This is a genomic window from Neobacillus rhizosphaerae, from assembly GCF_937468385.1.
GTDB lineage: Bacteria > Bacillota > Bacilli > Bacillales > Cytobacillaceae > Neobacillus > Neobacillus rhizosphaerae.
Genome location: NZ_CALBWS010000032.1, coordinates 1 through 57,671 on the forward strand (window position 1 = coordinate 1; position 57,671 = coordinate 57,671).

Sequence of the window (57,671 nt, forward strand, 5' to 3'; positions counted from 1 at the left end):
CTTAATAAGTGATAGAGGATCTGCTTATTATAATGTATTTGAAATCCTAATTTTTGCTATTATTTTCAATAGAACGGAAAATAAAGTATTTAAGATAATCCTTCTGCTTTTTATTATTCTATATTCCATATATAATATTAATTCAATTATTCTAAGTGGCAAAGAAACATATCAGTTTTTTGAACCATATAAGAGTATATTGTTTTAAATAAGGAGAAGCTATGAACTACATCATTGTTGAAACGGGTAAAACATTGGGAGGCATAGAAAATTTTATTATTGAAACTGTTAAGAAGTTAACCTCAGATGGTAATAAAGTTTTTATTTTAACAAAAACGAACACGACTATTTATCATCAAGAATTAATAAATAAAAGTAATATTGAGATCATTAACTTAGGAATAAATAAACCGGTAGAATACTTATTAAATAGTGACATCAAAAAGTTAAAAGATTATTGTTATCAGCATATAACCAGGAAAATGGGCAATGGTGTTACAACAGTAATCTGCCCTTTCTTTGATAATCTTCAATTAGGATTACTATTATTTGCCGAAGATACAAGTTATCGTATATTTCATATCTGGGGACACCCAGAAGATTGGGTCAAAACATTAAAGATATATAAAAACAGTGGCTTCCATAAAAGGAAGATTAAAAACAGTAAATATTTCTATCAGAAATCACTCTTAAGTAAACTTTTTAAGGAAGATGCTGACTTTTATGGTGGAAGAATAGTTCCTGTATTTAATAGTTGGTATTATGAAACAGAACTATCACCAGAAAAGATATGTACCTTTCCAATCGAAGATATAAAGAAACCATACCAAGAAATAACTTATACTCTAGACGGAAAGATAAAGGTATTGTGGTGTGGTCGATTTGACGAATGGAAAAACGAGGCAATAATACACATAAGTAAATGTTTAGACAGTATCTCACAAAATACGGATATGGATATTTCCTTTGATATTATTGGTTACGGTTCAAAGAAGAATACACTTTATGTAAAAAATAATATTTCTTCTAAGAATATAGAAGTGAATTTCTTAAGCTATGTAAGTCCGCAAGATTTATCTGGGGTAATGAAGGAATATCATTTAGGAATTGGCATGGGATTAAGTGTAAAGAAGATGGCGCAAGTAGGATTGCCATCAATTGTCATAGATAGTGTTGATAATAAAAACATAGATAAACTTAAAGCTGAATGGTTATTCAATACTTTTGAAGGAGACGCTGGAGATGGGTATTATTTTGAAATGGTAGGACAACCACTAAATAATAGACATCAATTAATGGAACTTTTGAGTGAAGTTATTAACAATCAACATCTGTTAGAAGTTTACAGCCGGAGATCTAGAGAATTTGTTGAGGAGAACTATTCGCAGGACAAACAAATTGAAAGTTTTATTTCATGTTCCAATAAATCCCTTTTTCGAGGAATTGGTCAAAAAATCTATAGAAGAAATATTCTATTAAGAGTGCTCTTTAGTATTTACTCTTTATTAGCAGGAAAGAATTAAGATAATCAAAGGTGATATGGTTTTCTATATAAAGTGAATATATTTAGTATTATTTTGATTTAGAATTTTTTGTTTTGTTATTACTTATCTTTCCCAGTCCAAAATAGGCACAACTTTAACAGTAATGTCATTCTTTGTTGTCTTGACATTCGAGCATAATATGCTTTTGTTTCCCTGAATAGGTGTAGCTAATCGGTACAGATCAATTAACGATACCAATTCCCCACCGACTTGATATCGTTGATTTCCCTTCTTGATCATTCCAATAACATCAAGCCCCCGATCAACAATTGCTGTGATCAGGGGCTTGATGAGTGGACCATGTGTCCATTAAAGCATAGGAAGCACTATTACAAAGAACGAGGTATTTTTTCACGTCTTAAACTCGATGTAAAGCAATAGAGTTAAGACGTTATAAGACTGTAGCAGTACCACTTTGAATTCGCTTTCAAGATGCGAAAGTAGAGTTATTATAAATGAATTAATCAATTAGGGAGATAAAGATGCAAGAGAGTTTATTTAGAAAGTTTATTAATTTTGCCTACGGAAGTGTAGCTATTGTTTTAATTAGTTTTATTTCTATTCCTTTATTGACTAGAATACTTACTCCAGAAGAATATGGTAACTATTCTTTATTTGTGATAACATCCAATATTTTTTCAATAATAATCTTATTTGGTTTTGATCAGTCTTTTGTTAAGTTTTATAATGAAGAAAAAGTTGAAAACCGAAGTACATTGCTATATAGATGTATGATTATCCCACTTGTGATTAGCGGTTTAATTCCTCTATTGTATCTGATGTTCCTAAAGGTATTTAATTATGGTGGTATTGGATCCCAATCAACCAATTTTTTACTTATTATTAATTCGCTTTTTTTAGCAGCGAACACTTTCCTTCTGTTAGTTACAAGAATGCAGCAAAAAGGTAAGTTATATTCAGTTTTGCTAGTAACAAACAAGAGCCTATTCCTCTTTTTTATCTTAATTTTGTTGGTTTTAAAAACCGGATCAATAAGCCTGGAAACAGTTCTTTATTTTATGGTAATTGGGAATTTTCTCACACTATTAATTGCTATTTTAATCGAGAAACAATTTCTAAATCCCAAAACCATAACTAAGGTTAATTTGACTAGTTTTCCTAAGTTAACTCATTTTGCTGTACCAATGCTAATTTCTTTATTAGTAAATCTTATTTTTCAAACTTTAGATAGATTTAGTTTGAAACTTTGGGCTTCTGATGCGGAATTAGGAATATACTCTGCGGCAATGACTTTAGCTGGAATGTTATCAATAATACAATCTTCCTTTACGACATTTTGGACTCCTGTCGCGTTTCAAAGATACAATGATAACCCGGCCGATAAAGTTTTCTTTGAAAGAATAAATTACATTATATCATTTTGTATGCTACAAATCGGAGTTTTATCTATAGTGAGTAAAAACCTTTTTGTTCTTTTTTTAGGTGAAAGTTTCAGGAATGCTTCGTTTATTATACCCTTTTTAATATTTTTTCCAATATTAAATACTGTATCTGAAACTACACAAATAGGAATAAACTTCAAAAACAAACCGAAATTTCATGTGTTTGTATCAATTATCACTTTAGCCTGTAATGTTATATTATTATTCATTCTAGTTCCACGTATAGGTGCTAAAGGGGCATCCATTTCAATAGGTTTTTCTTATATTATATTCTTTTTATTAAAAACCATCTTTTCGCAAAAATTGATAAAGTATAATTTTGAAATAAGAAAGTTTATGATAGCATTATCTTTGCTAACCTTTTATGCATTTTATTCAACCTTTGTAACTTATAATATTTCTCACATTTTTTTTGGAATAGTTTTAATCGTAGTGTACTCATTATTATATAGAAGAGTTTTTTCTTTAATCCACGAATATTTACTTGCTATATATATAAAGAAGAGTAAACACACTAGTACCAACTCTTAATAAAACTCTATATTGGGTGTTTTTATTAATAAAGTCAAAGTTAATTCTAAGCTATTGGATGATTTCGAAGGAGAGGGAAGCAGGATGATTAATTTTAATGTTCCGCTTGTTTTAGGTAATGAAATAGATTATCTGAATGATGCGATCACCTTAAATAAAAAAATATGTGGTGATGGGGAATTTACAAAAAAATGCAATAAATGGATTGAAGAGAACTTTCATGTAAAGAAATCATTATTAACAACTTCTTGTACACATGCTTTAGAGATGGCGGCTATATTGGCAGAAATAAAGGAAGGTGATGAAGTTATAATGCCTTCTTATACTTTTGTTTCCACTGCAAATGCTTTTGTATTGAGAGGAGCAAAAATTATTTTCGTAGATATAAGGCCAGATACTATGAATATAGATGAAAATTTAATCGAACAAGCAATTACAAAGAGAACAAAAGCAATTGTGCCGGTTCATTATGCAGGTATAGCATGTGAAATGGATAAAATATTAGAAATTGCTGAAAAGTATGATCTCTTTGTTATCGAGGATGCTGCACAAGGTGTAATGTCTAGTTATAAGGGGAAAAGGTTAGGGACATTTGGACAATTTGGATGTTTTAGTTTTCATGAAACAAAAAATTACAGTATGGGTGAGGGTGGTTCGCTCTTAATTAATCAGGAAAGATTTATAGAGCGTGCTGAGATTATAAGAGAAAAGGGTACTAATAGAAGTAATTTTATTAAGGGGCAAGTTGATAAATATACATGGGTAGATTTAGGTTCTTCATACTTACCAAGCGATATGAATGCAGCGTTTTTATATGCACAACTAGAAGAGGCGGATTTAGTAAATAACAACAGATTAAACAGCTGGAATCAATATTACAATTCTTTAGGTGAATTAGAGAAAAAGGGATTTATAACCTTGCCGACGATTCCAGAAGGTTGCACTCATAATGCACACATGTTTTATATCAAGGTTGAGAATTCACAATTGAGAGCAGAATTAATAGAACATCTTAAAAATAATGGAATTATTGCTACATTTCATTATATTCCTCTTCATTCAGCCCCTGCAGGGTTGGAGTTCGGTGAGTTTAGAGGTATAGATAATTTCACTACAAAAGAAAGCGAACGGTTAGTAAGATTACCTCTTTATTTTGGATTAAAGAAAGAAGAAATAGAACAAGTTGTAGATGCCATAAATGAGTTTTATTCCAAATAAAAGAGGAGGTATCCAATGAAAGGAATAATATTAGCAGGTGGATCAGGGACTCGATTGTATCCACTAACAAAAGTAATATCGAAACAATTAATGCCTATTTATGATAAACCCATGATATATTACCCTCTTTCTGTATTAATGTTATCAGGAATACGGGAAATACTCATTATCTCAACCCCAGAGGATTTACCTAGATTTGAACAACTACTAGGAGATGGAAATGAAATAGGGCTATCACTCAGATATGCAGTTCAAGAAGTACCAAATGGCCTTGCTGAAGCATTTATTATTGGGGAAGAGTTTATTGGGGACGACTCCGTTGCATTAATTTTAGGAGACAATATATTCTTTGGACCAGGTTTCTCTAATTTGTTAAAAAGGGTAACTAAAAGGACTGAAGGAGCAACATTGTTCGGTTATAACGTGAAAGATCCAGAACGATTTGGTGTAGTTGAATTCGATAAAGATTATAACGTACTATCTTTGGAAGAAAAGCCTATATCCCCGAAATCTAATTTCGCAATAACTGGTTTATATTTTTATGACAATGATGTTGTGAATATCGCTAAGGGCATTCGACCATCAGTAAGAGGCGAATTAGAAATTACAGATATTAATAAAGTTTATTTAGAAAAGAAGCATCTGAAGGTGGAATTATTAGGGCGTGGTTTTGCCTGGCTAGATACAGGAACACATGAATCATTGTTAGAGGCTTCCCAATTAATTTATAATATTGAAAAACGTCAAAAATATAAAATTGCTTGTTTAGAGGAAATTGCCTATAGAAATAGATATATAAACAAAGAACAGTTGTTGTACTTGGCAAGTTCTCAATCGAAAAATGATTATGGTCAGTATTTAATAGATATCACAAATGAAAGAAAAACAGATATTCAAGAAGTGGATTACCTAGATTGACCATATATTAAGGTAGAATTCATAGGGGTGTGACTGATGTTGGGAATTAACTTTATTCCATGGGATTCTAAGACGTTTGGAATTAAGTGTTATGATATTGTCTCCTATAATGAGGAAGTATTAAAGCAAACGGATGATAAAGAAGGTCACTTTACAATCAAGGTCAATCCGTTGAGTGATAAATCATTATTGCAAAGATATGGGTTTTATTATGTAGATACATTAATACAACCTAATTGTGAAAAAGATAATTTTAAAAGCTTTAAATTCGAAAAAGATACTTTAAGAATAGATACAAATCATGTTGATTATGACTTGGAATTATTCACTGATATGTTTGATGGTCTATTCCGACATGGAAGATTCCATAGGGATTTTAATATTAATAACGATGATGCAGATAAGAGATATATGTCTTGGTTTAAGCAAATTTTTGACGAGGGAGTAATACATGTTTGTTTATACGAAGACAATGCGGTTGGTTTTATGGCATATAAAGGTAATGACTTATTGTTGACGGGATTAGACAAAAGTGTAAAAGGCAAAGGACTTGCAAAGTACTTTTGGAGTGAATCTTGTAAAGTTATTCTAAACAATTATGGTTCTTTTATTACATCTGTTTCAGCAACGAATTTAGCGGCATTAAATCTCTATAACTCTTTAGGATTTAAGTTTAATAATCCTATTGATGTATATCATAAATTTAACAGTTGACATTCTTGGGAGGAATAATGAAAAGGGTGAAAATATTAATTACTGGCGGAGCAGGGTTCATTGGTGGCAATTTTGTTCAACATATGGTGAACAAATATCCACTGTATGACATTTACAATGTAGATTTATTAACTTATGCGGGTGATTTAGCCAAGCATCGCGATATAGAGAAGAAAGAAAACTATCATTTTGTTAAAGCAGATATTACTGATCGTGATGCAATAATGTCTCTTTTTGAAAAAGAAAAGTTTGATTATGTAGCCCATTTTGCAGCAGAAAGTCATGTTGACCGTTCAATTACGGAGCCAGAGATATTTGTTCATACCAATGTGTTGGGAACACAGGTCCTACTAGATGCAGCCAAGCAATTTGGTGTTAGTAAATTTGTGCATGTTTCAACAGACGAAGTCTACGGGGAATTAGATTTCGATCCAACCACATTATTTACGGAAGAAACTCCGTTACAACCAAATAGCCCATACAGTGCAAGTAAGGCGTCATCAGACCTCTTGGTTCGGGCTTATCATGAAACATTTGGTCTCCCAATCAATATTACTCGATGTTCAAATAACTATGGACCGTTCCATTTCCCAGAGAAGTTAATCCCATTAACGATCTCTCGAGTCTTAAATGATGAAAAGATACCAGTTTATGGTGATGGAAAAAACATCCGGGATTGGTTGCATGTACTAGATCACTGTGTAGCAATTGACCTTGTCTTGCATGAAGGGACTACTGGCGAAGTATATAATGTCGGCGGTCATAATGAGCGAACTAACCTAGAAGTTGTAAAAACAATCATTACTGCTTTAGGAAAATCAGAAGAGTTAATTGAATTTGTAACGGACCGTTTAGGCCATGATAAGCGCTATGCTATTGATCCTACTAAATTGGAGAAGTTAGGTTGGAAACCAACATACAGCTTTGAGACAGGTATTGCCCAGACCATTGAATGGTATCTTGACAACAAATGGTGGTGGGAACAAATTCTTAGTGGGGAATATCAGGATTATTTTAAAAAACAGTATTCGTTAAGTAATGACTGATTTAAATAATACTTTTTGGACTGGAATCTTTGCTTTTATCAATGGATAGTGGTTACTTTATTTATTAGTCAATGAAAGTTTTAATTTTAGTTCCGCTACACTTGTTTTTTGAGGCAAGATAACCTTAACATCTTGTTGGTCAGTGAAGAAAGTACTTTTTATTATCGTTGGGCAAGGAACCCACAAAAGACAAATAAGTCCAAACTATTTGCAATCATACAAGCGTGAAGCGTTACTCTTATTCGCTTCGTGAGATCCCAACCGATTAACTTACGGAAGTATAAATCCATGACGAAAGCTAAATAGATCTATCCTTTCATTGTTCAAATAAGAAAAAAAGGGGCCTGACCCCATAGCCATCAAGTTAAGAGCACTCAAAAATTCTTTTTGAGTGCTCTTAACTATTTACTGATTTAAGGTAAGCCCGAATTATAAAAAATAGCGTACCTACCGGTACGCATGATAAATAGCCGTATATTGAATAAAAACAACACAAAGGGACTAAAAGCCAATAAAGGTGGTTTGGGAGTGATATTTGTCCAATAGTGAGTTCGATCAAAAGAAAGAGCCAGTTTTTTTATCTAACTTTAGACTTAATGATCATTTTAAGTAACCTTTTTAAATACCAGTCAGTTTTCCCGATTTATTCCTCGAAATCCCCGATTTACACGCCAACCCCATCGAACTACTCACAATGGCAGACAAAACACCATTCTCCTCATTGCTTAAAGGAACTTGCCCAACAAATAAAAATATACCAGCTCAACAAATTGAGGTCACAAAATACCTCCTCGTTTTTCAAAAAAAAAACAAATAATCAAATTGAAAAATGCCCTAGGAAAAACTATGATAGAGTTATAGAATAATAAATGGAAATTTATTTAAAAATTAGGTAATCATAGAAAAAGGAGGAAATGAAGTTGGGCAAAAAAGTAATTCTTTCATTATTGAGTTTGATGTTGTGTCTTCCGAGTGTGGGGCTTGCAAACACAGGCGCAGGAAGCGATGAAAACAGTGTTGAAATCACGAACAAGAGCAACCAAGCTACTGATGAAATCATGAACAAGAGCAATCAAACCAATGTCGAAGCAACCGGTAGCAACAACCAAACAGTAACGAGTAATCTTGCTAAATTGCAGACAGCCGACAAAAATTCAATTAGTAACCCGTATGGAATTATCGGCTCATCGATTGTGAGCAGCATTACGATTGATCCGCCAGTCGTTAAGCCGGGGGAGCCGTTTAAGGTTTCTCTCAAAGTAACCGATAGTGCGAGCATAAAGTCCGTAAAGGGTGATTTTCTTCATCCGGACGGTTGGACGAAGGTCGGATCGCCGCTAACATACGACAGTAGCAAGGATGAGTGGACATTCACCTATATGTTTCAAGGAAATATCACTCCAGGCAATTGGAAGGTAACCTTACAAATCACGGACTGGACCGATACCGTGACCAATGCAGACCAAGGCTTTCAGTTCACCAATGAGGATGTGGACTATACTCCACCAAAGGTTGACAATATCACCATAAGCAAGCTTGTCGTCAGCCTGGGTGATGAACTAAAGGTGACAGCAAACATAACGGATGACAAATCCGGTGTCGACACAGCCAGATTGCTGCTTTGTAATAAAAATTGCTATCAGTCACAACTTGTAAAAAATCCTTTCACCGGATTATGGGAAACAACTTTTAGATTTGATAGGTACATAGAAGACGGAACCTATCTTATTGATATTCAGGCTTATGATAAGGCTGGTAACCAAAGCTCTGCAAAAATTGACCAAGTGCTGCAGTATCAAAAACCAACCGGAGATTATACGCCTCCTGAACTGCTGGACTTCCAAGTGAATTCGTTAATCGGAAAGCCAAACGAGGAAATTCATTTTAACGCTTCGGTTACAGATAAGGAGTCAAGTGTAAAGGAAGTAAACGTGCAACTTTCAAACTTCACCACATTTCAAACCCGTCGAATTCCTTTAACTCTTGATAAAAGTACCGGAAAATGGGTGGGTTCTTACCGCGTCCAACTCAATGATGGACCAGGTGTTTGGCGGGTTGATGTAGCTACAAGGGATACCGAAGGGAACGAAGGCGGGAAAGTTGGAATAAGCGAAATTACGATTGATAATCCCAATGCCGACATTACCGCACCAGCAAAACCGGTAGTCAATCAAGTAACCGATTGGGATACATCCGTCACCGGACAAGCAGAACCAGATTCCAAAATAGTCGTGAAAGATGGCAGTACTTCGGTAATTGGCACGGCCACTGCTGGTCTAGATGGTAAATTTACCGTCAAGATTCCAACCCAATGGGCAGAAAGACCGTTATACATTACCGCCACCGACAAAGCTGGAAACACAAGTGATGAAACAACCATTTACATCGTAAAAGCAAAACTTTCAGGCTGGGCGAAGAAAGACGGAAAATGGTACTATTACGATCCGGCCACATATATTCCGAAAACAGGCTGGTATAAGGTCGGCGCAACTTGGTACTATTCCAACACAGCTGGCGTGATGCAAACAGGCTGGTTGAAGTATGGAACAACATGGTATTACCTGAACAGCAGCGGCACGATGGTCACGGGCTGGCAAAAAGTAGGCACCACCTGGTACTATTTCAATGGCAGCGGCGCAATGAAAACCGGCTGGTTAAAAAGCGGAAAAAGCTGGTACTACCTAAATAGCAACGGCGCCATGTGGATAGGCTGGTTGAAAATTGGAAAAAATGTGTATTACTTGAACAGCAGTGGCGCAATGGTCACGGGCAGGGTCAAAATCTCCGGAAAATCCTATTATTTTAATAGTAACGGGATCCGAAAATAAACCTCAAACTTCCCTTGGCACAGGTCAAGGGAGGTTTTTATATTACTTGCCACTTTCCCAAGACTCCTCGTCAGCCATGCACCCCCTTAGGAGCCTAGCCTGGCACAAGTAACAATCCCTAATTTAGGGGATTTTGCCTAAAAGAACCCTAATTTAGTTCCTTCTTTAGGGTCGATTTCATATTTACCCGTCACTTTGAACGAAATACCCGTCAAAAATCAGGATTTACTGAATGTAGTACCCGTCTTTTTTTAAATTTTACCCGTCAGTTTTCCAAATTTACCCGTCGAAATCCTCATTTTACCCGTTTCTCCCCATCGAACACTCTCAAAAGCCAGCCCTCGCAATTACGGGGCTGGCTCGGTATTTGTGTTTTCACTTTTTGGTAAAGTAGAGAAATATTCAAACAACTGGGTAAGATATCTGTTAAGCTCGAATCCATCTTCATTGGCAAACTCAGACAATAACAATTTATTTTCCTCCATCAACTTTCCCCCTTGATTATGGAACTATCATCATTATTGTCAAACTATTAAACTTTTATACAAGCATTTGAAAATAAACAGCCAGCCTTCAAATAGAGGGCTGGCGTATATTTCTAATAGAGTCTCTTAAAAGCAGAAAAGTGGGCGGTATAGTACGTGCTTTTTAGATTGGAAATCATGATGCCGTACTTTTCATCGGCGTGGATGAATTGATTGTCGCCGAGATAGATGCCAACGTGGGAGATTCCCTTTTGATATGTATTTTCAAAGAATACAAGATCGCCGACCTTAGGCTGTTCCACGTAGTAACTGCGATCGTAATAGCCTGCTGCAGAAAAGCGGCCGATTTTCGTGCCTGCTTGGTTCGCTACGTAATAAATGAACCCGCTGCAATCGAAGCCGGAAAGAGTGCTGCCGCCCCAAACATATGGCGTCCCTATTAAGCTTTTAGCCACACTGACCATTTGCGTCGCAAAATTAGTCGTTGGTGGAGCTACCGTGGTACCTGACACCTTCAGTCTTTGCCCAATATATATCATATTGGAAGTAAGATTGTTGAGCGATTTCAAATCCTGAACGGACATGTTATATTGCACGGAAATTTTTCCGAGAGTATCACCGCTTTGTACAACATATTCACTCACATTGACAGGTGGAGTGGTCGTTGCCGGTGGCTGTATAGGTTTTGTCGTCTGCCCAGTAACCTTCAACTTCTGTCCGATATAAATCATGTCGGAAGTTAGATTATTCAACGTCTTCAACTGTTGCACGGTCATCCCAAATTGCACGCCGATTTTGTTTAGGTTGTCACCGCTTTTGATGGTATACTCACTTGTAGGAGTTTGCGGTGCTGGTGTGGTTGTTGTCGGTGGCGGAGTCACGGGTGCCGGCGGCTTTGGTGCTGGCTTTGGTGCCGTTACGGTCACGGTTTGGCCGGGAGCGGACACCTTCAGTACTTGTCCGACAAGAATCAGCGTGCTGCTCAGATTATTCCACTGCTGCAGCTCACCGACGGTAACATTATAACGGTTGGCAATTTTGATTAGGGCATCACCGCTGACAACGGTATAGGTGGTTTGTTGGACAGCTTGTACGGTTGCAGACGCTGGTCCAGAGTTAATTTGCAGAATCTGGTTTTCATAAATTAAATCGGATTTCAACCCATTTTGCGTCTTGATTTCATTGACACTAGTCTTATATTTCGAGGCAATCTTCGATAGGCTGTCACCTTTTTGGACTTTATATGTATCGGCGAGGGCAGAACCTGCAAACAGGGTCGAAAATAGTGCGGTTGTCGATAAAGTACGAACGATAGTTTTCTTCATCTAGTAAAATCACCTCATATATTTCATTTTTATATAAATTTAACCATATTTTACTATTATTATCGGTAAATAATTGAAAAAGTTTACAATGTTTAGCTGTGCATTTTATAGAAAATGGGTAAAGAGGTCGAAAGATGCTGGGGGAAATTGAGTGATTACGAAAAGAGGATAGTTTATCTGAGGGGAAAAAGTGTCTCCAAACGAGGATATTGGTGACCATAATTTAATAGAACTAGAGACCCAAATTATATTTGCGGAATTTTCATAAACTATTTAGTTGCTTCATATCTTATTTTTCTATAAAATTAATCGGAAATTGTAACCAATTAGATTGAGCTTGTACTGTCTCTAATCGCTGACCCACATTAGAACGGACTACCCATTAGGGCTGGATGAAGGAAAACCCCCACTGATGGGAGTTTCACATTATTGTTTCTCATTTACTGTAAAGAGCGGGTGAATAAATTGAAAAATAATATGACTTTTTATAAAGGGATTGCCAATCTCTTTCACATTACTGCTTCCCTTTTTTTGTTTTTTGTTGTAAAAAATGAACTGTCACCAAATCACCTTTTTATTTTTGCTGTACAAACCATTATAGGAAGTGTTTGTATTAGTCTTCTCGTACATCATCTAATAAAGTCTAAACAATTGATTCTTCATATTCGACAGGAGGAAGAAAAACAACGAATAGCTGCCAAAAATATGACGGAAATGTTGGCTGTTATTGATCAGAAGGGAGTAATACAATCCTGTTCACCCTCACATGCAAGGAATATAGGTGCAGTATCGACAACAACTAATTTTTATCAGTTAATTCATTCGGAAGATGAGGAGAAGGTCGTAGCGTTAATTCAATCCGTTTTTACTAAAGGGGAAGAGATTGAAACAGAATTTCGTATGAAACATAAAAACGGATACTGGATTAATATAGAAATTAATGCAAGTCCATTCAGTAATGAACACGGTGAAACGGATCACGTGGTGCTAGTATACAGGGATGTAACAAAAAGAAAAGAAGATGAGGAGAAATTACTTGAAACCATCAAAAACTTTCAGGACATAAGATTTGCACTGGATGAATCCTCACTTGTGCAAATTACCGATAAACACGGCATGCTTATCTATACGAATGAAAAAGCTTGTCAACTTTCAGGATACTCATTAGAAGAAATAATGGGAAAACCGATGCGAGTGTTCAATAGTCATTATCATTCAAGAGAATTTTTTGAAGACCTTTGGAATACTGTCTTGGACGGTAAGGTATGGAGAGGCGAGATTCGAAATAAAACAAAAAGTGGAGGCTTTTTTTGGGTGGATACAACGATTGTTCCATTTTTAGATAAGAGCGGACAGCCATTTCAGTTCATTAATATTCGAACAGACATTACAAAAAGTAAGGAGAATGAAAAAAAACTGGAGTATTTATCAAATGTCGATAGCCTTACCTCCCTCTATAATCGCCGTTATTTTGATAGGATGCTTCAACAATATTGGGTTTCCATGATGCAGAGTGAAAAGCCGATTTCGATTATTATTTTCGATATGGATAGTTTTAAATCCTATAATGATTATTACGGACATATAAAGGGTGACGAATGCCTTATTCTCATTTCAAAAAAAGCAAAAGAACTATTGGATGATAGTAAAACGGTCTTAGCAAGATATGGCGGAGAAGAATTCAGCATTATTTTGCCTGGCATAGACGCAAAAGAATCCTATTATATCGCAGATTGTATCAGAGCTGAAATAGAATCTTTAAAAATACCACATCGAAAATCTGAAGTAAACACATATGTAACCCTTAGCCTTGGCGTAGCATCTATAGTTCCGAAGAAAGACATAGAACCCAATGAAGTATTAAAGTTAGCTGACAAAGCATTGTACCAAGCAAAGAATAATGGCAGAAACACCGTCGTTTCAAATGATGTAACACTTTGTTCCACTATATAAACCAGCTTTTTTTGAAAGGCTGTTTTCGCAAACCCCGCCAATTCTGATACAATTCACAGCTTATCCACAATATCCAACTGGAAATGTATTTACAATCGAATGCGGTTCTAGTAAAATATGTAACTAATACAATCGGAAGGAGGATATTGGGAATTGGAGCAGGATGGAAAAGAAAATAGTTCGAATGTCATAGATTTTTCGGAAATCGTGAAAAAGGCATATGATAAGGGCATGAATGAAAATGAACTAACATTGGAAAAATTAATGGAAGAATTAAAAATGGATTTGAAAAGTCTAGTGATGTGCTAATTATATATACGATACATAAGGCTGTCGGAGTGAACTTCGGCGGCCTTTTTTGACTAACAAGAATGAATATCCATTAATCTGTACGCGTAAGTCTACTTAGGAGAACTACGTAAGCAGTTACTTCATAGATGAAAATTTCATCGAACTTCACCACTGTCTTCGCGTCATGGGGAAAAGAGACAAACGCCGGTCGATAAGAGAGTTTCATAAAGCCCGTAGTGTGGAAAAGAGACCAACGCCGGTTGATAAGAGAGTTTTATAATTCTAACGGGTTCCGTTAACTATAGCAAGCATTAAAAATTAAAGAAAATGACTATCAAAAATATACAAATTTGATAGTCATTTTTTATTGGTATATATAGCGATTTCTATGTAATTTCTACTGAAATATGCATAGGAAAATGTATATTAATTTGTTATGGTGCAATGGCTGGTGTACCTCTACAAATCAAATACATTTTTACTAACAATTTGATACAAAAAATATGGACTAGGTGTTCGAAAAACAAGATTATTGAATATTTATGCCAATATAAATATAAAGATTGTGAAAAAATGTACTTCCACTATATGGGTTCTTGAATTCAAAAAGGCCAGGCCGTTACGGCAGCCTTTTTCTGATTGCGCTAACTGTCCAGTTTATTTTAAGAAGGAAAATTTTCCAATATTATAGAATAATTAATAATACAATATACAGAAGTAGAGAATGGAGGGGTATACATTGTTATACAAAATTTTAACTTGGAAACATACACCATTTATAGGTATTGGATTTATGACGGGTCCGCTAATTAACCACATTGGATTATGTGGTGCAATATTATTTTTTATTGGAGCATTCCTAATAGTGAGGTCAATTACATATAGGATAGAAATTCAGGAAGCAAAGGAGAACTGTGGATGAGTCGTATTAATAATTGGATAGTCATTTTTATCTACAATTTGCTTTTATTTATTATCTTTTACTTCTCATTAAAAACGTTGGTGGAAATCCCAGTCACAGCAAAAGCTTTTCCAAATTCTAATTTTTTTCTTGTATTATTATCAACTGCCTTTGGGATTGTGATATTAGCTCTTGGAGTTAGAAGATACATTTTTATTTCATCAAAGGATGAAAAAGAACGGAGGAAACTTAGGACAATTATTATTTTAACAACACCGATGACTTTTATTATTTATTTGATCGCTTTTTCAAGTAGAACGCCTACGTAGACCCTTTCTACATCGACTTTTGATCGCTTTTTCAAGTAGAACACCTACATAGAGCCCATCTACATCGGCTTTTACTCTCTTTTTTCGGAAGAACACCTACGAGACCCTCTCTACATCGACTTTTGCTCGTCTTTTTTAGCCGAACACCTACGTAGACCGCTTCTACATCGGCATTTGCTCACTTTTTTCGGTGGAAAACCTAAGTAGAGCCCTTCTACATCGGCGTTTACTCTCTTTTTTCGGTGGAAAACCTAAGTAGAGCCCTTCTACATCGGCTTTTACTCTCTTTTTTAGGGAGAACACCTAAGTAGACCGCTTCTACATCGGCGTTAGCTCACTTTTTTCGATAGAAAACCTACGTAGCCCCCTTCAACATCAACGAAAATTGTCCCTTGATTGGAATACCGGTTCCTGGGCAAAGAATAACTTGGATAATCCTAGGGCAGTCTTGTATACTATTGGTATTAGTTTACAAACATGGAGGGATTTATATGGATGGAATGGATGGAATGAATGGAATGGGTAGTGTATTTGGAATGTTTGCTATTATTCCTATATTAATGTATTTGTTAATATTGGGGTTCAGTATTTACTTTATCGTCCGGACGATCAGGTTCATGAATGAAAAAACGAAATTGGATCAGCAAAGAAATGAGAAGCTAGATACTCTAATCAAGGTGATGCAGGAGAAGTCGGGGGAATAATCTTAATCAGGTAGTTTGCCCAAAAGGAAGTGGCGCCCGCACACTCGTGACTTTAGTCGTGGGAGGTTCTAGAGGGCAACAATAAAAGGGATTCTTACGATGCTGGAAGGGACAGTCGTCCTGGCGCTGTTACATTATGCCATTACCTGGCCGTTTGCGTTTTTAAAATACGTATTTGATAGAGAGAGACCGTTTTGGGAGACTTGGCATGATTATGCGGAAACCCTTGAGAAATTCACGCTGACTCTCTCAAGAATTATTTTTGGGGCATTTATACTTGTGATCGTTTATACCACTTTTGTTTAATCTAGGAGCAGGGGTGCTCTTCCAAGTACCCTCTGAATAGATAAGATTTTTTTAATCGTTTGTTAATAGTTTTTTCATGTTTGGCAATTATAATGAGAGCATGAAAAGGAGTTATTGCATCTTCTTCTCATGCCCCCCGTATAAATATTTTTTATTGCACATCCGGCATTTTGCCGGATATTTTTTTGCAAAAAAAGGCTGTTAAAATTCATATTCTTTGCGCACACTCTTCTAAACTCAAAAAACTTCCAGCCCCTCCGAATCTATCCGCAAAAATCCAAGCTGCTCTATTTCCCCCGCCCGCAATGGTTTGCTGAAAAAGTAGCCTTGGGCATATTTTAGGTCGGCCGCCATTAAATAGGAAATTTGCTCTTGGGTTTCAACACCGACGGCAATGATCAGTATCCCTAGTTCTTTTTCTAAAGCGACAATCGACTTGATAATCGCTTGATTCTCTGGTCCATCCTCGCCAAAAACACTTTGAATTTCAATTGGCGGCACCAGTTAACGAGTCATAAAAGGCGAGTTCAATTAACTTCTGCTCATATTGCTATTTTTCAGATATGTCCCCTGTAATCGCCGAAAAAACCATTAATCTCACCATCGAAATCCCATAATGGAGAAACCGAGACATTTACATCAATAAAGGAACCGTCCTTACGTAAAAATTGAGCTTCCCAGTTGCTAATAGAAGTACCCTCGAGTAAGGCTTCCCGTGAAAAAAATAGCCTCCCATCTATAGAAAAAGAGAGTAGATGGAGGGCTTTTGGGATGTAGGTAATATTTATTTAAAGAAATGGTAAAATTGGGGGAAGAATAATCATATACAAATGTTATTAATTTGGGTTTCTCGACAAACTGAGTAAAAGCACATCATTTTGATGATGTGCTTTTACTAATTAGGAATTGTAGTATGTACTCACTCCACAACTGAGCGCCTTTTTCGTTAGGGGCGCTTTGGTCTGGGAGAAGATAGTCTTTCAGCGAATCTTTGTTTGAATCAGGCCATGCCGTCCAATGGTCTAGGTATGAGATTTGGTTTTTCTTAGCATAGTTTTTAAACTCTAGTACCTGTTTTGGATAGATTTTCGCTTGATAAAGCGGATAGGATGGCTGCAGGATAAATGCAGTCTTGGGATTGCTGGCCTTAATGTCATCGATGATTTTGGTTGTATGTTGTAATGTATCATTAATTAATACTAACCCGTTATTCAGCAAAATAAAAGGCTCCAATACTATCAAATCGGCATGTTCTGCAGCAATTTCCTCTTGTTTATTCCCCTTAATGAATTGAGTAGAAGTAGAATTATAGGTTTTGAGTGCTACTTGAATGTTTTTCTCCCCGAATGTTTCAATAAGTTTCTCTTTTACAAGCGGAAAGGTCCCATCGGACTCAGAACCAATGGCAGGAGATCCGACAAAAAGAATCGTAAAGGGTTTTTTCTCTTTCAGTGTTTGTTTAAAGCGATCAACGGAAGCGGCAGGCCAATGGCTTGTATAGTCAAGCAATTGCTTTTCATTTCCTCTTTCATCATCGTTCTGTTTATCTAGCGTTGCTGTTGACGTTTGGCTACTAGTTGTATGGGGCTTATTCTTTGCTGATGCTCCCAATTGCTGGTTCCAATGGGATTGACCTAAATAGAGAACAATAATGAATGCAACACCTAATAACAACGTTAAAAGTTTCTTCATATCTAAAATGACCCCCAATAAAAATGTGCATACATATTATAGCAGAAGGGAATAGAAAAATAATCCAATATCGGTTGATGTCGACAAATATCTACAAAATACCACTATCTTAATACCACTTTTATTTGAGAGGGGGCAGTGCTGCTTTCTTTTCAATAAAGTAGATAGACTGGATGAAAATGATCCTCAATTGTTGTGGTGAAATTGTGTTGAAATGAATACAAATTCCATTCTCTGTCCAAATTTTATGCAAATGAGTGTTTAATGGATTAAGTGGAATTTATATGAAAGATTAAGAGAAATTACGACAAATTATGATATAATAACCTATATATTTTGTATTTAGTGTTATTAGGAGGACGAAATGGAAGAGACTATTAGTTTAAAAGAGCTGTTTGAGACCTTAAAGAAACGTTTGCTATTAATCGTGTCGATCACGTTAATTGCTGCCATAGTGAGTGGTATTGTAAGTTACTTTTTCTTGACCCCGATTTACCAAGCTTCAACACAAATTCTTGTAAACCAAGCGAAAAATGATCAAGGACAATACAATTATAATGAAGTTCAAACAAACCTACAATTAATCAATACATATAATGTCATCATCAAGAGCCCAGCCATTCTAGATAAAGTGATAGAGGAACTTGATATGAACATGACGACTGCGAAATTGAACGAAAAAATCACCGTCGCCAGCGAAAAGGATTCTCAGGTGGTCAATGTATCCGTCCAAGATCCGAATTCGAAAGTAGCGGCACAAATCGCTAATAAAACAGCAGAAATTTTCCAAAAAGAGATTTCCAGCATTATGAATGTCGATAATGTCAGCATTTTAGCAAAGGCAGATGTTTCTGAAAATCCATCACCTATTAAACCTAGACCATTATTAAATGTAGCAATTGCGATTGTTGTTGGTTTAATGGCAGGGGTAGGAATTGCCTTTTTACTTGAATACTTTGATAACACGGTCAAAAATGAACAAGATGTGGAAAAGATATTAGGTTTACCCATCTTAGGTATTATTGCCACGATTGACGACCAAAAGATGGAAGAATTGAAAACGCGTCGAAGACCAAAAAGTTCAACAAGAAGAGGTGAGACACTTGGCTCGTAAGAGGAATATCAAACAAACAAGTACTAATTCAGGGAGAAAGCTTGTGACAGCGATTGATCCGAAATCGCCGATTTCTGAGCAATACCGGACGATTCGGACGAATATCCAGTATTCATCTGTTGACCAAGAACAAAGGGTGATTATGGTTACTTCTTCAGGACCGGCAGAAGGGAAATCAACGACAGTAGCTAATCTTGCGGTTACATTTGCACAACTTGGGAAGAAAGTTCTACTTGTCGATGCTGATCTTCGGAAGCCAACCGTGCACTATACCTTTGGTGTGAATAACTTATTTGGCTTTACGACAGTGTTAACCAAGCAAAGACCGCTTGAGAGCGTAGTTCGTGAGACAGAAATACAGGATTTATATGTTTTAACGAGTGGACCTATCCCGCCAAATCCAGCAGAATTATTAATCTCCAAATCTATGGAACAATTTATTGAAGAGGCGAAGGAACAGTTTGATTACATTTTGTTTGATACTCCGCCATTGCTAGCGGTAGCTGATCCACAAATTTTGGCCAATCAGTGTGATGGCTCAATACTTGTTGTATTCAGTGAGAGGACAGAAATCGAACAAGCGAAAAAGGCGAAGGAATTGCTTGAGAATGCTCATAGCAAACTGCTTGGTGTGGTTTTGAACCATAAAGAAGCACAGAAAAATGACTACTATTATTATTATGGAGCCAAATGACGAATTTCGACAAAAAACACCTTTTGTCCATTAGTTCGACAGTGTCACTATTAAAAAAGCCACGTAAAAATAACATTTTATTGGAAAGTTGTGGTACCGATGATTGATTTGCATTGTCATATATTACCTGGGGTTGATGACGGGGCAAGGGATTTGTCAGAAGGCATCAAGATGGCGCGAAAAGCTGTTGAGCAAGGAATCGATACGATTGTTGCCACACCACATCATTTGAATAACCAGTACGAAAACCCGAAACAAACGATTATCAATCGTGTTGATGAGTTGAACCAAGCATTAGTAAAGGAAAAAATAGATTTGAAGATTTTGCCTGGTCAGGAAGTGCGAATCCATGGGGAAATGGTAGAAGGCTATGAAGCAGGTGAAATCCTTTCGGTTAATGAAACGCAATATGTATTAGTGGAATTTTCTTCAAGCCATGTGCCGCGATACACAGAGAAGTTGTTTTATGATTTGCAGATGAAGGGGCTTATTCCGGTGATTGTTCATCCAGAACGCAATCAGCAAATAATGGAACAGCCAGAGCTTCTTTATCAGCTTGTTAATAAGGGAGCATTAACACAAGTGACCGCGGCAAGCGTTTGTGGCGGCTTTGGGAAGAAGATTAAGGGCTTTACGCTACAATTAATAGAAGCGAATCTTACTCATTTTATTGCGTCTGATGCTCATAATACCACGAATCGTACGTTTATGATGAGGGATGCCTTCGGCATGATTCAAGAGAAGTACGGGAATGAAATGGTGTATTTGTTTGAAGAAAATGCGGCGCTGATGATTGAGGGTAGTCGTGTATATAAGGAAGTGCCGGATCGGATTAGGAAGAAGAAGTTTTTTAAGATTTTTTAGATAAGAAAAGCGTAGGTTTTTGTGGGCTGATTAATATGTTCCACTTACATATCCGTACAACCACTCCCTTACGGGATCATTAATCGTCTATCATTATCCTAGTATACAAATGGGGATATATGAGGAATCCTATATTTTTTTATCAGACTTCATCACTGATCGGCGACGCTTCCCTGTCCGTTATCCATGGGGGCACTCGATTATGCTGTGGGGTCCATGAAAGGACCCTTAGACGCGAGTCGTCAAAGGCATATTGTGAGGGGGGGTTAGATGCCCAATTAAAAATATACATATAATAAATATCTAATGAAAAAACAGGTGTAAAGTCACATGTGTTTCCATTAGGTATTTATTTTTTTGTCCGGTAGGTTTTTAGATAGACGAAATAAAGAGATAAAGGGGGAATGGTAAGTGGCATACAAAACTAGACTTGTTATTTTGTGCTTATTAGATTCGATACTCGTTTTAACCGCTCTATATTTAAGTTATTATCCATTGCATCCATCAATTATCATTCATACGAATACAGACATGATGATTAGCGGTTTCACACTTGTGGTTAGTCATTTTGTTTTTGCTAGCTACTACCGTCTTTATCATAAGGCATGGGAATATGCGAGCGTAAACGAATTACTTGCGATTGTGAAGGCGGTAACATTCTCCGTTCTAACGATGGCGCTTGTCCAGTACATCATCGATTTTGAGATTTATTTTAGAGCGTTACTAACTACATGGAATCTTTATGTGTTATCGGTTGGTGGTTCGCGTTTTGTTTGGAGAATGATTAGGGATACGTATTTTAAAACTGATTCTTCGAAAAAGAGAACGCTTATTATTGGAGCGGGTGCTGCGGGGGTAATGGTTGTCCGGCAATTACAGCAAAATGCTGATGCAGAGTTAATGCCGGTTGCTTTTATTGATGATGATCCGCGAAAATTTAAGCTTCAATTCTTGAATATCCAAGTGTTTGGCGATACGAAGCAAATTATGAGCGCGGTAAAAGAGCTTAAGATTGATAATATCGTCATCGCGATTCCTTCCTTAGAGCAAGAAGAGTTATCGAGGATATTTGATGAATGTGCAAAGACAAAAGTAAAAACGCAAATTTTGCCGATGCTGGAAGATTTAATGACAGGGAAAGTTTCTGTTAATCAATTCCGTGAGGTTCAGGTTGAGCATTTACTTGGAAGAGAACCGGTAGAGTTAGATATTAGTCGGATATCTGAAAATATTACTGGAAGAACGGTATTGGTTACTGGTGCTGGTGGTTCGATTGGTTCGGAAATTTGCCGGCAGATTTGTAAGTTTACGCCAGCAAAACTAGTTTTAGTTGGACATGGTGAGAACAGTATTTACTTGATTGATATGGAACTACGTAACAAATACCAAAATCAAATCGAAATTGTCCCGGTGATTGGTGATATTCAAGACCGGGCAAGAATGTTTGATGTGATGGAAGAACATAGGCCCTTTGTTGTGTATCATGCAGCGGCACATAAGCATGTTCCGTTGATGGAATATAATCCGCGGGAAGCGGTTAAGAATAATATTTTTGGGACGAAGAATGTGGCAGAAGCGGCAGACACCTTCGGTGTGAGTACATTTGTGATGATTTCTTCGGATAAAGCAGTGAATCCTACGAATGTGATGGGGGCGACGAAACGGTTTGCGGAAATGATTATTCAGAGTCTAGCACAAAATAGTAAAACGAAATTTGTTGCCGTTAGATTTGGAAATGTATTGGGTAGCCGTGGTAGTGTGATTCCGTTGTTTAAAAAACAAATTCAGGCTGGTGGCCCAGTGACGGTTACCCATCCCGATATGACGAGGTATTTTATGACGATTCCGGAAGCCTCACGGCTTGTGATTCAGGCAGGGGTGTTAGCACGCGGTGGCGAGGTGTTTGTGCTCGATATGGGGGAACCGGTTAAGATTGTGGATTTAGCGAAAAACCTGATTAAATTGTCTGGATATACGATAGAAGAAATTGGGATTCAGTTCTCTGGGCTGCGGCCTGGGGAGAAGATGTATGAAGAGCTACTAAATGAGAATGAGGTGCATCCGGAGCAGGTGTATCCAAAGATACATATTGGAAAGGCGAAGATTATTAGTACTGAAAAATTACGCGTTTTAATAAATAGTTTATTAGATATGTCTGAAGCGGAAATGCATGAAACGTTGATTGCAGTGGCGAATAATAGGTTCGATGGTGCAACTGTTCTATACAGGGCGAACTAAAGAAACGGATTAATAGATACACCTGCAGTTTGATTAGGGCAATAACCATTCCTATCGGATCCTTGTTGAAACGAGACAGATTAAACGATTCAAACCTTTCGGTTTGATATTAAAATAAAAAGGTGGAATATGCATGAAACGAGTACGGAAAGCGATTATACCAGCAGCAGGACTTGGGACAAGATTCCTTCCGGCTACAAAGGCAATGCCGAAAGAGATGCTACCGATTGTTGATAAACCGACGATTCAATATATTGTCGAAGAAGCAGTGGCTTCTGGGATTGAAGATATTATTATTGTCACAGGAAAAGGAAAACGAGCAATCGAAGATCATTTTGATTACGCTCATGAACTTGAGCAAAATTTATTAGAAAAAGGAAAAACAGATATACTCGATAAGGTCCGTTATTCTACTAATCTAGCTGATATTCACTATATTCGGCAAAAGGAACCAAAAGGTTTAGGGCATGCAGTATGGTGTGCGCGGAATTTTATTGGGGATGAGCCGTTTGCGGTTCTTTTAGGTGATGATATTGTTCAAAGTGATACTCCTTGCTTGAAACAACTGATAAATCAATATGAAGAAACGCTTTCGTCTGTAATTGGCGTTCAGACTGTACCGAGCGAGGAGACGCATCGGTATGGGATTGTTGATCCTTCGGTTCAGGATGGTAGAAGGTATCAAGTGAATAATTTTGTTGAAAAGCCTAAGCAAGGAACAGCTCCTTCTAATCTGGCGATAATGGGACGGTATATTCTTACGCCAGAGATTTTTATGTTTTTGGAGCAGCAGGAGACTGGGGCTGGTGGAGAGATTCAGTTGACGGATGCAATTCAGAAACTGAACCAGATACAGCGGGTATTTGCTTATGATTTTGAGGGTAAGCGGTATGATGTTGGTGAGAAGATTGGGTTTGTGAAGACTACTATTGAGTTTGCGTTACAAGAGCCTTCATTACGAGAAGAGATACTCACTTTTATGAATGAAATATTAGAGACAGAAAAGGTTAAGTAATTATTTAACCTTTTCTGGTTGAGGTGGATAAAAGAGTGATTTATAGAGCATATATAAAAAAAATAATAGACATTATTCTTGCCTTTATAGGTTTTGTAGTGCTTTCACCTGTCTTCTTAGTATTAATTGTATGTATTAAGCTTGATTCGAAGGGTCCGGTGTTATTCAAGCAACGTAGGATTGGAAAAGATAAGTCAGAATTTTTTATTTTGAAATTTAGAACGATGAAAATCGATACACCTAAAGATACGCCGACACACCTTTTGAATGATCCAGAAAGCTATATTACTAGAGTGGGTAAGTTTATGCGAAAAACTAGCTTGGATGAACTTCCTCAGATTATCAATATTCTTAAAGGTGAAATGAGTATTATTGGTCCTAGGCCGGCTCTTTGGAATCAGTATGATTTAATCAATGAAAGAGATAAATATGGGGCGAATGATATTTATCCTGGGCTTACGGGATGGGCGCAGATTAATGGTAGGGATGAGTTGCCAATAGAGGTTAAAGCGAAGCTTGATGGGGAGTACGTAGAAAAGTTGGGCTTCACTTTTGATCTGAAGTGCTTCTTTAGCACTATAGTTAGCATTATGAAACAAGATGGGGTTATTGAAGGTGGAACTGGAGTAAAAAAGGAAGTTTCGAATAGTAATGAAATGGGTTCTTAAGGCAGGTTTTTGGAGGAGATGGGAGTGTTGTAATGTTATTAGTCACAGGTATTACTGGCCATTCAGGGAGATACTTTTTACAAGAACTTATTAAAAATAAATATGAAGGCCCTATTCGCTGTACTGTCAGAGAAACTTCTAACACTTTCCTATTAGATAACAGTGGGCTAAAAATAGAAAAGGTTTTTGGAGATTTAAACGATCAGGATTTTATTGATAGAGTAATGGATGGTGTTGAGGTGGTAATTCACATCTATAATATTCATCACTCACCTAATATAGTGCAAACTGCTATAGAGAAAAAAGTAAAAAGAGTAATTTTAGTACATACCACAGGAATTTATTCGCAATTTAAATATGCCTCCAAAGGATATAAGTTGATAGAAGAAAGGATCTCACAATTTAAAAATGATACTAAGTGCCCAACAAGTATTACAATACTGAGGCCTTCTATGATATATGGCGATCTATGTGATAGTAATATGAGCAAGTTTATAAAAATGGTGGATAAGCTTAGGATTATGCCTGTTATAAGTAGGGGAAATAGTTTAATCCAGCCGGTAAATGCTAGAGATTTAGGGAAGGCGTTTTTTACTGTATTAATGTCTCCGGAAAAAACAGTTGGGAATGCTTATGATCTTACAGGGGAAATGCCAATCAAACTGATTGATGTATTTAAGTTAATAAGCAAAGAACTCAACAAAAAAACATTCTTCATCAGTGTACCATTAAGTCTAGGGGTACTTATGGCGAGGGTACTTAAAATTCTAACGCTAGGAAAAATCAATTATATAGAGAAAGTTCAGAGAATGGCGGAAAATAGAAATTATTCTCACGATAATGCGACGTATGATTTCAATTATGAACCCATGTCTTTCGAAAAAGGAATAATAATAGAAGTGCAAGAGTACTTAAAGAAAAAAGAAGGTAGTAAATCTAAGTAGGAGCAAGGATATGAAAATAGCAGTACTTTCAAGCCATACGTCATCAATGTTTTGGTTTCGTATGGATATGATGAAAGACTTTATTAAAAAAGGTCATACCGTTATTGCTTTAGGTTCTGAGCCTGAAGCGGTTTGGAAGAGAAAGTTTGAGGAATACAATATAGATTATAGGCAGCTATGTGTTGAAAGAAATGGGATGAATCCACTAAAAGATTTTAGAACTTTAAGGTCTCTTAATAAGTTTATGAAGAAGGAAAGGCCTGACAAAGTTTTTGCATACCAAGCCAAAACAGTTATTTATGGAAGTATAGCTGCAAAGATAAATGGTATTTCTGAGGTCTATCCTTTAGTAGCAGGGCTTGGTTCAGTATTCAGAGGAAAAGGTTTTAAAAACAAAATAGTAAAAACGGTAATGAAAATCGAATACTGGGTTGCTTGTAAATCTAGTAAAAAAGTATTTTTTCAGAATCATGATGATAAAAATGAGTTTATTTCAAACGGTTTAATAAAAGATGAAAAAACCGTTATTATTAATGGTTCAGGAGTTAATCTTAAGAAATTTAAACCAACTCCATTACCACAGGAACCAGCATTTCTTTTTATCGGAAGACTTATCAAAGATAAAGGGATAATGGAATATTTAGAAGCTTGTAAGGGAGTTAAAGCGAAATATCCAAAGGTTCGTTGTTTATTAGTAGGGCCTTTTGATAGCAACCCATCTGCCTTAAAATCAGAAGAATTGAACCCTTATATAGAAAACGGAATTATTGAATATTTTGGAGAACAAGACGATGTGAGACCATTTATCGCTCAATGTAGCACATATTTGTTACCATCTTATCATGAAGGTACACCTAAAACTGTACTAGAAGCCATGGCAATGGGGAGATCTATCATTACGAGTGATGCTCCTGGTTGTAGAGAGACTGTAATTGATGGGTTAAATGGATATTTGGTAAAAGTAAAAGATATCACAGGATTAACAAATAAGATGGAATATTTAATTTCTAACGGAGAAATTTGTAATAGCATGGGAAAAGAAAGTGCAAAGATTGCAAGAGAAAAATATGATGTGAAGATTGTTAATCAATCGATAATGCAGGTAATGGGATTGTAAAGAAGGAGAACTCGATATGAACTTATATGAGAAGATTGTTAACAGAGAAGAGAAAATTTCTTTAGTTGGACTTGGTTATGTGGGTATGCCTATTGCTGTTGCTTTTGCTAAAAAAACTGATGTGATTGGATTTGACGTAAATAAACAAAAAGTTGAACTTTATAAAAATGGTATAGATCCTACAAAAGAAGTGGGAAATGAAGTAATCAAGAACACAACTGTTAATTTCACTTCCAACGAAATCAGCCTAAGAGAGGCGAAATTTCATATTGTAGCGGTGCCTACGCCTGTAAGAGAAGATCGTACACCTGACTTAACACCAGTAGAATCTGCAAGTAGGACTCTAGGAAGAAACTTAACAAAAGGCTCTATTGTGGTATTTGAATCAACCGTTTATCCAGGTGTTACTGAAGAAATCTGTGTTCCAATTTTGGAAAAAGAATCGGGACTAAAGTATGGAGTCGATTTTAAAGTTGGATATTCACCAGAAAGAATTAACCCTGGAGATAAAGAACATAGATTAGAAACGATTACAAAAGTAGTTTCAGGTATGGATCAAGAGACACTAGATGTGATAGCAAAGGTATATGAGCTGGTAGTGGAGGTTGGAGTATATAAAGCTGAAAGTATAAAAGTAGCTGAGGCTGCAAAAGTTATTGAGAATTCTCAACGCGATATAAATATAGCTTTTATGAATGAACTATCTATTATTTTCAATAAAATGGGAATCGATACAAAAGCTGTACTTGAAGCAGCAGGAACAAAATGGAATTTCCTTAAATTTTCTCCAGGACTCGTAGGTGGCCACTGTATAGGCGTTGACCCATACTATCTTACATACAAAGCAGAACAAATGGGTTATCATTCTCAAATAATTCTTTCAGGTAGAAAAATAAATGATGATATGGGTAAGTATGTAGCTGAAAGTACAGTAAAGAAAATGATTAAGGCAAACAAACAAATAAATGGCTCAAAAGTAGCTATCTTTGGTGTTACATTTAAAGAAAACTGCCCTGATGTACGAAATACAAAGGTCATTGATGTGATTAAAGAATTAGAAGAGTACGGAATAGAAGTCAAGGTTGTGGATCCAGCTGCTGACAAAGAAGATTTATGGAATGAATATAAAATAACACTTAGTAATGCAGAAGAGATAAAAGGTATAGATGCAGTTATCTTTGCAGTTCCACATGAAGAGTTTAAGGCTATTCATTTAGAGGATGTACAAAGAATGTTTAAACCGGAGGAACAATCTTATTTAGAAGCCATAAATGAAGTTGCAGCGACATCTGAGTTTGATATAGAGGTTGATAGAAAAGAATGTGTGTTAATGGACATCAAAGGTTTATTTGATCGAAAAGAAGCAGAAAATGCTGGAATTTTATATTGGAGGTTTTAAAAATGGGATATGAAAATATTAAGTTTCCAGAGGGAAGTAAATTCCTAGTTACTGGATCAGCTGGTTTTATTGGTTCCAATTTAGTAGAAGCTTTACTTAAGTTAGGATATAGAGTAAGAGGCCTTGATAATTTTTCAACTGGTAAAAAAGAAAATGTAGGAGAGTTTTTAGACAATCCTAACTACGAATTTAGCGAGGGTGACATTCGTGACCTTGAAACATGTATGAAGGCATGTGAAGGTATCGATTTTGTTCTGAATCAAGCAGCATGGGGAAGTGTTCCAAGAAGTATGGAGATGCCTTTGCTATATGAAGAGATTAATATAAAAGGTACTCTTAATATGATGGAGGCTGCCAGAAGGAACGGTGTGAAGAAATTTGTCTATGCTTCAAGTTCATCAGTTTATGGAGACGAGCCCACTCTTCCAAAGAAAGAAGGTAGAGAGGGGAATTTGTTGTCACCTTATGCTCTAACTAAAAAGGTAGATGAGGAATATGGAAAACTCTATACAAAATTGTATGGCCTTGATACGTATGGTATGCGTTACTTTAATGTATTTGGTAGAAGGCAGGACCCTAATGGTGCCTATGCGGCGGTTATTCCGAAATTTATTAAACAATTACTAAATGACGAACCCCCAACGATTAATGGTGATGGTAAGCAGAGTCGTGACTTTACTTATATAGAGAATGTAATTGAAGCTAACTTAAAAGCTTGTAATGCATCTCATGAAGCGGCAGGGCAGGCTTATAATATTGCCTATGGTGGAAGAGAGTTTCTAATTGATATTTATAAGCATTTATTAAATTCATTAGGAAAAGATATTCAGCCTATTTTTGGTCCTGATCGTAAAGGGGATATTAAGCATAGTAATGCTGATATTAGTAAAGCGAAAGAATTGCTAGAGTATAATCCTGATTGGAGTTTTGAGCGAGGAATTGTGGCTGCAATACAATGGTATAAGGAGAATTTGTAATGGCAGAACCAATTAGGATACTACAGGTTTTTGCACTAATGAATAAAGGTGGTGCAGAAACTATGATTATGAACTTTTATCGAAATATTGATCGTTCAAAGATACAATTTGATTTTATTGTTCATTCTCAAGAAGAATGTGATTATGATAAGGAGATTAGAGCTTTAGGGGGAAATATTTATAATATTCCTCGTTATACAGGGAAGAACCATTTCCAATTTAAAATGGCATGGCAAAATTTCTTTAAAGAACATACAGAATATAAAATCATTCATGGCCATGTAAGAAGTACAGCATCTATTTATCTTAAAATAGCAAAAAAATACGGACTAATTACAATTGCACATAGTCATAGCACATCCTCAGGTAATGGAGCCTCTGCACTTGTAAAGAATATATTACAATATCCAATTCGACATACTGCAGATTACCTTTTTGCTTGTTCTAAAGTTGCAGGAAATTGGCTATTTGGTAAAGGAGCTTCTAAAAGGGGAAATTTTGTTGTATTAAATAATGCAATTGAAACAAAAAAATTTGCTTATAATGAAAGATTAAGGATAACAAAAAGAAGAGAGTTACAACTTGAAAACAAATTTGTAATTGGACATATTGGTAGATTTATTACTCCGAAGAATCACAAATTATTAATTGATATCTTTAAAGAAATTCACGATATTAGCCCTAATGCTGTTTTATTGTTGATTGGAGAAGGAGAACTAAAAAAGTCGATAGTGAATAAGGTTAATGATATGGGATTAAGTAACAGTGTTATTTTTACAGGAGTACGTTCTGATATTTCTGAGCTCTTACAGGCGATGGATGTATTTTTATTTCCATCTCTATATGAAGGGTTACCTGTTACATTAATAGAGGCACAGGCGTCAGGATTAAAAATATTTGCATCAAATACAATCACAGAGGAAGTTTTTATTACCGACTTAGTGAATTATTGTTCTTTAAAATCGACTCCCAATGAATGGGCCAATAGAGTTTTAAATGGATTTGATGAAAATATTAATAGAAGTAGAAGCTTTACTGAAGTAAAAAGCTCAAATTATGATATTGAGGAAAATGCAAAGTGGCTAGAGAATTTTTATCTAAATATATATGTAAATAGCAAAAAGGGAGTTAATAATGGATAAAAAATTGATATATGTTCTTAATCATTACTCTAATAAATCTGTTCAACACTTTTACCATATATTAAACTTGTTGATTGCGATGGCGGATAAAGGTGTGAAAATAGCACTAATAGTTGAAAAGTGTGATGATGTTCCTGCTTTTAAGCATAAAAACATCGAAGTTATATGTCAAACGCAGAAGAATAATTTTAAAAGAGGACTTGAACTTTTTTATACATTAAAAGGATTAATAAGAGAAGGCTATTCTAGAATTTTTGTTAGAATTACTATAAACTCAACAATTATAGCAATAATCGCCGCAAAATTGTTCGGAGCTCAGACCTTCTATTGGCAAAGTGGAACTACTTTTTTAGTTGATAGTGATAAAAAAATTTTTAATAAGTTAAAATGGATGTTGCTTTCGTATTCAAAGTTTTGGTTTGTGAAGAAATTTGTAAACTTCTTTGTAACTGGCCCAGAATCAATGATAGATTATTATACAAATATAGTAAAAGTAAATAGTGAAAAGATGATGTTACTATATAACGATATAGACATTAGCCGATTCTCAGTACCTTCTGCTAAGGAAAAGGAAAATGCACGAAAGGTATTAGGTTTTAGTGATTCAGAAAAAGTTATTTTAATGGTACATAGGTTATCTCCTGTTAGAAAATCAGATAAATATGTACCCTATATATTTGAAACTGATAGGCTAAAAAAACATAACGCTCACCTGGTAATAATTGGTGAAGGCCCTGAATTACCAATACTAAAAAGGAAAATTGAAGATTCTTCTGCAAGAGATAGAATACATCTTTTAGGCTCAAAACCCAATAGCGAGATTACGAATTACTATGCAGCAGCAGATTTATTTATTAATCCATCCTATACTGAAGGATTTCCAAGAGTTGTAATAGAAGCTATGGCTTGTGGATTACCAATTATAGCCACAGATGCTGGTGGGACAATAGATTTATTTGGAAAGTTACAAAAGAATTATGTTGTTGATAAAGAAAATGTAGAGGAATTTCGTGAAAAACTCTCAAATATATTGGAAGATGAAAATATGCTAGAAAAATTATCTTTGGAGAACTTAAGTGTAGTAAAAAAGTATTCAACAGAATCGGTAAGTGATATGTATATAGAAAGGATTTTTTAATATGGCAAATTTACTGCACATAAGTGCCAATGAATTTCCGCCTTTAAGTAGGGATCATTCTACGAAAAAAATATGGATGGAATTAGCAAAAGGTTTTGATGAATATCACATATTGGGGAGAGCCCAAGACAATAGGTTTCATTACTACAATGAGGGCAATATCCATCTCCATCTTGTACCCAAGTTATTAAAGGCTCCTTCTTTTGCAATTACAAGTTTTTATATATATAAAATCATAAAAAAATATAATATTAATTTAATGTTATCCCAATGTCCAATATTAGGAGGATTCACAGCAAATATAATTAAAAAAGTATTTAATATTCCTCTTTTTCAAGAAATTCATGATACTTATTACTTTGAATTATTTAAAAGTAAGAAGATAAAAGATAGATTATTAGCCGAAGTCACTATGTTTTCAATAAAAAATGCAACAAAAGTTAGAGCTTTAAACAAAATGATGGAAGATATGATCTTGGATCTTTATGAAAAAGCCAATACAGTAATTATCGAAAACAGGGTTGATATTAATAAGTTTAGTAGTACAAAAAAGAATAATAAACTACATGATCCAATTTTAGTAACAGGTATTGGAACCTTTGTTTATAGAAAAGGATTTCATACAGCAATAAATGCAATCAAATCACTTAGTGAAAAATATGATATTTCATTAATGCTTATAGGCGGCGGTAAAGACAAAGAGATGTTAATGGGTTTAGCTGAAGGTTACACTAATATAAAACTATATGATAGACTGCCGCAAGATAAATTAGTTGAGTTACTAGAGGAAACAGATATTTATATACAACCATCAATCCGAGAGGGAATGCCAAGAACAATACTTGAGGCAATGGCTATGAAGCTGCCGGTTATTACAACGAATGTAAGTACAATACCGGGAACTGTTATTAATGGTGTTAATGGACTAATAGTTGAACCTGAAGATGCAAAGCAACTAGAGAATGCCATAATCAATTTAATTAAAGACGCTAACTTAAGAAATGGAATTGTAGATAATGCTTATGCTGATGTTATTAATAAGTTTGAATGGAATTCTGCATTTGAACTTTATAGAAGTGAATTAATAAATATAATAAAGTAATTTTTATTACTTAACTACAAAGTTATTAGTATTAAGGACGGTAAACCAGATGATTAGAATTTTACATTATGGCCTAAGCACTAATACTGGGGGAATAGAAACCTATCTGTATAAAATATGGAACAATATCGATAAATCAGAGTTTCATTTTGATTTCATTGATACTAATTTGGAAAATCCATGTTTCTATGATGAATTTACTAAAATGGGAAGTAAGTTTTATAAAATCACTCATAGAAATATTTCAATATCTAAAAATAAGAGAGATTTACATGAACTATTCGAAAATGAATCTTTTGATATTGTTCATTGTCATCTTAATACATTAAGTTATATAGAACCAGTGAAAGTGGCGCTTAAACATGGTTGTAAGGTAATTGTGCATAGCAGAAGTGCGGGAGCCGCCAATTCTTTAGTAACAAATTTATTACACCATTATCATTCTCTCATTTTACAGAAGAATAAGATTAAAATGGTTGCAGTTTCCAAATTGGCAGGAGATTGGCTTTTTGGAAAAAAGGCAAATTTTCAAGTGATAAATAACGGAATTGACATTAATAAATTTAAGTTTAGCAGTACAGGACGCGAAAAGGTAAGGAAGGAACTGGGTATAGAAGATAAATTTGTTGTAGGAAATATCGGTGCATTCCTCCCAGCAAAGAATCATGGATTCATGATTGAAATCTTTAATGAATTAGTAAAAAAGAACTCTAAGGCAATCTTATTACTTATTGGTACAGGTTCTCTAAAAGAGAAAATAATAGACTTAGTAAGAGAAAAGAATTTACAGGATAAAATAATGTTTCTTGGTACTAGAACAGATATTTCAAATGTACTTTCCGCTATGGACTATTTTTTATTTCCATCTCTATATGAAGGATTTCCTAATGCGGTATTAGAAGCACAGACATCTGGTTTACAGTGTGCCATTTCAGATGTAATTACCGAGGAAGTTGTTGTTTCACATAATTGCAAACGAATCTCCTTACAACTATCACCAGCGGGATGGGCAGATACCATTCTTAGACAAGTGGACAATCAAGATAGAAGTGTATTTAGTGCATTTGTGAAAGATGGAGGGTTTTGTGTAGAGAATGAGATAATGAAGGTTGAATACCTTTATCTAAACATTTAAAAGAAAAACTTAAAGTATGGGGCGTGAATTAAATCAAATCAGTACTTTTGGTGGTTTTACTATTAATTCAAATATTTTTGTTCTTTTTTAAGAAAAATAAAGCAGCTAAATTTTGGCCTTTCATAGCCATTAACGTGTATTCAGTGAAACCATTATTTGAGGAATTACTACCGTTGATGGATTTAATTTTACAAGTTGCTATTGTACTAGTATTTTTATATGACATTATTGTTAAATACAAGTTAAATCATAAGCTTAAGTATGAAAAGTATTTAGTCTTTTTTGCTTTTCTAATATTATTAAATGGGTTCTCTAACGGAATGTCGTCGGCGTTGTACACAAAAGGATATGTTCAAGGTCTTCTTAATTATGGTTTTATATTTGTTTTATGTCTATATATTTTAAATACAATAAATACTCGAGAAGAGCTTAAAAATATATTATGGATGACCAGATTTAATATTATTTTATTATTTGTCTTTGCTTTCTTTGAAACCAATATTCAGGGTATAGAAAGAGCAGGAGATATTGTAAATCCAAATTACCTGTCACAGATGTCTATTATATTACTACTTTTTTTTATTTTTTCTACAGAAAACAAATTTGGTCTAGTTAGTTTTTTGTTCTATGTATTAAGTACTTATACCATAATTTTAACCGGTTCTAAAAGTGGTTTAATGGCTTTAATGATTATCATTGGTTCCATACTATTATTTAACATACGGTCAAAAAAAATAATAATGTTTTCTTACTATACCTTTTGGGGAATATTTTTATTTTATATGGGAGTCATATTATCTACAGCTAATTATGAATATGGTTTATTAAGGTTCTTTGTAAAACCAGAGGATACCTCAAGAGTAATGTTGTGGCAGTACACCTACTATGAATTTCTGAAGCACCCTATTATGGGGGAGTTGTATAATACCTTTCGAGCGCCTTGGGGAACCATAAAACTCGTTACACATAATGATTATTTAAGATTGGCAGTAGAATTAGGTATAACAAGCATAGTATTGTTATTTGCGTTCGGAAGGAAACAGGTGAAACTGTTGCTACATTACAATAATAGGGATTCATTGTTCTTGTATTCTTTAATCATGGTAACATTATCTTATTCATTAAGTCACAATAATATAAATAATCCTATGTTCTGGCTTGCATTGGTTATTCCATCATTGAAAGTATTTAGTCTCGACAATGCGAATCTGGGGAAAGGTGATGAAAATAATGTTTAGAATATTAAGATCCCTAAAGAAACATATACAGAAGAAAATTAGAAAAAGAAATATTGATAAATATGGATCGGTAGGTAAGAATGTTCTTTTACAAACAACTATGAAAAATATATCGAGACCAGAGAATATTTTTTTAGGGGACTATGTATCTCTAGGCTCTGATATTGTGATGTATGCCACTAATCAGTCAAAAATTATTATTGGTGATGGAACCATCATTGCACCAAGATGTAAATTACTTACTTCTAATCATAATTATGACACAGAGAACTTAAAATCGATACCATTTGATAATATAAACATTGTTCAAGATATCACTATCGGCGAGGGTGTATGGCTAGGTGACTCGGTATTAGTCTTACCAGGAGTAACCATAGGAAGAGGGGCAGTCATTGGCGGTGGGAGTGTAGTTACGAAGGACATTCCTGATTTTGCAATTGCTGCGGGCAATCCAGCGAGAGTTATTAAATATCGAGATAAGTCCGTATTTTTAAAACTATTGCAAGAGAAAAAGTTTTATAGGTCAATCGATTGGGAAAGTCTTGGTGGTAAAGAGTTTATTAATAAAGAGTAGTGTACTTTTGGAGTAGGTGATTACTATATTCAACGTTGGAAAAAAGGATATTGGTTTAAGTTATATAGCTTACTTTTTAAGGTTTTTTTCTTCAATTATTATCTTACCATTTTTACTATCCTCATTAACAAAAAGTGAGTATGCAATATGGAATATATTTTTAGCGATAAATACATTTGTCGTATTATTTGATATGGGTTATGGAGTAGTAATTTCAAGATACGCCATGTATGCATATTCCGGAGTAAAAGAGTCTGAGTTAGAAACACTGAAGGATATTAAGGGTTCAGATGAGCCTAATTATTACTATCTATATCAAATAATGATAGCCGCTAAGAAGATTTATTCAAGAATTAGTACGATTGTTATTTTTGTATTGATTATTATGACTATGTATATTTTGCATATAGCAAATAATAATCTAAGTACAAGTCAAGTGGTTATCTCATGGTTAATTTTTTCATTAAGTGTATATTTTAATATGTTCATATTATCTGAAGCTACCATTATTAAAGGTTTAGGAATGATAAAGGAGTTACAAGTAATTACAATTACAAATACGTTATTTAGTATTATTTCAAAAATTGTTTTGTTGAAGCTTGGATATAATCTTATAGGGCTATCCATTGCATATTTAATAACTTCTATTCTACTGACAATACAGTATTTTAAAATCACTAACAAGATTAGGAAAATAAAGTTCGCTGATTATAATAAAGCTTTAAAGACATTTGACGATCAATTTAAGCGTACTTTTAAAATTATTACTAGTAAGAGTAAGGGTATTGGAGGAGTATTGATAAGTAATTTTATTCAAAATCAGTTATTTTTGTTAATAGCTCCTTTGTACTTATCATTAGAAGTCGTTGGAAGCTACGGATTGTCCTGGCAGCTGGTTAGTGTAATTGGTGCGTTTTCAAGTGTTCCTTTTAATACCTACTTAATGAAAATGGGAAATCTTATTGTGAAGGATGATAAAAAGAAACTTAAAGAAGTTTTTTCAATATCCACTTTTATCTTTGTATCATTTTTTGTATTAGGAGCATTCATTTTAACTTTGTTCGGAGCTGATGTATTAAAATTATTCAACTCAAATACGAAGATTTTACCTTTTATTCCACTAACCGTAATGATTTTACAAGGATACATCGTACAATCTATTCAAAAAAGTACGAATATCATCTCTTTAACAAATGAACAAAGTTATGTAAAAGCACTTGTTATTTCTAGTATAGTTACTATCTCATTACAAATGATTATTTTTAACACTTATCCAAATTTAACATATTTATTACTATGTAACGTTTTAATACAAGTATCTTACAATTTATGGAGATGGAGCAAAGCATCTATGGATATATGTGGAGTAACTTATAAGACAATAATACAAGTACCAATTACTAAGCTTATCACTTATATATGTAAATAGGAACATACTGAAGGAAGTCTTTGCATTTCGTTCATTTTTTTAATCTGTAATCAATCAATTTTTTATTGGAAATAGGTTTGTTAAATAACGCAGTTGCCGGAACAGGCTATGTGGTCTTAGTCGCGGGTGACAATTGGCTCCTGTGTTGATCGTGTTGCGTCTGTTCCTTGGGTATCTGTTTCTTGAGGTTTTTTTCTTTGTTGTCCTTTTTGCTTGATACAACCTCTTTTTTTGCATCGGTAGTTTCAGAGTTGCCACAAGCAGATAATACCAATCCCAAAATTAAAGCAGATAATACCAAAATACTAAAATATTTTTTTCTTCTCATTCTAGTTGTCACCTCTTGAAAGATTTAAAAAAGTACTTCACAATGATACCAAAGAATTACTACTACTCAAAATGTTAGATTTTTCCTACGGTTACCAGTAATTGATAACCAAAAATATATGCACAAGGCTTATGACATAAAACGATAAATAGATACTAAAAAGGACTTCTCCATTAAAGCGGAAAGTCCTTTTCCGCTTTTTATATAAAAGATTGTAGTTTTCAAGGATTCCAATCACATGCCATTCCGTCATTATCACGATCCAAATCATTTGGGTCTTGCTCTGGACCCCCGTCCCCCCTAGTTGTGCCTTTTTGCGCGCAAAACTTCCGATTGTCCCCTTTTAGAACCGTCCCTGTGGAGTTCAACTTGTCCATGTTTATCTGACGGGATAACCAGATTCACCCGTATAAGCACTAACTTTAGTCTACGCCGTTGCCATTTGGTCTGACATTTCTTCAAGAACATTTCTTAATCCTTTTTCCATTTCATCTTGCGACGGCAAACTTACTTTTTTCCGTTTCTGCACTTCACTTTCAACATGGTTGATGAGTAAATTTTGTCCATATTCCTCTCTATCTGAGCTACTATACATATCCTTCAGGGTTGATCCTGTTAAGTCATCTTTTAGATGGTCGATAATATTCTCTGCTTCACTTTGATTTAACAAATAGTCTTCAGCCATTTGTGTAAATCCTTTTTCAATTATTCGTACCATTTCTTCTGCATCATCTTCAATAAATTCATTGAGGACTTTGTTTGAAACTTTACCTGCTACACTGCCGCCAGCAATCGAGCCAAGTAAGCCCCCTATAACTCCGCCAACTGCTGTACCAATAAAAGGGACAACAGAACCAACAGCAGCGCCAGCAGTAGCGCCGCCAACCCAGCCTGCAGTACCGCCTGCTACAGTTGATGCAGTGTTTGCTATATTTTTAAACAATTGGGCTCCTGAGATTCTCCCTCTGAATATATTCACGACATCAACCGAAGACAAAACAACAATTGAAACGGCACCAGTTATGGCATTGCCTCTTAACATTTTGGCAGCACTTTTCATTGCCGCTGCACCATAGATGTTTGTACCGCTTCTAAAAGCATTGACTAACATGGCAGAGGCCTTAGGTCCTATAATACTAACAAGGGCTTCTGAACTTCCTACTAAAAGACTGTTTAATCCTGCTTTCGATAACTGACTTGATAGAATAGCTGTCACAAATGTGGTACCACCGACCTTCAGCCCTGAATAGGTTGCGGCCTTTAAGGCCACATCAAAGTCATCACCATTCCAGATAGAAGTTGCAAAGGTTAAAGTTGCACTTATTCCAAAAGCATTTGCTGCAATGATGGCACCATTTACAGCATCAAAGGTGATGGATTCCACTGTTCCCGCTTTGGCTATATTTTTAGCTTGTTGATAGGTGAAATGTCCCTTTCTAACAATATTCTTGGCTTCCTTTGGATCCGTAACTCCAGGCACTTGGCCGTTCTTTATTCGATTTTCCATCGCTTGGATCGCAGCGTCATATTTATCCGATGGAACTTCTATTTGCATGGGAGAACCGTCAGGATTCAAATATCTAAATTCCCCATTTTCAAAGCATTCGGAAATACATATACTTCCACTAGTACAATACTTGGTTTGGATCTTCACTCCATTTACCGATCTGTCCGCTCCATTTTTAATAATTTTTCCAGTCAGAGGATCTAGGTCATCACCCAAGGGTTGAACCTTTTTCCCGGTCATTTTATCATAAAGAAAATTAGCGTTCTCTGCTGCAAAGCCATGTCCTCTGGGAGTATTGAATTTATCCATGCCATAGAGAGTGCTTGCATTACTCACATTCCCAAAAATAATGCCGGAGGCCGATTCTCCGGATAAAGCCGCATCCTCACTGTAATGTATAGAGTATTTCTTTGTATCGGTTTGGTTTTCACGTCTATCGGGGTGTCTTTGTTCAATCTTTTCAGGATGCCAAGAATCTTCTTTTTTGCTAATGGATGATTCTTCTTCAGTTATTTCAATTCCAAAAAGGTCGCAAATTTTTGCTAACCCGCCTGTAAATCCACCTGTATTGGCTGAGAATTTCCAATTTCCATTTCTTCGATATATCTCCCCAATAATTAAGGCGCTTTCTATGGTAAAAGGATCAAGAGGATAATGGATGGCCTCTTGAAGGAGGTTCGTGTTCATTATTTTCATGTACGCGTTTTGGATTTGCCCAAATGTTTTACCATTGCTAACTCCCTCATAAATGGACAATGAGATGACTAGTTTTTCAATTTCAGACGAAACGAGTGGTAAATCGATTTGAAATTGTTCTATATACTTAGTTTGGGCAACATGCTTGATTGATCGATTGGAAGAAGTAGGATTGCCATAGAAGATAATCGAGTCATCTGTCGTACATTTCCCATTGATATCAACCATAAAGAGAGAAGAGTCAATATCCATTTCTTCATTTGTATCCCATCCAATTTGAATGGTTATCTTTGTAAAACTGGTTAAGTCGACTCTTGCACCTTTTTTCATCTGGGTGACCATACTTTCAGCTCCGTGTCTAAAGAATGTATATTAATACAATCTACTTTGTAATTAAATGATATCTATTTTGGGGTAATCTTACAATTAAAAATTAAAATCGGTGCCCTAATTAGTGGCGGATATACTGGAAATTGATTGAATGATGTAAGTTCTCATGAAACTAGTCAAACATTAGGGATTTGTGGGTTATGATCTGCAAATTTCCCTTGCGCTTCTCGACATTCTTCTCTTCATGTTTGCGGAGGAAGTTCTTGTAGATCAATGCCTTGCATCTGTTTTAACCAATCGATTGAATAGTATAGCCCATTTGGAATTTCGTCGAAAGGATGTCGATTGGTGAAAAGAGCGGTTCGAATCTTCGGTTTTGCTACTATTATTGCACCATTCGGCATTTTTTTCATAGATTGGGATGGGTAAAGGCTTATATATCAAGGAATACAGTACTTTTAATTAAACGTTTGTTTGATAGGGAAAATAGTAGAGGATGTTCGAGGCGTGTCTGATTGAGGGACGGAAATATAAAGGTCTATTGTTTACACCAAGGGAACCAGATGATCCGTCCTCGTGTTAAAAAATTCGATAACAGCAATACCTTTAAGGGATTAAACGCTGAAACGTTTAATCTTTTTTAATATTAACTTTACGAGAAGCAGCATAATGATAAACTAATATTATGAATATTTGTACTTTGCGAATGGAGAAAAGAGATGAGAAAAAATCTTTTATACATTGAAGACAATAAGGAAATTGGGGCTTGGGTTAGTGAAGATTTAACCGAACGGGGCTATCACGTGATCTGGCTCACTTCGGGAGAAGGCGCAATCGGTCATATGGAGAGTGCTGATCTCGTGATCCTTGATATTATGCTTCCAGGTTTGGACGGTTTTTCAATCGGACAGCGGCTGAAAAAGGAGTTTCCAAAGACGCCAATTTTATTGCTTTCTGCTAGAACCTCAATTGACGATAAACTACAAGGCCTTCATTTTGCTGATGATTATGTAACGAAACCATTCCATCCAGATGAGTTGGCGGCACGGGTGGAAGTGCTGTTAAGACGGTTCGGAAAGATATCACCACCGCTTATTCAGCTTGCCCATATTAGTATTCATTTAGATCAAAACCTTATTGTCGATTCAAGATTGAATGTTGAAATTATCCTAACGGCAAAGCAATTTCAAATTTTCACGTATTTGCTTCGCCACCCAAACCAAATTCTCACAAAGGAACAAATTTATGAAGCGGTATGGGGGAGTCCCTATATGGAAGGGGATAAAACATTAATGGTACATATTCGTCATTTACGTGAAAAAATAGAGAAAAATCCGAGCCAACCTCAAATTATTGAAACGATCCGGGGAATTGGCTATAGGGTGAAACAATGAAAATCCGACAATCCCTATTAATGAAGTATCTGCTGATCATTACCGCGGCACTTATCTTATGGCCTTTAGTTTTGCCTATTTATTATATTCCCAAGGAATTCCTGGACAATGAAGTAAAACAAAAAATAATGTACCTTGATACAGAGAAGCTGGAACAAATGTGGCATCGCGAAGCTAGCAAGTTGAATGGTGGGACGCCTGAAAAAATTAACAAAAGGCTTCAAACGTTGAAAGAACAATATTCAATGGCAACTATGTTTTGGGTGGATGCGGATGGCAATACCAAGCTTATGTCGCCTAATCAATTAAAAATCCCAAATCAATGGACGCTTCAAGACAGCGTTGAATTTATGAAAAAAAGTGTCGGTACTGGTCCGTTTACAATTGTAGCTTATATCGGCGGCGATTCAAATCAGGGCTTTATGGTTTTTCAAGTGCCGCATACACTTACGGAACCGCTGTCTCCGTCCTTCATTGATGACATGTACTTACTAGCATTCGGTTTTCTCGTTTTCGCACTATTTCTATTTATCTCCTGGTTATTTTTCTCTAAAATACGAAGACGTCTCGTTCAGCTTCAAACCGCGATGACTGAAGCCGGTGAGACAGGAATTCCTGACAAAGTTGCAATTTCGAAAATAGACGAAATTGGGCAATTGGGACAGGCGTTTAATCGTATGATTGACGAGCTGACAAAAAGCAGAAAACGTGAACAGGAGGAAGAAGTTCTTCGAAAGCAGCTGATTGCCAATATATCACACGATTTGCGTACGCCTCTTACAACCATCCGTGGACACGCCTATTCATTACAGAAAGAGTCCTTATCTCCAAAAGGTGAAGAATCGCTTCATTTGATTGAAAGCAAAGTGGATATGTTAAGTCAATTACTTGATAACCTTCTTTCCTATACGCTGTTATCCGCAGGAAAATATACCATAAAGCGGAAAGAGACGGATATGATGCGGTTAATCCGTGCTTCTCTTGTGAGTTGGTATCCGGTCTTTGAAAAGGAAGGATTTGAAGTCGATGTCCGATTGCAGGAAAAAGTGTTGGTTTGGAATGTCGATCCACAATGGCTCACACGGATCATAGATAATTTGTTCCAGAACGTAGTTAGGCACGCGAAATCAGGGCGATATGTCGGTGTCCGTACCGAAGAAAAAGAAGGGAGAAACGTTGTTGTTATTGAAGACAGAGGATCTGGAATGAACAATGGCTCTCATGAGAAAGGAGCCGGAATTGGTCTATCCATCGTTTCACTTATGCTAAAGGAAATGAACCTAGATTGGGAAATCGAAAGCTCCTCTAGCGGAACGAGGATTTATCTACATGAAAAAATTTAAACGAAATTTAAACTCGACCCTACCTTCAATTTAACCTTCGATGGTTAGTATGAAGGTAGGGTTTAATTATGCCAAGTAATTGTTGCTGCCACTCTATTATCTTCGAAGACGTGGTCAGTCCAATTATTGTGGGATCATCGATTAACGCTTCATACTATTTTATAAAAATGGAGGGGTAAGAATATATGCAAAAAACAATTATCAATAAATTATCAACAACTGATAGATTGAATTTCTTTGAACGCTTTACAAAATCGTCTGTATGGCCTGCTTACGTTGGTTGTTTGCTTGCGTTCATATACGCAGTTTTCGTCCGGTTTTATCAAGCTGCTGGCGGAATGATTGGCATGCCGGGGGAAATGAAAGATCCCACAATGATTTACATGGGAAGTTACATCGCCGGTCTCGCAATTATGTTCTGTGGATTTATTTTAATTGCGCTTATTAAGCCTTGGAGTAGGATCGTTCCGCTACAGGTACCGTTGATTGGAGGCAGAAAGATTCATCCACTTATTGTATTGACTCCCACTCTTGTTGGCACTGCCTTTTTAATTGCGCACGGAGTAAGTGGAATGATCACAAAAGCGCTCCTGTTGGCCGATATCATTACAATTGATTTCCCTGAGTTTGTAGAAGTAAATGTTCGTGTACTAGCATTATGGGAATTATTTTTATACGAACCGTGGTTTGTCCTTTTGGGTATTATGGCAGGCTTAACTGCCGCTCATTATGCACAAGCTTCTGGGATTCGAAAATCAACATTCAGACGAGGTACCATCCTTATTTTGATTATGGTTTTTCTCTTAACAGCACTTTTTGTGGCGTCTATCATTTTTGATTTCACTGATAAATTAAGCTTTTAAATGTCAACTTAACTAGGTGCATCATAAGCAGAATCCATGCCTATTAGATAAATCACTATGACAGCATAGTAAAATTAGGTGAAATTCTGCGTTTTTTTAATAAGTAGGGCAGCCAGTTTATGAATCTACGATTTTGCATATAGAAGATGACCAAGAAATTGGTTTATCGGTAAGCGAATTTTCAACAGATTGTGGAAATGAATGTAAGTACAAGTTATTTAAAGTAAAGTAGAAAAGGATGATTACAATGAATTCTACATCGCCATTAATGAAGATGGATACTGAAAAAGGCTTAAAGCATTGGCCCTCTTGGATTGGATATATGGCAGTTGTCTGGTCATTACTCTATGGGGCAATGCATCTTTATTGGTTAATTCGAGGAGAAGGATATCCTTTTAAGAATGACAGCTTGGGATTGTTTTCTGCATTAGTCACTTATTTACCCGCTCGAGTTGGCGGTATCGTTTTTGTTATTCTTGGTCTCTTAGGTATTGGCATAGGTATTGCCATGCAAAAATCGTGGGGAAGGATGCTTCCTCGATGGCTGTTTCTCACCTATGCCTGGGTATTCGCAGCTGCCTTGCTCCTCTTTATTCCAGATATTAGTTTGATAGCTGCCATGGCTTATGCCTTCATGTTTAAATTTGCGTTCAACTGGCAAATGTTCAATCAAATCGTTTGTATTATAGGTGCGCTTCTTTGGATCTCTACAGCTGTTGTCTATTATCGAAGAACACGCAATGCCTGTGAATATTGCGGTCGGACTGAGCACGATAAACCTTCTTTGCTCTTGCGTTGGGGTCGGTGGATTACAATAATTGCTGCCCTTGCTCCACTGCCTTATGCACTTACACGTTTTGCCTGGGCACTAAATATCCCTCTCGGTGTTGATGCGCAGTTCTTGAGGGATTTTTCTAACATAAATCCGATGGCTAATATTACAGAATGGGTATTTGGATCAGTTTGTATTGGTGGTGGTATTCTCACACTTGGATTGATTCAGAAATGGGGTGAAGTTTTCCCGCGTTGGTTCCCATTCATCGGTGGCAAAAGAGTGCCCATCCTTTTAGCGGTCATTCCTGCGTCGATTGTAGCGATTGCGGTAACAGCCGCTGGGCTCGTCTTCACCTTCTCTTTTTTTGCTGTTACATTTCACCTTATGCCAGCCGACGACATCTTGCTCAGCTCAATCGGAGGTGCTATTGGGCCGATGCTTTTCTGGGTCCCATGGGGAATAACTCTTGGTCTTGCAACTATCGCCTATTACTATCGCCGGCGTGGCAGATGTCTCCATTGTGGAAATGATCATAACGCTTAACGAAAACGTCAGGGCTTTTCCATCCTTTTCCTGATAAAATCTTTACGGTGTATAGACAAAATATTCTCTTGCCAGACGGATAAAAAACCTATATATCAGGGTTTTCAGCGTATTTAATCAAACGATTGAATAGTATAGCATATACGGAAATCAGTCGATATGTAGCGTTAAAGGGGATTAGCTTATCTGTTTGTTAGTCATAGTCCATTTATCTATCATCTTTCAACAAATTTTTTCCACTTTCAGATGAATAAATCGTTATTTAATAGGGTTTTCAGCGGATGTAATCAAACGTTTGATTAATGTTGAGATAACGGGGAATTAGTTGAAAAATGATCGTATATGGAGAAATCGTTCATTTAAATGAATGAAGTGAGGGTTTCCATTAAAATCTGCTGATATTGCTGGCAATCTTTTTGCCCGTTTTGAAAACAAAAGCCTGAGTTCAGTAGGCAAGACGTAAGTAATCCAAAGTCCACCCTTTTCTTTTTTGTACAAAGATGGTTTTGCATAGACCTAATAAGGACTATGCTTTTTTGTGTTTCCTTAGGTTAGTGAACTTTCCTAGTAATAGGAAAAAAACATAAATGTAGAAGTTTAACTTTGTTGTTATGATTTAATCAAACAAAAGGAGGACAAACATTATGACAGAAAAAGTTTTATTAGTTTGTGGGGCTGGAGCATCATCTGGTTTTATGGCGGCAGCTGCTCGAAAGGCTACCAAAAAATTAAATATAGATATTGAATTTAAAGCTAAAAGTGAGTCAGAAATTGGTGAACATTTAAACAGCATTGATTTACTGTTAATTGCCCCGCATTTGAAATACATGATTGACGATGTAAAAGGTGCATGTGAAGAAGCAGGCGTTAAATACGGCATCATTCCACAAAGAGTGTATGGATCGTTAGACGGTCAAGGTTTAGTTAAAGTTGCCGAAGAGCATTTACAGGGCGGTGATCAATAATGGAGCAAATAAGTAAAGAACAACTGGCATTAGTTTCTATGAATGTCATCCTACATGCTGGTAACGCACGCGATTATGTTTTTCAAGCCGTTGACAAAGCCTCAAATGGAGATTTCGATCAAGCAGATGAACTAATGCAAAAAGCAAATGACGAAATCGTTACGGCTCATAAAGCTCAAACCAATACGCTGCAACTAGAAGCTGAAGGTATTGATATTCCGTATTCACCGTTATTCGGCCATGCTCAAGATACATTGATGACAGTTAAATCAGAATTGAACATTATGCGGGAGATTATAAAACTTTACAAAAGAATCTAAGGGGTGAAAAAGATGGATAAATTTATGTCCTGGATGACCGATCGTTTTGCACCAAGGGTGAATAAGATCGCGAAAAACCCTTGGGTTGCATCCGTCCAAAGCGCTATCTTGACGGCAATGCCGATGGTTTTTATCGGTTCGTTTGCTACCATATTGTCAATTGTTAAGGATTATTGGAAGGGCTTTCCTGATTTTTCTTTACTCAGTACATTCTCATTCGGTCTATTCTCGTTATTTTTAGCTTATTTAATACCAGAAGCAGTCATGAACAATAAAGGCCATAAGGAAGTTTCCAAACAAGCAGGACTTGCCGGGCTGGCGTTTTTCTTAATACTGGTCTATCCAACCATCACTGCAGAAGGTCAAATAAGGTTTGATCTAAATTCATTTGGCACAGCTGGCATGATTGCTGCTTTGATTGCGGGGTTGTTTGTTGGCATTGTCATGAATCTTTTCTCCAAATGGAAAATCATTGGTGAGGATTCTGCCATTCCAGACTTTGTTGCTACTTGGTTTAACACGTTAATTCCGATTACGTTGATCTTATTAGTTGGTTGGGTTTTTACATTTGAATTGCATATCAACTTATATCATGTAATCAATTCAATCTTTTTACCGTTAATTAATCTTGGACAAGGGTTCTGGGGATTTGTATTGGTGTTCTTCCTTGGCTTCGCATTCTTGTATACTTTTGGGATTTCAAGCTGGGTTTTATATCCGGTTCAAATTGCTATTGCTTTACCGGCTATTGCCCAAAACCAAGCAAACTTTGAGGCGGGCAAAGCAGTAACGAATATCTTTACGAACGAGGCAGCTGCTATATTCCTTATCGGCGGCGGCGGCGCAACATTTGCGCTATGTATCATGTTAGCATTTATGGCTAAATCACAAAGACTAAGAATGATCGGAAAAGCATCTCTTATTCCTTCCATATTTAATATTAACGAACCAATTGTGTTTGGTGCGCCGATTGCCTTTAACCCGATTTTGATGGTACCAATGTGGATTATTGGTTTAGTAGGACCTATTTTGACTTGGATTGTCATGAAAATTGGTTTGGTGCCAATTCCACACAAACCATTTCAACTTTGGTACACACCTGGACCAATCCAAAGCTGGATTGTTACTGAATCCATTCGTGGATTGATTTTCTTCATTATACTGTTTGCTATTTCGTGGATTATCTATTATCCATTTTTCAAGATTTACGATAAACAAGCCGTTCAACAAGATTTAGAATTAGCAGAGGAAGGAGAATAACACTTATGAGACAGAATAAATATGCAGCTTTTCCAAAAGACTTCTTGTGGGGCGGCGCCATTGCCGCAAGCCAAGCTGATGGTGCTTACAGTGAAGATGGGAAACTACCCAATTTATCCGATGTTCAACCATATCTCAAAGGAATGTCAAATGAAGAAATTCAAAAATTGGAAATGCAAGGCATGACTTTAGACGAAGTAAAAAAGAATCTTGTCGATACAACCCATTACTATCCTAAACGCCATGGTATTGACTTCTATCATACTTTTGAAAGCGATTTAGAATTATTAGCCGAAATGGGCTTTAAAACGTTCAGAACCTCCATTGATTGGTCAAGAGTTTTCCCTAACGGGGATGAAACCGAACCTAACGAAGCAGCTTTAAAGCACTACGACAAGATGATTGATAAGATGAAGTCACTCGGAATCGAACCAATCATAACCATGCTGCATTATGAAACACCCATTAACATCACATTGCAGTATGGTGGTTGGAAAAATAAAGAAGTCATTGATATGTTTGAACGTTATGGTAAAGTGTTGCTGGAACGCTTTGGAGATCGAGTGAAGTATTGGATTGTTATTAACCAAATTAACATGATTCAAATCGAACCATTCTTGTCTTTAGGTATATGTAAAGATCAATATGATCATATTGAAGAGGCAGAATATCAAGCCGTTCACAATCAAATGGTAGCCTCAGCTAAAATTCAAAAGTACGCTAAAACATTAAATTATGACTTAGAAATCGGTACAATGGTTGCTGACGGAACTGTCTATCCATATTCATGTAAACCAGATGACGTTGTGTTGGCCATGCAGCATAATCGTATGCAATATTTCTTCACAGATGTTCAATTTCGTGGCGAGTATCCGAGATATGCTTTACATTACTTCGAGGAAAACAATTTGAATCTTGATATTACAGAGGAAGAAATAAAACTGTTGAGAGAAAATACGATGGATTACCTTGCCATTTCCTATTATTTCTCACAAATGGTTGATTCAACGAGGAATGTGAATAAAGCGGATTCAACTACGGTAAATCCAAATTTAGAGGCTAATCCATGGGGTTGGAATGTGGATCCACAGGGGTTATATCATACACTTTCTCACTATTGGGATCGTTATCAGAAACCAATTGTTATTGCAGAAAACGGGTTTGGAATGTACGACAAACTTGAGGACGGCAAAGTTCATGACGATTATCGTATATCCTATTTAGGTGATCATATCGAACAGGTGGGTCGTTCAATACAAGATGGCGCTAATGTTATTGCCTACTGTGCTTGGGGACCAATTGATATTATTAGTTGTTCTTCACAACAAATGTCAAAACGTTACGGTTTTATCTATGTTGATTTAGACGATGAAGGTAATGGATCTGGGGTTCGAATGAGGAAAGATAGTTTTTATTGGTATAAACAAGTCATATCAACGAATGGTTCAGAAGTTTAATACACAAAAAAGGGGAGGGGTAGGTGTGCTCCCTTTTTTACTATATAAGGACTGATTTGATGAGCAAAACCGATATGTTACTAGATTGTCTTAAAAGACATTCAAGTAAAGACTTTATATCTGCAAAAACATTAGCTGATTTATTAGGCGTAACGGATCGAACAATTCGCCATTACGTTAAATCAATAAATGACGAACAGCCTAATCTGATTGAGTCCAGCAGAGTAGGATATAGGTTAAGGGATCATACTACCAAAGTTGTTAAACATTTAGAAAATGCCAATCACATTGATAATCGTCGTTTTTATATTCTCAGACGACTTATTAAGAGTTCTGACCGTGGCTTAGACCTATTCGACTTAGCGGATACGCTGTATATCTCAGACGCAACTATACGTGCTGATATGAACTACCTCAATCGTTTAGTGACTAAAAATGGCTTACAAATCATTCAGCAGAATAATCGTTACGTGCTTACGGGGGATGAGAAGAGTCGTAGGAAAGTGATGATCGATTTAATTGACTTCTCAAAACCAACAAAAACATCCATTGATGAAGAAGTTCAAAAACTCTTAGGGGACGTCTCGCTTCAAGAGTTGATGAAATTAAGTAAGAACAGTTTTGAAAAGTATAGTGTTCATCCAAACACTTATTTCTTCAAAAACTTCATCGTACATTTAGCTATTGCGATTGACCGTGTAACTGATAACGAACAATTAGAACAAAGTTCATTCCTAATCAATAATCGAAATACAACAAGTTTCAAAATCGTTAACGATATAACAGATAAACTTAACAAAATATATAATACTCAGTTTTCTCAGGCGGATAAAGACGAATTGGCGTTTCTTTTTTATGGCCAAATAAAAGATGATGAGAAGTCATTGGATGATTATACTAACAACAAAGTTTCTCAAGCATTAGAACATGCCATTCAAGAAATTGGGGAAGTCTACCTGCTTGATTTTAGCGATGATCAATTTAAAACACGGCTATTAATCCATGTGCAAAACTTATACAATCGTCTAATGCAAAACAAATATACAAGAAACCTGAGTGTATTGAATATCCGGATTAAACACCCGATTATTTTTGATATTGCAGTATATCTAGCTTCGGTGCTGTCGAATGATTTGAACGTTGAAATTAATGACGATGAAATTGCTTTTATTGCTTTACACATTGGGTCATTCTTAAATAGTCAACAAGATGAAAATAACAAAATTAAAACGGTTATTATCACACCAACATATCATCAACAACAAACTGAAATTGAACAGTATATTCAAAAACATTTTGATGATGATTTGGAGATTGAAGGGACTTTTGAAGACATTAGTGATTTAAATCCGCTAACATCTTCTGAATTAGTCATAACAACGCAAAATGTTGAACATTTTGGAAATGGTTTTGCAACCGCTAATGCTGAAATAGTGAGTATTCACGAATTTATGACTAAACGCGATACTGCCTTAATCAGGCGTGCAATTGAAAAAATCAAACATAACAAGTATTTAAACTTTCTCAGAGAAAAAATGCCAGAATTAGTTAGAGAGAAGTTTTTCTTCAACATTAGTGATGACTCCCCAAAAGAGCAAATTATGAAGACTATAGCTGATGTCTTTCAACAGAACGGTTATGTAGATGATGACTACCTGAAGAAATTGAATGAACGCGAAAAAGTTTCTTCTACTGCTTTTCCAAGTGGTGTAGCAATTCCTCACACAATGAAGTTTGAGGCAAAAAAGACAGGTTTAATGATTCTAAAGCCTGTCACTCAAATTGATTGGGACAGTATTAAAGTTAAACTAATCATTGGAATTGCCGTCAACAAGGAAGACTCACAAATGTTTAACATGATTTTCCCTCGAATTATTGAATTGATTGCAGAACCGTATAACATTAACTATCTTGTTGGGGCGGATACTAGACATGAACTTATTCATCGTTTAATTGAATTAATGGCAAAAGATAATTACTTTTCGGAATAATCCGTACTGATTAGTGGAGTTAATATAAAAATGTGGACACGATTTGGTTTGGATGTTGATAAGCTCATGGAAAAAGATACTTTTTTTTTAAAAGATACCACTTTACAAGTAAGTTATTTCTTTTGAAAATTCCTTTCGATTAATAATTCTCCCGATAGAGAAACGCAATTAAATCGGCATCCTGTTCGATTTGACCGCTTTCTCTCAGGTCCGAAAGGTTGGGCGCTTGTCTTGACGGCATTCGACCCCGGGTTTTAACAGCTGAAAGGACGCAAGATTCTTGCGACTTTAGTCGTGGGAGGTTCAAGAGCAAGATAAGAGCTGCAAGTATCGTCTACTTGCAGTCCCTTCCACCGCCCCTTTTCCATACAAAAAAGAGCCTTGCCTAAAGGAGTTCTTTACCACTCCTTCTGGGCAAGGCATAAACTATTCTTTTATTTACCTGTTAAAGCGGTATACGCATTTGCTTCGCCCGATCCAAAAAGAGGGTCTTGGCCCTTTTTCCCAAAATCAAATGCCGTCTTTTTGATTAGTGCCTCCACTTGGGATGGGGTATAATCCGGATGTTCAGCCTTAATTACTCCCGCGATTCCAGCTACTTTTGGTGCAGCCATAGAAGTTCCATGTAAGTAAGCGTAGTTAGGAGTTAATGTCGTTGCTTTATTTGGCGGTAAATTGGTTGGCCAAGTTGATAGCGTCCGATACGTAAAATCACGTTTAGCTAAATCACGTGTGGCATCATAGACCGGTCCATTGTCTCCCCCAGGGGCCGCTACATCGATAAAACTATTTCCATAGTTCGAATAGAATGCTAACGTATCCCTTGACCACTTATTGGAAGACGACACGGTCATAACTCCTGGAGTACCGCCTGGTGTCTCAATAGCTACACCTTTATAGATTAGATTTTCATCCCCATATGCTGCATTCATATAGTCAGTGAGTGACTTTTTATCAGCATAATTTAAGGATTCATTCCCCGCAGCGGCGACAACGGTTACCTTTTTATTTAGTGCATACTGGACAGCCCGTTTCCAAAGGATGACATCAGCGACATCATTATAACGAGTGCCTTCATTGTAATACTTCAGATTATCGAACCCGCCAATCGACATGTTAATAACATCGACTCCATCGTTCGCAGCTTCAATGATTGCTGCTACGATTGGGGCAGTTGGAGCGCTTCCACTGGAATCAAAAATACGGTAAGCACGAATTCCTAAATCAGGACCGACACCCTTTACTTTCCCATTACCAGCGATTGAACCAGCCACATGTGTACCGTGACCATTCGTATCTGTCACATCACTAGGATTACCCTGTTCTGCTGGAACACTATTATTATAGCCACCCGCTGGAACAAAGTTCTTACCTCCGATGAAGTTTGCCTTTAAATCTGGATGACTTGCATCAATACCAGAGTCGATAATTCCTACAACGGCCTTATGAACCACACCGCTACTTGTCTTTGTTCCACCGGATTCTACTGCATACGATTTCCCTTCATTGGTTAAACGGTGCATATCCCACTGCAGGCTCCAATATGTACCATCGGAATCTTCTTGAAGAGTTACAGGTTTACCATCAGCCCCCGCGGGATCACCATCGGTTATTTTATAGGACTTTTCAACATTGACAGCAACAATTGAGTTTGAATTCAATTGGTTGAGAAAACTAGGATTTGTTGAGCGAACTTCCAATCCACCAATCTCTTTAATTTCTCTTACTACTTCTCCACCAGCTTTTTTAATCGCAGTTTGATAGTCTTTAGGTAATGACTGACCATAAGCAATAAGGTAATTTTTACTTACAGTCTGTTCGCTTGCAGATGTGTGGGCACTAGTTGAAAAAGATAATAGAGACATTGCCAAAACACTACTAGCTACAATAGCTAGTCCCCTTTTTTTATTTCTCACAGAAAAACCTCCTCTATTCATTTCCTAACATTCTAATTTTATATCCATCAGTGATAGATTGAAACAAAAAGTTCTCGATAAAGAACGACATTATCGATGGAAATTGACTAATTCTGTCAATCCTGGGGTCAGACCCCCACTCAGCTAAAGTTTAAAGCGGTAAAGGGTCTTAAAGCAGGCTGCGCCATATTTAATTAAACGTTTGATTAGTGTTGAGATATCGGGGAATGAGATGAAAAAATGATCGTTTATAGAGAAATCGTTCATTTGATTGAATGGAGAGGTGGTTTCCATTAATATCTGCTGAAATGGCTGACAATCTTTTTACCCGTTTATGAAACAAAAGCCTGAGATAACAGGGGCTCCAGCGGATGTAATCAAACGTTTGATTAGTTTTTTCATATAGAGAAGGAGGTTGAAATTTGTCTGTACGGACGGGAAGTGGTTGAAAAAGCTAGAATGGAATTGGTTACCCATATTATTCCCGTCAATATTTTTAAGAGCTAAGGAGTATAAACGCCTATATAACAAGGCTTTTTGCGTATTTAATCAAACGTTTGGTTAGGAAGAAACAGGGGTAAATCTAGTCGAAATATTAGACAGTTTCGCTGTGTCACTGGTGGATATTGTCCATTAGAGCTCTCCTATTAGACAGTTTCGCCGCGATACTCGGGGATATTGTCCGATAGGTCTCTTCTAATAGACAGTTTCACCGAGGCACTGGGGGATATTGTCCTTTAGAGCACCCCTATTAGACAGTATCACCGTGTCACTTGTGGATTTTGTCCTTTAGAGCACCCTTATTAGACAGTATCACCGTGTCGCTTGTGGATATTGTCCTTTAGAGCACTTCTATTAGACAGTATCACCGTGTCACGGGGGGAAATTGGCCTTTAGAAATCTTCTAATAGACAGTTTCACCGAGGCACTTAGGAATATTGTCCTTTAAATCTCTCCTATTAGACAGTTTCACTGGGACAAGGGGCCTATCCCCGGGTTACTCAAGAGAAAGGTAAGAGCTGCAATTATCGTTACTTGCAGTCCCTTCCACCAATCTCTACTTAATAATAAGGCCGTGCAATTTCTTTCTGGCACCATTCCGCCACTGCTTTACTGCAGAAATAGATACCTGCTCCTGTTCAGCGATTTCCCTGATCGATAAAAACTGTAAGCAGGAGGCGAGGACCCATTTCGTTTCTTTTTCCGTTAGACCTTGACAATAGGAGAGCAGCAGCTCGATTTCAAGCGGCTGATGGGAGCCTTGATCCTCAATAGTGTCCCAATACTCTTCCTTTGGATAGATGCTTTTGTCTTTTTGTTTAGTTGCAGTGCTCAGTTCCGTTAAGATTTTTCCTTTGATATACGAATAGGCATAATTACTGAATTTCCCCTTTTCCGCATTAAAGCGATTACTAGCTTCCCAAAGTCCTATTAAACCTGTTTGATAGAACTCCTCCTGGTTATGATAAATATTTAGTGAGTGGATGATTTTATGAATCATCGGTTCATATTGTGTGGCTAATTGCTCAAAGTTTTCCACTTGCCAATCCTTTTTGGTAGCGCGCTTCCGATTATTCCTAGGTAGCTCTAACATACAGCGAAAGAAGAGTTTCATCGAACTTCCAAAATTCATTTTTGAAGCGAAAAATAGGATGAAAATGCATTTTTAGCTCTCAAAATTAACTTTTGAGTTAAAAAAATGCATTTTCGAGCGTTTTTATATAGAAATTCAGTTTTTAGGTAATTTCTTGATTTGAAATACCATTTATAAAGAAATACAGATTGTGACATTATTTTTCAGCAAAGGAATGGGGAAAGTGTTTATGGACACAGGCTGAAGGCATTTTTAATTAAACGTTTGAGTAGTATCGGAATAAAGGAGAACCAGTAGAATCATGGAGGTTCATAAGAATGGAATCATTTTCAGTAGGATAATGTCCTTTTTTCTGATAAAACCTTAACGGTTCATTGACAAAATTTTTTCTCATCAGATGAATAAATTCACTATATAGCAATGATTACACAGTAATTAATTAAACGATTGAATAGTATATCATATACGGAAAATGATCGATATTTGCACTTTAAGAGGGCGTAAAGGCTTAGAATCTTATGGAGTGAAAGTCTCCTGTCATTAGTTGACCGATTCGGATGACAAGCATACCCAATGGGGAGGGGGTAACGAACTATTTTCTGCTTGGAAGTAAAAGTTACGGCTGTCTAGTCTATTACGAAGGTAACACCAAACAAAAAAGGAGAAGTATTTTCAATCAATTGATAGGAACTTTAGGAGCTAACAATCGACATTCTTTTTGGGGATGTTACTACAAAAAGTCTTTGTTTACCTGAGATTGATTCGCTACTAATCAAACGTTTGAGTAGTAGGGAAATGGCGGGGAATGAATCGAATGATGTAAGTTCAGGAGAAACCAATCTCATTTTGTGGAAAGGTAAGTTTTTACCTGCGAAATTCTCTTGCGGTTCTCGACAATCTTCCTTTTTGCTTGGTGGGGAAAAATCTTATAAGTCAGTACTTGCAGCTGATTCAACCAAACGTTTGATTAGTATAGCCTATATGGAATTTAGTCGAATGGATGTCGCTTAATGTACTACCTTGATAAGAGCGGTGCCGTGCAAATGGGATGGCTAAAAGACGGTGCGAAATGGTACTACCTTGATAAGAGCGGTGCCATGCAACAGGCTGGCTGAAAGATAGCGCGAAATGGTATTACCTCAACAACAGTGGTACTATGCAAACGAGTTGGGTAACGATTTCTGGAAAACGATACTTCTTCAATAGTAGTGGAGTATGGGTGAAATAATCTAGTATAGTTAAACTGTATGATAAAAGGGAGACTACAATTGTGAAGTTGTAGTCTCCCTTTTTGTGAAAAAAAGTGATAAGAAAAAGAATCCTGCTGAGAAAATAGCAATCGAGACGTTGCTCCAATCCAAGGTAACTTAATAAAAGATAAGTATTCGGATAGGAGAATTGTAGATGTATTTATTCAATCTCTAATTGTTTAAAAAGTCCTGTTTTATATTCTCTGCTTAAAGTATGAGCTTTTTTATATAGCAAATTCTTTTTCCCTTTGTTTAGTTCTCCTACAAATTTAACCACAACTTTCCCCTTCATTTCAGTCCACAACAGATTGAACTCTATTAAATAGTTCTTAACCGGTCCTTCATAAATGTTCGGATCAATAGTGATTCCTTTAGTCCACGATTCTTGGTCTGTGACGATAATGGCTTTGTTAAGCTTTTTCTTTTTCATCATTCTTAATGCATCCAGTAATGCAAGGAGTTCGCACACAATGGGTTTCGTTGTTTTAATTTTCCTAACATTGGATACACCGGTAACTGTATCCCTATTTTCAACTAGCAGCAATCCGGTCCCCGCAGTGGAATTGTCAAAATTATAAGAACCATCAACGATCATAATGGGAACTTCCTTTGGAACATCTTTACATACATGCATTAGAAATTTTTTCTTTTGGCCTCCAGTAGACGACATTCCTTTCGTTGTGGTTTTAGAACCTCTCCGATAATATTTCAAGATATCCTGCATGTTGAAAAAAATCTTTTCTCCGACTCTTTCAAAAGGCAGCCCTTTTTTACACTGGGAGATGTAGATTTCTTTCGTTATTCGTAACGTAGTCAAAACGATATCTTCTGATACATATTCTTTTAAGGTTCGCCCTTTTTTATCTACAAATTCTCTCTCTAAACGTTCCTGTGATGGCTGATAGGACTCTAGCCATTTCAATACCTCACCTTCCAAAAACCTATATTCATTGCCTATCAAATAGTGAGGCATTCCATCCTCTAGATATGCATTCATTTGAGCTTTTGTTGCTTTTATTTTTCCCATTAATTCGCTCCTTAATAGTAAAGGAGTCGGGGACTTCTGTTGTGTATTTTCGATCACTCTCACCCACGTTCTCTACTTATGTTGATTTACATAAATTATACTATCTTAGTAAATGGAATAAAACCAAAAATTGGGAAGTCTGGTATCGGTCAACTCTTTTTCGAATGTTGCTGACATTTTTATCGTTTAATGGATAGTACATCCAAACGGGACCATGCTTGTGGGAAATTTAAAGCGTATCCGCTATTCCTTAGAAAACATCCTTCAGATGCTATGATATGCAAAAGCTAGCAATTGATACAGAAATGAAACAAGCTGAACTTATGTCTCGTAATGAAGTATTAACACTACCACGTGAGCCAGCCTTGTATTTATTATTGGAGATAATGAGAAGTTCATAATATTGGAAAAATAATAGGTAGGACCGCACATCAAAAAATAGTATAATAGTTATGGATTCCAGACTACATAAAATCATAGGGGGATTTTTTTATGCGTAAATTTGGCTTTATCATGTTGGTATTAGCTATGACATTACTTGCTGCTTGCTCGTCCAATGAACAAGCTACCAACTCAGATAAGAAAAAGTCATCAACTGAAAACAAGGAAGAAAAGAAGAACGAAGCAGTATCTGTGGATAAAGGTCTATTAAACGTAGAAGTAACATTGCCAGCTTCAATGTTTGAAGGAGAGGATATAGATACTGTTATTGCCAATGCGAAAAAGGATGGAGTAAAAGAAGTAACCAAGAACGAAGATGGTTCTTTGACTTATAAAATGTCTAAGTCGAAACATAAGGAGATGATGAAAGAATTAGAAACAAGCATCAAAGATTCTATCGAAGAGTCGAAGACAAGTGGAGATTTTGCTTCTATAAAGGACATAACTCATAATGATTCATTTTCTGAGTTTACCCTTTTAGTAGATAAAACCTCTTATGAAAATAGTATGGATGGATTTGCTGCTCTTGGTTACGGTATATCTGGAATGATGTATCAAATGTTTAACGGGGCAGATGCAGATAATACGAAGGTGACTATTATCATTAAAGATGAAGCTACTCAAGAGACTTTCGATGAAATAGTATATCCAGATGCTTTAAAAGATTCAGATACTAATTAAATTTTTTTCAATGA

At 36.1% G+C, this 57,671-nt stretch carries 51 protein-coding genes and 1 pseudogene; 42 read left to right on the forward strand and 10 right to left on the reverse strand.

Annotation, left to right across the window (positions count from 1 at the left end):
* The first annotated feature begins 221 nt into the window (after window positions 1-221).
* From M5A78_RS19685 to M5A78_RS19715, 7 genes are all read left to right on the forward strand, one after another.
* On the forward strand, window positions 222-1,523 hold the full coding sequence (locus M5A78_RS19685; protein ID WP_248736983.1) for a glycosyltransferase family protein: 1,302 nt from the start codon (window positions 222-224) through the stop codon (window positions 1,521-1,523).
* Between the two features lie 503 nt (window positions 1,524-2,026).
* Window positions 2,027-3,478: a lipopolysaccharide biosynthesis protein gene (locus tag M5A78_RS19690; protein WP_248736984.1), complete on the forward strand. Its 1,452-nt coding sequence runs from the start codon at window positions 2,027-2,029 to the stop codon at window positions 3,476-3,478.
* Between the two features lie 84 nt (window positions 3,479-3,562).
* Entirely contained in the window at window positions 3,563-4,696 is a 1,134-nt protein-coding gene (gene rffA, locus M5A78_RS19695) for a dTDP-4-amino-4,6-dideoxygalactose transaminase (RefSeq protein ID WP_248736985.1), read from the forward strand.
* A 15-nt stretch (window positions 4,697-4,711) separates the two neighbouring features.
* Complete coding sequence (gene rfbA / locus M5A78_RS19700; protein ID WP_248736986.1) at window positions 4,712-5,614, forward strand: glucose-1-phosphate thymidylyltransferase RfbA; 903 nt, start codon at window positions 4,712-4,714, stop codon at window positions 5,612-5,614.
* Between the two features lie 36 nt (window positions 5,615-5,650).
* Window positions 5,651-6,328 (forward strand): GNAT family N-acetyltransferase, encoded by a 678-nt coding sequence (locus tag M5A78_RS19705; RefSeq protein ID WP_248736987.1) that lies wholly within the window; start codon window positions 5,651-5,653, stop codon window positions 6,326-6,328.
* Window positions 6,329-6,345: 17 nt separating this feature from the next.
* Window positions 6,346-7,374, forward strand: a complete 1,029-nt coding sequence (rfbB, locus tag M5A78_RS19710; protein ID WP_248736988.1) for a dTDP-glucose 4,6-dehydratase — start codon at window positions 6,346-6,348, stop codon at window positions 7,372-7,374.
* A gap of 920 nt (window positions 7,375-8,294) precedes the next feature.
* Window positions 8,295-10,202, forward strand: coding sequence for an Ig-like domain-containing protein (locus M5A78_RS19715; RefSeq protein WP_248736989.1), 1,908 nt, complete (start codon window positions 8,295-8,297; stop codon window positions 10,200-10,202).
* Between the two features lie 347 nt (window positions 10,203-10,549).
* Here the strand turns inward: M5A78_RS19715 and M5A78_RS19720 are convergent, their stop codons facing one another.
* Together M5A78_RS19720 and M5A78_RS19725 are read right to left on the reverse strand one after the other, a co-directional pair.
* Complete coding sequence (locus tag M5A78_RS19720) at window positions 10,550-10,687, reverse strand: hypothetical protein (protein ID WP_248736990.1); 138 nt, start codon at window positions 10,685-10,687, stop codon at window positions 10,550-10,552.
* A 113-nt stretch (window positions 10,688-10,800) separates the two neighbouring features.
* On the reverse strand, window positions 10,801-12,012 hold the full coding sequence (locus tag M5A78_RS19725; protein ID WP_248736991.1) for a C40 family peptidase: 1,212 nt from the start codon (window positions 12,010-12,012) through the stop codon (window positions 10,801-10,803).
* A gap of 465 nt (window positions 12,013-12,477) precedes the next feature.
* Here M5A78_RS19725 and M5A78_RS19730 point away from each other — a divergent pair, with 465 nt between their 5' ends.
* From M5A78_RS19730 to M5A78_RS19750, 5 genes are all read left to right on the forward strand, one after another.
* Window positions 12,478-13,965 (forward strand): sensor domain-containing diguanylate cyclase, encoded by a 1,488-nt coding sequence (locus M5A78_RS19730; RefSeq protein WP_248736992.1) that lies wholly within the window; start codon window positions 12,478-12,480, stop codon window positions 13,963-13,965.
* Window positions 13,966-14,118: 153 nt separating this feature from the next.
* Window positions 14,119-14,274 carry a hypothetical protein gene (locus M5A78_RS19735; RefSeq protein ID WP_248736993.1) on the forward strand — a complete coding sequence of 52 codons (156 nt, stop codon included), beginning with the start codon at window positions 14,119-14,121 and terminating at the stop codon, window positions 14,272-14,274.
* A 900-nt stretch (window positions 14,275-15,174) separates the two neighbouring features.
* The gene (locus M5A78_RS19740; RefSeq protein WP_248736994.1) at window positions 15,175-15,486 is read left to right on the forward strand and encodes a hypothetical protein; all 312 of its coding nucleotides are present in this window, start codon (window positions 15,175-15,177) and stop codon (window positions 15,484-15,486) included.
* 491 nt (window positions 15,487-15,977) lie between these two features.
* The gene (locus M5A78_RS19745) at window positions 15,978-16,190 is read left to right on the forward strand and encodes a hypothetical protein (RefSeq protein WP_248736995.1); all 213 of its coding nucleotides are present in this window, start codon (window positions 15,978-15,980) and stop codon (window positions 16,188-16,190) included.
* 99 nt (window positions 16,191-16,289) lie between these two features.
* Window positions 16,290-16,496, forward strand: coding sequence for a hypothetical protein (locus tag M5A78_RS19750; protein ID WP_248736996.1), 207 nt, complete (start codon window positions 16,290-16,292; stop codon window positions 16,494-16,496).
* A 237-nt stretch (window positions 16,497-16,733) separates the two neighbouring features.
* On the opposite strand, the gene M5A78_RS19755 is transcribed toward M5A78_RS19750, so the two are convergent.
* Both M5A78_RS19755 and M5A78_RS19760 read right to left on the reverse strand, forming a co-directional pair.
* A complete protein-coding gene (locus tag M5A78_RS19755; RefSeq protein WP_248736997.1) occupies window positions 16,734-16,997 on the reverse strand; it encodes an EAL domain-containing protein in 264 nt (87 codons plus the stop codon).
* Window positions 16,998-17,369: 372 nt separating this feature from the next.
* Window positions 17,370-18,188 (reverse strand): SGNH/GDSL hydrolase family protein, encoded by an 819-nt coding sequence (locus tag M5A78_RS19760; RefSeq protein ID WP_248736998.1) that lies wholly within the window; start codon window positions 18,186-18,188, stop codon window positions 17,370-17,372.
* Between the two features lie 364 nt (window positions 18,189-18,552).
* Between M5A78_RS19760 and M5A78_RS19765 the strand changes: the two genes are divergently transcribed.
* From M5A78_RS19765 to M5A78_RS19845, 17 genes are all read left to right on the forward strand, one after another.
* Window positions 18,553-19,302, forward strand: a complete 750-nt coding sequence (locus M5A78_RS19765) for a YveK family protein (protein WP_248736999.1) — start codon at window positions 18,553-18,555, stop codon at window positions 19,300-19,302.
* Entirely contained in the window at window positions 19,292-19,996 is a 705-nt protein-coding gene (locus M5A78_RS19770) for a CpsD/CapB family tyrosine-protein kinase (RefSeq protein ID WP_319942321.1), read from the forward strand. The genes M5A78_RS19765 and M5A78_RS19770 overlap by 11 nt, the downstream gene beginning before the upstream one ends.
* 99 nt (window positions 19,997-20,095) lie before the next feature.
* Window positions 20,096-20,860 (forward strand): tyrosine-protein phosphatase, encoded by a 765-nt coding sequence (locus M5A78_RS19775; RefSeq protein WP_248737000.1) that lies wholly within the window; start codon window positions 20,096-20,098, stop codon window positions 20,858-20,860.
* Window positions 20,861-21,271: 411 nt separating this feature from the next.
* The gene (locus M5A78_RS19780) at window positions 21,272-23,098 is read left to right on the forward strand and encodes a polysaccharide biosynthesis protein (protein ID WP_248737001.1); all 1,827 of its coding nucleotides are present in this window, start codon (window positions 21,272-21,274) and stop codon (window positions 23,096-23,098) included.
* Between the two features lie 133 nt (window positions 23,099-23,231).
* Complete coding sequence (gene galU / locus M5A78_RS19785; RefSeq protein ID WP_248737002.1) at window positions 23,232-24,113, forward strand: UTP--glucose-1-phosphate uridylyltransferase GalU; 882 nt, start codon at window positions 23,232-23,234, stop codon at window positions 24,111-24,113.
* Window positions 24,114-24,148: 35 nt separating this feature from the next.
* Window positions 24,149-24,781, forward strand: a complete 633-nt coding sequence (locus M5A78_RS19790; RefSeq protein WP_248737003.1) for a sugar transferase — start codon at window positions 24,149-24,151, stop codon at window positions 24,779-24,781.
* Window positions 24,782-24,813: 32 nt separating this feature from the next.
* Entirely contained in the window at window positions 24,814-25,725 is a 912-nt protein-coding gene (locus tag M5A78_RS19795; protein ID WP_248737004.1) for an SDR family oxidoreductase, read from the forward strand.
* A 10-nt stretch (window positions 25,726-25,735) separates the two neighbouring features.
* Window positions 25,736-26,842, forward strand: coding sequence for a glycosyltransferase family 4 protein (locus M5A78_RS19800; RefSeq protein WP_248737005.1), 1,107 nt, complete (start codon window positions 25,736-25,738; stop codon window positions 26,840-26,842).
* Window positions 26,843-26,858: 16 nt separating this feature from the next.
* Window positions 26,859-28,241 (forward strand): nucleotide sugar dehydrogenase, encoded by a 1,383-nt coding sequence (locus M5A78_RS19805; protein WP_248737006.1) that lies wholly within the window; start codon window positions 26,859-26,861, stop codon window positions 28,239-28,241.
* Between the two features lie 2 nt (window positions 28,242-28,243).
* Entirely contained in the window at window positions 28,244-29,218 is a 975-nt protein-coding gene (locus tag M5A78_RS19810) for an SDR family oxidoreductase (RefSeq protein ID WP_248737007.1), read from the forward strand.
* Complete coding sequence (locus M5A78_RS19815; RefSeq protein ID WP_248737008.1) at window positions 29,218-30,360, forward strand: glycosyltransferase family 1 protein; 1,143 nt, start codon at window positions 29,218-29,220, stop codon at window positions 30,358-30,360. Before M5A78_RS19810 ends, M5A78_RS19815 begins: the two co-directional genes overlap by 1 nt.
* Window positions 30,353-31,498 (forward strand): glycosyltransferase family 4 protein, encoded by a 1,146-nt coding sequence (locus M5A78_RS19820; RefSeq protein WP_248737009.1) that lies wholly within the window; start codon window positions 30,353-30,355, stop codon window positions 31,496-31,498. Before M5A78_RS19815 ends, M5A78_RS19820 begins: the two co-directional genes overlap by 8 nt.
* Before the next feature lies 1 nt (window position 31,499).
* The gene (locus M5A78_RS19825; protein WP_248737010.1) at window positions 31,500-32,600 is read left to right on the forward strand and encodes a glycosyltransferase family 4 protein; all 1,101 of its coding nucleotides are present in this window, start codon (window positions 31,500-31,502) and stop codon (window positions 32,598-32,600) included.
* 49 nt (window positions 32,601-32,649) lie between these two features.
* Complete coding sequence (locus M5A78_RS19830) at window positions 32,650-33,735, forward strand: glycosyltransferase (RefSeq protein WP_248737011.1); 1,086 nt, start codon at window positions 32,650-32,652, stop codon at window positions 33,733-33,735.
* A gap of 176 nt (window positions 33,736-33,911) precedes the next feature.
* Window positions 33,912-34,973: an O-antigen ligase family protein gene (locus M5A78_RS19835; RefSeq protein WP_248737036.1), complete on the forward strand. Its 1,062-nt coding sequence runs from the start codon at window positions 33,912-33,914 to the stop codon at window positions 34,971-34,973.
* The gene (locus M5A78_RS19840; RefSeq protein ID WP_248737012.1) at window positions 34,966-35,547 is read left to right on the forward strand and encodes an acyltransferase; all 582 of its coding nucleotides are present in this window, start codon (window positions 34,966-34,968) and stop codon (window positions 35,545-35,547) included. The genes M5A78_RS19835 and M5A78_RS19840 overlap by 8 nt, the downstream gene beginning before the upstream one ends.
* A gap of 16 nt (window positions 35,548-35,563) precedes the next feature.
* Window positions 35,564-36,976, forward strand: coding sequence for an MATE family efflux transporter (locus M5A78_RS19845; protein WP_248737013.1), 1,413 nt, complete (start codon window positions 35,564-35,566; stop codon window positions 36,974-36,976).
* Between the two features lie 106 nt (window positions 36,977-37,082).
* Here M5A78_RS19845 and M5A78_RS19850 read toward each other — a convergent pair whose 3' ends face one another.
* Window positions 37,083-37,304, reverse strand: coding sequence for a hypothetical protein (locus tag M5A78_RS19850; RefSeq protein ID WP_248737014.1), 222 nt, complete (start codon window positions 37,302-37,304; stop codon window positions 37,083-37,085).
* Window positions 37,305-37,731: 427 nt separating this feature from the next.
* Window positions 37,732-39,849: a TerD family protein gene (locus tag M5A78_RS19855; protein ID WP_248737015.1), complete on the reverse strand. Its 2,118-nt coding sequence runs from the start codon at window positions 39,847-39,849 to the stop codon at window positions 37,732-37,734.
* A 707-nt stretch (window positions 39,850-40,556) separates the two neighbouring features.
* On the opposite strand from M5A78_RS19855, the gene M5A78_RS19860 reads away from it, so the two are divergent.
* From M5A78_RS19860 to M5A78_RS19900, 9 genes are all read left to right on the forward strand, one after another.
* Window positions 40,557-41,231: a response regulator transcription factor gene (locus M5A78_RS19860; protein ID WP_248737016.1), complete on the forward strand. Its 675-nt coding sequence runs from the start codon at window positions 40,557-40,559 to the stop codon at window positions 41,229-41,231.
* Window positions 41,228-42,574, forward strand: a complete 1,347-nt coding sequence (locus M5A78_RS19865; protein ID WP_248737017.1) for a HAMP domain-containing sensor histidine kinase — start codon at window positions 41,228-41,230, stop codon at window positions 42,572-42,574. The genes M5A78_RS19860 and M5A78_RS19865 overlap by 4 nt, the downstream gene beginning before the upstream one ends.
* A gap of 185 nt (window positions 42,575-42,759) precedes the next feature.
* Window positions 42,760-43,437 (forward strand): DUF3995 domain-containing protein, encoded by a 678-nt coding sequence (locus M5A78_RS19870; protein WP_248737018.1) that lies wholly within the window; start codon window positions 42,760-42,762, stop codon window positions 43,435-43,437.
* A 247-nt stretch (window positions 43,438-43,684) separates the two neighbouring features.
* Window positions 43,685-44,755: a hypothetical protein gene (locus M5A78_RS19875; RefSeq protein WP_248737019.1), complete on the forward strand. Its 1,071-nt coding sequence runs from the start codon at window positions 43,685-43,687 to the stop codon at window positions 44,753-44,755.
* Between the two features lie 644 nt (window positions 44,756-45,399).
* Complete coding sequence (locus M5A78_RS19880; protein WP_248737020.1) at window positions 45,400-45,720, forward strand: PTS sugar transporter subunit IIB; 321 nt, start codon at window positions 45,400-45,402, stop codon at window positions 45,718-45,720.
* Window positions 45,720-46,040 carry a PTS lactose/cellobiose transporter subunit IIA gene (locus tag M5A78_RS19885; RefSeq protein WP_248737021.1) on the forward strand — a complete coding sequence of 107 codons (321 nt, stop codon included), beginning with the start codon at window positions 45,720-45,722 and terminating at the stop codon, window positions 46,038-46,040. Before M5A78_RS19880 ends, M5A78_RS19885 begins: the two co-directional genes overlap by 1 nt.
* Window positions 46,041-46,052: 12 nt before the next feature.
* Window positions 46,053-47,300 carry a PTS sugar transporter subunit IIC gene (locus M5A78_RS19890; protein WP_248737022.1) on the forward strand — a complete coding sequence of 416 codons (1,248 nt, stop codon included), beginning with the start codon at window positions 46,053-46,055 and terminating at the stop codon, window positions 47,298-47,300.
* 5 nt (window positions 47,301-47,305) lie between these two features.
* Window positions 47,306-48,757: a glycoside hydrolase family 1 protein gene (locus M5A78_RS19895; RefSeq protein ID WP_248737023.1), complete on the forward strand. Its 1,452-nt coding sequence runs from the start codon at window positions 47,306-47,308 to the stop codon at window positions 48,755-48,757.
* 59 nt (window positions 48,758-48,816) lie between these two features.
* Complete coding sequence (locus tag M5A78_RS19900; RefSeq protein WP_248737024.1) at window positions 48,817-50,748, forward strand: BglG family transcription antiterminator; 1,932 nt, start codon at window positions 48,817-48,819, stop codon at window positions 50,746-50,748.
* A gap of 142 nt (window positions 50,749-50,890) precedes the next feature.
* Here M5A78_RS19900 and M5A78_RS19905 read toward each other — a convergent pair.
* The 3 genes and pseudogenes from M5A78_RS19905 to M5A78_RS19915 all read right to left on the reverse strand — a co-directional run.
* Window positions 50,891-51,006, reverse strand: a pseudogene (locus M5A78_RS19905) (DnaB-like helicase C-terminal domain-containing protein); the annotation flags it as partial.
* A 176-nt stretch (window positions 51,007-51,182) separates the two neighbouring features.
* Complete coding sequence (locus M5A78_RS19910) at window positions 51,183-52,664, reverse strand: S8 family peptidase (RefSeq protein ID WP_248737025.1); 1,482 nt, start codon at window positions 52,662-52,664, stop codon at window positions 51,183-51,185.
* A 1,057-nt stretch (window positions 52,665-53,721) separates the two neighbouring features.
* Window positions 53,722-54,204, reverse strand: coding sequence for a sigma-70 family RNA polymerase sigma factor (locus M5A78_RS19915; protein ID WP_248737026.1), 483 nt, complete (start codon window positions 54,202-54,204; stop codon window positions 53,722-53,724).
* Window positions 54,205-55,053: 849 nt separating this feature from the next.
* On the opposite strand from M5A78_RS19915, the gene M5A78_RS19920 reads away from it, so the two are divergent.
* Genes M5A78_RS19920 through M5A78_RS19930 form a run of 3 tightly spaced genes read left to right on the forward strand, consistent with a single transcriptional unit; the run spans window position 55,054 to window position 55,486 of the window.
* Window positions 55,054-55,269, forward strand: a complete 216-nt coding sequence (locus M5A78_RS19920) for a hypothetical protein (RefSeq protein WP_248737027.1) — start codon at window positions 55,054-55,056, stop codon at window positions 55,267-55,269.
* On the forward strand, window positions 55,269-55,373 hold the full coding sequence (locus M5A78_RS19925) for a hypothetical protein (RefSeq protein WP_248737028.1): 105 nt from the start codon (window positions 55,269-55,271) through the stop codon (window positions 55,371-55,373). The genes M5A78_RS19920 and M5A78_RS19925 overlap by 1 nt, the downstream gene beginning before the upstream one ends.
* Entirely contained in the window at window positions 55,370-55,486 is a 117-nt protein-coding gene (locus tag M5A78_RS19930) for a hypothetical protein (protein WP_248737037.1), read from the forward strand. The genes M5A78_RS19925 and M5A78_RS19930 overlap by 4 nt, the downstream gene beginning before the upstream one ends.
* 182 nt (window positions 55,487-55,668) lie before the next feature.
* On the opposite strand, the gene M5A78_RS19935 is transcribed toward M5A78_RS19930, so the two are convergent.
* On the reverse strand, window positions 55,669-56,535 hold the full coding sequence (locus tag M5A78_RS19935) for a reverse transcriptase-like protein (RefSeq protein ID WP_248737029.1): 867 nt from the start codon (window positions 56,533-56,535) through the stop codon (window positions 55,669-55,671).
* 492 nt (window positions 56,536-57,027) lie between these two features.
* Between M5A78_RS19935 and M5A78_RS19940 the strand changes: the two genes are divergently transcribed.
* Entirely contained in the window at window positions 57,028-57,657 is a 630-nt protein-coding gene (locus M5A78_RS19940; protein WP_248737030.1) for a hypothetical protein, read from the forward strand.
* The last annotated feature ends 14 nt before the right edge of the window (window positions 57,658-57,671 follow it).

Bases quoted from the DNA above. Each gene is read 5' to 3' on its own strand.
- M5A78_RS19685 (WP_248736983.1), top strand. From the start codon at position 222: ATGAACTACATCATTGTTGAAACGGGTAAAACATTGGGAGGCATAGAA.
- M5A78_RS19690 (WP_248736984.1), top strand. From the start codon at position 2,027: ATGCAAGAGAGTTTATTTAGAAAGTTTATTAATTTTGCCTACGGAAGT.
- rffA (WP_248736985.1), top strand. From the start codon at position 3,563: ATGATTAATTTTAATGTTCCGCTTGTTTTAGGTAATGAAATAGATTAT.
- rfbA (WP_248736986.1), top strand. From the start codon at position 4,712: ATGAAAGGAATAATATTAGCAGGTGGATCAGGGACTCGATTGTATCCA.
- M5A78_RS19705 (WP_248736987.1), top strand. From the start codon at position 5,651: ATGTTGGGAATTAACTTTATTCCATGGGATTCTAAGACGTTTGGAATT.
- rfbB (WP_248736988.1), top strand. From the start codon at position 6,346: ATGAAAAGGGTGAAAATATTAATTACTGGCGGAGCAGGGTTCATTGGT.
- M5A78_RS19720 (WP_248736990.1), bottom strand. From the start codon at position 10,687: ATGGAGGAAAATAAATTGTTATTGTCTGAGTTTGCCAATGAAGATGGA.
- M5A78_RS19725 (WP_248736991.1), bottom strand. From the start codon at position 12,012: ATGAAGAAAACTATCGTTCGTACTTTATCGACAACCGCACTATTTTCG.
- M5A78_RS19740 (WP_248736994.1), top strand. From the start codon at position 15,175: ATGAGTCGTATTAATAATTGGATAGTCATTTTTATCTACAATTTGCTT.
- M5A78_RS19745 (WP_248736995.1), top strand. From the start codon at position 15,978: ATGGATGGAATGGATGGAATGAATGGAATGGGTAGTGTATTTGGAATG.
- M5A78_RS19750 (WP_248736996.1), top strand. From the start codon at position 16,290: ATGCTGGAAGGGACAGTCGTCCTGGCGCTGTTACATTATGCCATTACC.
- M5A78_RS19760 (WP_248736998.1), bottom strand. From the start codon at position 18,188: ATGAAGAAACTTTTAACGTTGTTATTAGGTGTTGCATTCATTATTGTT.
- M5A78_RS19765 (WP_248736999.1), top strand. From the start codon at position 18,553: ATGGAAGAGACTATTAGTTTAAAAGAGCTGTTTGAGACCTTAAAGAAA.
- M5A78_RS19775 (WP_248737000.1), top strand. From the start codon at position 20,096: ATGATTGATTTGCATTGTCATATATTACCTGGGGTTGATGACGGGGCA.
- galU (WP_248737002.1), top strand. From the start codon at position 23,232: ATGAAACGAGTACGGAAAGCGATTATACCAGCAGCAGGACTTGGGACA.
- M5A78_RS19795 (WP_248737004.1), top strand. From the start codon at position 24,814: ATGTTATTAGTCACAGGTATTACTGGCCATTCAGGGAGATACTTTTTA.
- M5A78_RS19800 (WP_248737005.1), top strand. From the start codon at position 25,736: ATGAAAATAGCAGTACTTTCAAGCCATACGTCATCAATGTTTTGGTTT.
- M5A78_RS19805 (WP_248737006.1), top strand. From the start codon at position 26,859: ATGAACTTATATGAGAAGATTGTTAACAGAGAAGAGAAAATTTCTTTA.
- M5A78_RS19810 (WP_248737007.1), top strand. From the start codon at position 28,244: ATGGGATATGAAAATATTAAGTTTCCAGAGGGAAGTAAATTCCTAGTT.
- M5A78_RS19815 (WP_248737008.1), top strand. From the start codon at position 29,218: ATGGCAGAACCAATTAGGATACTACAGGTTTTTGCACTAATGAATAAA.
- M5A78_RS19820 (WP_248737009.1), top strand. From the start codon at position 30,353: ATGGATAAAAAATTGATATATGTTCTTAATCATTACTCTAATAAATCT.
- M5A78_RS19825 (WP_248737010.1), top strand. From the start codon at position 31,500: ATGGCAAATTTACTGCACATAAGTGCCAATGAATTTCCGCCTTTAAGT.
- M5A78_RS19830 (WP_248737011.1), top strand. From the start codon at position 32,650: ATGATTAGAATTTTACATTATGGCCTAAGCACTAATACTGGGGGAATA.
- M5A78_RS19835 (WP_248737036.1), top strand. From the start codon at position 33,912: ATGGATTTAATTTTACAAGTTGCTATTGTACTAGTATTTTTATATGAC.
- M5A78_RS19840 (WP_248737012.1), top strand. From the start codon at position 34,966: ATGTTTAGAATATTAAGATCCCTAAAGAAACATATACAGAAGAAAATT.
- M5A78_RS19850 (WP_248737014.1), bottom strand. From the start codon at position 37,304: ATGAGAAGAAAAAAATATTTTAGTATTTTGGTATTATCTGCTTTAATT.
- M5A78_RS19855 (WP_248737015.1), bottom strand. From the start codon at position 39,849: ATGGTCACCCAGATGAAAAAAGGTGCAAGAGTCGACTTAACCAGTTTT.
- M5A78_RS19860 (WP_248737016.1), top strand. From the start codon at position 40,557: ATGAGAAAAAATCTTTTATACATTGAAGACAATAAGGAAATTGGGGCT.
- M5A78_RS19865 (WP_248737017.1), top strand. From the start codon at position 41,228: ATGAAAATCCGACAATCCCTATTAATGAAGTATCTGCTGATCATTACC.
- M5A78_RS19870 (WP_248737018.1), top strand. From the start codon at position 42,760: ATGCAAAAAACAATTATCAATAAATTATCAACAACTGATAGATTGAAT.
- M5A78_RS19875 (WP_248737019.1), top strand. From the start codon at position 43,685: ATGAATTCTACATCGCCATTAATGAAGATGGATACTGAAAAAGGCTTA.
- M5A78_RS19880 (WP_248737020.1), top strand. From the start codon at position 45,400: ATGACAGAAAAAGTTTTATTAGTTTGTGGGGCTGGAGCATCATCTGGT.
- M5A78_RS19885 (WP_248737021.1), top strand. From the start codon at position 45,720: ATGGAGCAAATAAGTAAAGAACAACTGGCATTAGTTTCTATGAATGTC.
- M5A78_RS19890 (WP_248737022.1), top strand. From the start codon at position 46,053: ATGGATAAATTTATGTCCTGGATGACCGATCGTTTTGCACCAAGGGTG.
- M5A78_RS19895 (WP_248737023.1), top strand. From the start codon at position 47,306: ATGAGACAGAATAAATATGCAGCTTTTCCAAAAGACTTCTTGTGGGGC.
- M5A78_RS19900 (WP_248737024.1), top strand. From the start codon at position 48,817: ATGAGCAAAACCGATATGTTACTAGATTGTCTTAAAAGACATTCAAGT.
- M5A78_RS19920 (WP_248737027.1), top strand. From the start codon at position 55,054: ATGGCGGGGAATGAATCGAATGATGTAAGTTCAGGAGAAACCAATCTC.
- M5A78_RS19925 (WP_248737028.1), top strand. From the start codon at position 55,269: ATGTACTACCTTGATAAGAGCGGTGCCGTGCAAATGGGATGGCTAAAA.
- M5A78_RS19935 (WP_248737029.1), bottom strand. From the start codon at position 56,535: ATGGGAAAAATAAAAGCAACAAAAGCTCAAATGAATGCATATCTAGAG.
- M5A78_RS19940 (WP_248737030.1), top strand. From the start codon at position 57,028: ATGCGTAAATTTGGCTTTATCATGTTGGTATTAGCTATGACATTACTT.